Genomic DNA, 41,649 nt, shown 5'->3' with positions numbered 1-41,649 from the left:
ATCGCTCTCGGCTTCCACTGGGTTCGGCGGGAGGGGAGCCGGAGCGTAGGGGATGCCCGCCCGCCATCCGGTCAGCGGCGGGCGGTCGGCGTCCCAGTGGAAGCCGAGAGCGATCGCGTGGGCATTGGCCTGTTGCCAGCTCGCGCCGGGGTTGTCGGCCAGGAAACGTGCCTCGGCGAGCATGTCGGCGAGCAGTACGAAGTCCTGCGGCAGTGGAGCACCGTCGATCAGGCGGTTCCACGCCTCGGCGACGTCGGCGAGGCGATCCATTCGTGTGTGCACGTACCGGCCGTGCGGGTCGGCGTGGTCGCGCACCCGATGCGCATCGACCATCAAGTGGTTCTTGATCTGCGCCAGTTCCTCGCGCGTGAACGTCGGCGCGTCGACGCGCATGTGCTCGGCGAGCACGGCCGTGATCCGCTCGGGATCGCTTCCGCCCGCGAGCAGTTCGCGAACGTCCTCGACCGTGTCGCGGATCGCGGCGGGATCGTCGGCAGCGAAGCGGTCGGCGAGTTCATCCGCGACACGGTCGATTTCGTCGTGGATGCGCCGCAACTGGGCGTCGACGTCGCCGAGCGGGTCGATGCCAGGCTGCCGCTGGACCAGCTGCCGCGCGACGATGTCCACCACCGCGCGCGCACGGGTCGCCTGCTCGGCGCGCCGATGACGGTCGATGCCCTCGGCTATTGTGTCCAAGTCGGTGTCGTCGGCGAGGAAGCGCTCGTATTCCGCGTTCGCCCAGTCCTGGACCCGCTGCCAGGCCGCGATGTCGCGGTCCCATTCGCTTCGCAGGCCCTCCGGGATGTCGACCCGGTCACCCGGCGGCACATGGTCGGCCGCGTTCCACGGCCGGTGCATCGGCTGGATGTTGCGCTGCGGCGGGGCGAACCATTCGTAATTGCGGAACACCGTGCCGAACGGCGGCAGGTGCTGCAACCACGGCCGCGCCAGCACCCACTCGCCGATCTCCGGATGACGCTGGATCCACGCCCGCACCGCGGGGTGCTTGGGCACCAGCGCCGCCATCAACAGCAGACGCACCACGTTGTACGAATCCGCGCCCCAGTGCTGCCCGAACAGATCTTTGGGGTCGACGCCCGAGGTGTCGTACTGCGAAGGCGCCTGCGGCATGTGCACCGGGAGCGTGCTCTCCGGGATCTTCCCCGGCGGAACGTCGTCGGTCGGCAGCGTGATGTCGTTGACCACGTCTTCCATCGCCCACCCGCTGACGCCGTCCGGCGGGTCCTTCGGCGTGAACTTCTTGGGCAGCTCGCTGCGGTCGCGCCCGAACTCCCAGTCCGGACGGGTCGGATCGACGTGGTGCCAGACGCCCTCGGCATCGCGCCAGGAAGTCATGTCCAGGCGGCGGCCGCCGATCCATCCGGTGCTCAACCGTTCGATCTCGGGCGGGTCGATATCCTCCACCCGCACGTTGTCCTCACGGTCGGCGAGCACGCGCCGGTATTCGACGGTGGTTTCCGGCCGCACGATCGCCTGTGCCGCATCGGAACTGCGACGCAAGGCGTCGGCCAGTGCGGCGTCGTGATCGGCGCGCGGCGCGGCCGGGTCGGGACGGGGACCGAACACGATGACACGCGGGCGCTCACCGTCGACGATGCCGACTCGGTCGGTCACCATCCGGCCGCCGTCGCGCTCGATGAGGTCGCGGTACGCGCCCGCCACCCTGGCCATGTCGTCCTGGATGCGGCCGATGACGTTGTGCGCGTCGTTCACCTGGCGTGCGACGGCGTCGAACGCGTCGATGTCGCCGCGCCGGGCGGCGGCCTGCTCGGCGGAGAGCGTTCCGTCGGCGAGCCCGTCGCGAACCGCCGCGCGCAACTCGGCCACGGTCCGGTCCAGCCGGTCCGGCTCACCGGCCGCCTGATCGACCCGTCCCGCCGGATCCAGCAGGCCCAGCCGGGTGGCGAGGTCGTCGCGCTCGTGCCGCAGGGGCTTGACCTCGCGCAGCGCGTCGGCTCGCTGCTGGGCCAGCTCTTCCAGCGCGTCGATCACGTCCTGCGGCCGGGATCGTTCCACGCCGACGCCCGCCCTGCGCAACTCGTCGATCCGCCGGTCCACCTGCTCGATCTGCTCGTCGAGCCGGTTGACCTGCTCGGCGGCCGCCGCGAGCTTTTCGATCACCCGCCTGCGATGCGCCAGTTCCAGCGGCTCGGGGGCTACCCGGTCGGTGTGCGGTGCGTCGTCGAGGCCGCCGATGTCATCGATCGTCCGGACGTTCGCGGCCTCGTACAGCCGCAGGACGGTGATCTCCAACTGATCCCCGCGCAGCGCCGACTCGTCCAGAGTGACGTTGTCACCCCAGAAGTCGCACCGCGCGATCCGGTCGTCGCGCTTGGCCCGCCAGAACTCGCGTTCGCGGGTCAGCTTCTGACGCTGCTGGACGAGCCGGTCGTATTCGCCCAGCGGGGTGGTGGACAACTCCAGGTTCGTCAGTTCCGTCTCGAGCCGGGCGGCTTCGGCGTCGGCGGCGGCGAAGTCGCGCGCGGCCTGTTCCAGCGCGTCGATCCGGGCGAGCCGTTGCGGCATCTCAGTGACCGGCACGGTCCGGCCGCGCAGGTCTTCCAGCGTGCGATCCAGGCCGTCCGGGCCGGGGCGCAGGGCCGCCCAATCCTCGGCGTCGTCGATCGGGAGCCGTCGCGCAAGGTCGTCGCGCTGCCGGCGCAGCTCGTCCCGCCGGGCTCGCGCCTGCTCGAGTTCGTCGGCGAGCCGGTCGTATTCGGCACGGGTCTCGGGCGACATCCGGTCGCGCGGGTCCTGGGACGCAGCGCCGTCGTCTGTCGAGTCATCCGCACCACGCGGCGGCGTGCCCGGTTCCGAGGTTGCGGCCGACGACGCGAAGTCGGACCCATCTGCCTCACCGGTCCGCGATTCGTCCGCACCGCGCGGCGGTCTGCCGGGCTCCGAAGTGGCAGCGACCGACGGCGTGCGGTCGGAGCCATTGTCGTCACCGACCCGCGACTCGTCCGTGCCACGCGACGGTGTATCCGGCTCCGGGGTGGCAGCGGGCGAATCGACCGATGTCGCGGGGTGCGACCGCGCCGGGGACGCCGAGTCCGATGTGCCCTGGCCCGAATCCGCGCGGGGCGCAGTTCCGATCGGCGAGTACAGCCTGCGCAACCACTGCGCGCGGTCCTGCGCCATCCTGGCGTTCCATTCCGCCTGTTGCGCACGCAGTTCGGCCCATGGATCGTCCGGATCGGCGGTGGCGGCGAGCCGCGAACGATCCGCCTCCATGGCCGCCGACCACGCCTCGTTCTCCGCCTGCTCCAGGCGCAGCCATGCCGCGCGGTCGGCGGCCATGCGGGCGTTCCATTCCGCCTGTTCGGCGCGCAGCCGTGCCCACCGGTCGTCCGGGCGCGCGTCGGCCAGCTCGCGCAACCAGGCGGCGTGGTCGGCGGCCATGTCCGCTTCCCAGTCGGCCTGTTCGATCCGCATCCGGAAGTACCAGTCCGATGGCGTGCCGGGCTCGTCGCCGGGTTCGTCCGCCGAAGGTGGTGTGGTGGGCGGCTGTTCGGCGCCACCGTCGCCGGAGGCCGGCTGCGCGGTGTCGGCCGCGTGCTCGGTCCCGCGCGGACCGCGCGCGGTGGGGTCCGCCGCGCTCCCGGAGTCGGTGGAGGCGCGCGGGGCGATCGGCACGACCCTGATGGTGCCGTCCTCGTCGACGCGCAACTCGCGCGGTCGCGCCCCTCGGGCCAGCGCCTGCGCCACCTCCGGATATCGCGCGGCGACATCGGCCAGCGCGCGAGCGGAATCCGTGCCGCCGAGATTCACCACCAGCACCATCGGGGGCTCGCCCGCGAGTATGCCGACACGATCGGTGATCGGCCGGGCATCAGCGCGCAACAACGCGTCGCGTTCGAGGGCAGTCGCCATCGCACGGTCCAAGCGCTCGACTCGCTCCTCGGCGCTCGCGAGCCGCTCCGGATCGCCCGCCATCCGGGCGGCGTCGCGTTCGCGCACGGCGTCCCGGTTCTCCGCGGCCAGCCGGTCCAGCACCGCTCGGCGCCGGACGGCCTCGGCGCGGCGGTCTTCGTCGGGGTCGGGGGGACGCGGCGGACCGAATTGCGGTGCGTTGTGCTCTGTCTCGCCCGCATCGATCGCGCGCGCGGCGTCCTGGCCATCGCGCGACCCGAAGGACAGCCGGTCGGCCATCCGCCGCAGCCGTCCCCGTGGTTCGCGCCGGATCAGATCGGCCCCGCCGTCATCGAGCAGCTGGGCGATCCGCTTCATCAGCTTCTTCTCGCTCGCGTCGGACATGCCTTGGAACAGCCTGGCCAAAGCGTCATCGAGGCCGCCGTCGCCGGTCGGAGCGGGCACGCGCCACCCGCCGTTGCCATCGGCCTCCAGCACGATGCCGAACGAGTAATCGGCGATCTCGATCCTGCCCAGCGTGGTCTGCGGCCAGGACACGCCCCGTCCGCCGCGCGGATCGGGCAGGGGCACCTGCCGGGTGGCCAGCCGGTGGGCGACCACCGCCGGATGGGGTTCACCGACCTCCGGCTCCGTGCGGAAATGCGACAGCGCGTCGTACCGGAGCGTGCCCTTGTTCCGGCGGCCCTCGTATGCCTCGTGCGCGTCCGCTTCGCGCTGGTCCTTCTTGGTGTGGAACATCTCGGGACCGAGCTGGCGCAGCCACGCCTCGAAGCCGAGCTGGGTCGAGCCGGCCAGCCGATAGCGCAGATAGTGCGCCAGGAACTGTTTCATCGTTTCGTAGCGGTCCGGCGCGCGATACGGCCCCTCCGCTACCTCGCGATGCATCCAGCGCGTGCTGCCGTCTGTGTTGCCCGGCTCGATGGCCAGGTACTCGAGTTCGTGCGTTCCGCTCCACAGCACGTCGGCGTATGCCGAATCCCGGACGGCCAGTTCGCGCAGCGCGTCGACGTGCCCGCCACGCTGCGCCACGATGACGAGCCGATGTCCACCCCGCTCGCCGGGGAACAGCGCGATGCGTTCGGTCAGGCGGACACCCGCGGGATCCCGGTCGAGCAGGGCGTTGACCGCCCGCCGCGCGGCCGCCAGGTCGTCGAACTCGGCGGGCTCGGTGCGGGTGGACGCCACCGGATCGTCGGCCATCGGCCACGGTTGGTACCGGCCGAGGTTGTCCGCGCCGGAGCGAGCGACTTCCATCGCGATCTCGGCCTCGGGCAGGCCCACCTTGTCCACGTATTTGCGCAGCGCCGCCAGCCCGGCGTCCATCGCGCGACGCTCGGGCGGCACACCGTCGCCGGCCCGCGACGCCTTACGGTATGCCCGGTCGTATGCCTGGGTGTAGGCGGCCTCGGCAGGGCCAACGGGGACGAAACGCCCCGATTCCCGCAGCACGCGGAGGGTTTCGATCTCGACCGCGAAGTCGCTGGTGCGCATCCGCCGCAGTTCGGGCGAGTCCGCCTTGTGCGGGTTGGGGGCGTGGTCCAACTCCGCGGCGGTGAATCCGTTGGCTCGGTCCCATACCGCGGCGTAGTGGGTGGCGTAATCGACGCCGTCGATCAGCGGCCCCTGCTCGACCAGCGCGGCGCGCACCGCACGCACCGCGGCCCGGAACGCCGCGGCGTCGAACATCGACCGCCGGATCGAGGAATTGCCGCGATACGCGCGCGCGGCGATCTTGCGCGCCTGCTCGCGCGCCTCGTGGAAGACCTGACGCAGCCGATCGTCGTGCTCGACGCCGCGCGGCTCGTCGGCGGTGCGTTCCTGCTCGCTCTGATATTTCGCGCGCTCCTCGCGCAGACGGGTGAACTCGAACGCCCTGGCGTGCGCCTCGGCCTGGCGATCGAGCATCGCGCTGACGTACTCGTCACGCGAGAGCGTGAGCCGTTCCAGCGGGCCGTCACCCGCCCGCGTCGACTCGGCCATGGCCGCCGCGTGGACCATCGCTTCCGCGAAGTCGAGCGTCGACGAGTCGAGATGCAGCACGATGCTGTCGGCGGAGGGCACGTATCCGGTGTCCGACCGCAGCATTTGCCTGCCGTCGCGGGCGGACGGCAGGTCGTCGAACGTGAACCGGACCGCGACGCCGAGCCGGTCGATCGTGCTCATCGCCCACCGGCCCACGGGATTGCCGTCGCCGCGCACCCGCTCGCCGCGCATGTTCATGTACACGCGCAGGTTGTCGCCGTCCAGCTCGCGCATGACCCGGTCCAACCGGTCGACCGCCTGGTCGGCCGGTATCGGCTCGTCGCCGACGGAACGGTCCGGCGCACGCTCGGCGTCGAGCTGCCCCGGACTCCGCTCGCGCATCCAGCCGCCGTCTTCCTCGGACCAGACGTCGGACGGATCGGTCTGTTCGTGCCGCAGCCGCACCGCGCCGGAGTCCTCGACATCCACCCAGACCCGGTCGGCGACGACGTCCTCGACCGCCAGGGTGTGCCGCAGTGAGGTTTCGGGCGCTTCGTCGCCGGTCACCCGCGTGAACCGGTCACCGGTCTCGGCGACGAACACCTTCGGCGGCGATCCGGGCAGCCACGCCACCCGGTCGGTGAGCCAGCTGCCGCCGGCCTCGCGGACCTGCCGGTCCATCAGGTCGTGCCCGACGCGCGCGGCCAGCTCGAGGGCGACCCGGTCGCGCGCCGCGACCGCGCGACCGCGATCCGCGGCGAGTTCGCGCAGCACCCGAACCTGCGTGTCGAACAAGGACCGCCGCTGCTCGCCGAGCTCACTACGCACGCGGGCGAGGTCGCGCAGGTGCGCGAGCACTCCTGGACGATCCCGCCCGAGCGCCCGGCGGTCGAAGACGTTGTGCTCGGGATCGAATCCGTCGAGACCGCGGATCATTCGGTCCCACGCCGCGTCGATGCGGCCGATCTCCCTGGTGTGGGCCGCGTGCCTGCGCACGAGTTCCTGCGTGTCCCGCGCGGCCTCCGCGGTCGCGGGCCGGTACTTCTCGGCCGCGCGGTCGTGCTGCTGGGCGGCGTCCCAGTCGCGCCCGTGCCTGCTGCGCGCGCTGGTGCTCTCCTCGGCCGACCACGGCGCGTCGAACAGGTCGCCGTCGAGCAGCGCGTCGACACCCGCCGCCCGGCCCAGCTCGCGCGACCGCTCGGCGTCCAGCGCCGGATCGGAAGCTACCGCCCTGGCCACCGCCGCGTCGTAGGCATCGAGGTACTGCTCGCGCACCGCACGCTGGTAGTTCACTTCGACCGGTGCCAGCGCGGTCGGCCGTCCGGGGTACCCGGCGTCCTCCAGCTGACGGAGGAATTCCGCCTGCCTGCCGGTCGCCACGGCATCGGCCCGCAACTGGGCCGCGACGTAGTCCTCGCGGGTTGTTCCGCGGATGCGGGAGGGCGTGACCTCCACCTCTCCGGCGCGGATCGCCTCGGTCAGCGCGGCCAAGCGCACGAGTTCGCTCGCCAGCTCCACCTGCCCGCGGTCATGGGTGTCGACCAGGATGTCCATGGTGCGGCGGTCGAAGGAGTCGGCCGCGCCGATCTCGTCGCCGAGGTCGGCGAAGCGCACGCGAGCGCCCTGCTCGCGCAGCACCTGGGCCGCCTCCCGGCCGACGGCGGAGTGTTCGAGCAGCTGCCACACCTCCGTCGCGGCGGTGTCGATCGGCGCCAGCTGCCACAAGTCTTCGGTACGGACGTCGGTATCCGCGCGCTCCGGCCGACCGGCCGCGCGGTCCTGGTCGGCCGCGTCGTCCGCCGGTTCCGCCCCGTGCTCGTCGGTGCGTGGGGATTCCGGATCGTCCGGCGTCGAGCGAGTGTCCGCACCGGAGAACTCGGGCTCGGTGAAACGCACTGTGGGCGCGGTGTTCTCGCCGGGTTCGCCCGCCTCCACGCGGACCTCGGTGAAGCCGTGCTCGGCGGCCAGCTCGCCGAGGAAGGTATCGAGCACCGCTTCCTCGGGGGTGCGGTAGAGGTCCGATCCTTCGGCGGCGACATCGCCGTCGCGGTGCCACTCGCCCCGGATCTCGGTCACCAAGTGCCCGAGTTCGTCCATCGCGTCGCGGAACATGGTGGCGCGGTCGGCCGGCTCGGTCTTCGGGTGCATGCGCAAGCGCAGCACGCCCTCGCTGTCGACGGTGGCGTAGATGCCGTACTCGTCGGAACCGCGCCAGAAGTACACCTTGGTGAACTCGCGGACCACCGTGTGGCCGTCGCCGCCAGGGGGCCTGGTGAAGTCGGGCGGCTCGGACGGCGGCGGTACGGGAGCGAGGTCGCGCGCGTGCTCGCGCACCTGCGCCAGCCGTTCCATGACCAGGTCGTGCCATCCGGCGCGGCCGTAGCGCTCGAACTCCGGCCGCAGCGCGGCGACCCGTTCGACGAGGACGTCGACAGCCTCGCGGGTCAGCGCGTGGTCTCGGTAACGGACGTTTCCGTGGTCGTCGCGGCCGAGGAATCCCTCGGCGAACGGGCTCACTGCATCGCGCGCCTCGGCGCTGTTCTCGAAGGAACGGCTGTGGTCGATACCGGCGAGCTGACGGTCCGGCCCGGCGAGCCAGCCGAGACGATCCCGATCCGGGAGGCGCACGAGCGTGTCCAGCAGCCCGAGAGCGCGGCCGGGAAGCGAATCGGCGTAACCGAGTTCGTGCGGGTCGGCGAAGTCGCGATGCCGGTCTCCGGCCGGTTCGCCCGCCATCACCTGCTGGTAGACGACGGTCGGCTCGTGCAGCACGGACTCGGGCACCGGAGCGTCGACGGCGCGGCCGAGTACGCCGGTCAGCACCTCGGCCACGGCGTGCCGTGGATTGACCACGATCTTGCGGATCAGTTCGGTGCCGTTGCCGAACCGGACCAGCTCGACGCGCCGGGCGCTGTGCGCCGAATCGCCCTCGCGCAGCACGGTCACTGCGACCTCGCCGGAGGCCAGCGCCTCCGCGACGACTTGGTCGAGCGAGCGCGCACCGTGCGCGGCATCCCAGGCGTCGCCGTAGAAATCGGCGTAGGTCTGCTCCGGGCCGACGAGCTGGGCGTCCATCAGCGGGCGCAGCGCCTCGAACGCGGCCTCGCGCGCGCGATCCTGGAGATCCTCCGGCCAGGCGTTCGGCGCGGCGGCTTCGGCGGCCGCGTGCGCGGCGTCGTACGCCTCGGTGTACACCCGCTCGAGCTCGGTTTCCGGAATGTCGTGCCGCGCCCGCAATTCCCCGATCACGGCGAATTCCATGAGACGCGCCACGGTCTCCAGGTCGAGCATCGCGCCGATGTACTCGCGGCGCGAAGCCTGCGTCCGAACTCGGGCGGCGTCGGGCATGTCCGGCGCGTGGGCCAGGTCGGCCAGTGTGCCACCGCGCACCAGCGCGAGCAGCTGCTCGGCGTCGGTCAGTCCGGGATCGAGGACCAGTCGCCGTTGCGCCGGATAGTAGCGATCCGGGGCTCCGGACCGGTATTCGATGCGCACCTTGTACTCGGTCAGCGCCTGATCGATCTGTCTGCCGATCTCGGTCCTGGCCAACTCGGCGCGCAGTCGTGCGGTCCGCTCGGCGGCCGCGGTCCCGGCCAGGTCGCGTGGCGTGACGTCGCCGACCAGGTCGCGCGGCGCGACCTCGCCGTTCGGATCGTTCGGCGCGATCCGCCCTGGATCTTCGGCCGATCGGACCAGCACGCGGCCGTAGTCGTCGATCTCCACCGCGAGGAACCGGCGGTCGACGCCGTCGCGGCCGAGCAGCGCGGCGGCGAACGGGTCGCGTCCGGCCTCCCGGACGACGCGCTGATGGTCACCGGCTTCCGCCGCGATGACCAGCCGGTCCGGTTCGCCCGGCACGTAGGCGACATGGTCGGTGAGCACCCGAGCGCCCGGCTCGCCGCGGACCGCAGCACCGAGCACGCCACGCGCGGCCAGCGCGGCCAGACTGTGCTGCTGCGCTTCGAGCCGGGTCCGGGTCTGATCCCGCAGATCCGCCAGGTCGGCGAGGACGCGCAGGTCGTGTTGCCTGCGCCGCAGGTCCGCGCTGTGGTCGGCCCGGGCCTGGTCGAGCGCGCCCTCGGCTTCCCGTAGTGCCCGCTCGATCTCCGAGCGGGAGACGTCGCCGTCGCCGAAGACCGCCTCGACCTGGCGGGCGAACTCCGCGGCAGCCTCCCCCGCCCGCAGCCGGGCGTCCTGCCGGTGCAGCGCGCCCTGCCACAGTTCGTCCGCGGTGACCGGTGAGAACGAATGGTGCCTACCCGCGTTCGCCGCACCGTCGCGGCCGATATTCGCCTCGTCCCAGATGGTTCCGTAGTAGTCGGCGTAGGTCTGCCCGTTGTTCCATTCGGTACGGCCGAGCGGCTCGCGCAGCGCCGCGACGCCGAGGTCATGGGCCTCGGCGCGGGTCCCCGCATTGTCCCAGCGCCGGTCGCTCATCTCCCGGTCGAACGCCTCCCGGTAGTGCTGCTCGAGCGGATGCTGCGCGATCTCGTAGCCGAGCGCCCGCAGTTCGGCCGCGAGCCGGAAATGCCGTCCGCTGGCGGCGGCTTCCTCGTCCACCATCGCGTCGATGAACTCCGCGCGCGTCATCGCGCGGATGCGCTCGGGCGTATTCGCCGTCGTGCGCTGCAGATGACGTTGCGCGTGCAGCGATTCGTGCGCCAGGGTCAGCGCCTGCCGCAGGTGGGAGTTGCCCGAGGTGAAGGCCAGCGCCGCCAGCTCGCGACGGCGGAACTCGCCGGTCCGGCCGTCCAGCGCGGTGTCCTCGAAGCGGGTGCGGATCGGGCCGTTGTCCAGGCTCGCCAAGATCTGTGCGCCGAAGTCCGTCTGCCGCAGCAGGTCACGGACCTGATCCTCGGGGGTGTCCAGCACCAGCCGGTCGTTGACAGGCGCGTCGGCGTCTCCGCTCGCCTCCGCCGGATTCCGCGCGTGGTGCAGCAGCAGGTCGTGCAGCACGCGCACCGGTTTGCCTGCCGGACCCTCGCCCAGCTGATCGCGCATCACGACCTCGGCGAACGCTTCGGCCACTGCCTCGTGATCGTTGAGCAGGCCCTCGTCGTCCAGACTGTATCCGCTGAGCTCCCGCAGCCATCGGCCGAAATCGGCGTCGGGGTCCTCGGCTGCCCGCTCGAGCAGCAGACCCTCCGCCCGCATCCGGGCGGCCAGACCGCCCGCGTGATCGAGCGCGTGACCGTATTCGTGTACCGCCACCGCATAGGCCGGCCGCCGCAGCATCATCGGCTTGATCTGGTCGTTGCGCACGGCGTTGTGCACCGCGGCGCGGAAGCTCCGCGCGCTCGTCGCATGCTCGTAGCTGAAGACGATCGCTCTGGTGTACACCGCCTTCGTGACGTCATCGATCTGCCCGTCGGCCCAGCCGAGTTCGCCCTTCTTCAGCGGGCCGATGCCGACACCGCGCAGGTCGACGTGCGGGAACCGCTGGTACATGTCGACCACGGCCCTGGCGTATTCCCGCACCACCTCGGGGTCGAGACCGGGCAGGTCGAAGCCGAACACCTCGAATTCGGGCCGGTTCATGGCTTCGCGCAGCAGGTCTTGCAGGCGCTCGCCGACCTCCCCCGGATTCAGCCGCGACCACTCGTCCGCGGCCGGAGCGCCGAGCACCTCGGCGTCGGTGAGGTCCGCGGCGATGTCCTCGGGCGGATGAGCAGCGCGCGAGGACTCGTCGGCCATCCGGTCCCGGTCGACCCTCGGGTGGTCGCCGTCGGCCGACCGGTCGTCGCCGGGGAGCCGATCGCCTGCCGCAGGCCCCGGTCTGCCCGGTGTGAGCCGATCGATGAACCGGCCGAACCTGCTGCGCGGTCGACCCCGATCCGACAGGTCCGCCGAGCCGTCGTTGAGCAGCTCGACGATCCTGGCAACCAGCTTCTTCCGATCCGGCGCCGCCAACCCCTGCAAATGCGTGGCCAGGACGTCGGAGTTCGATCCGGTCGACACCGGTGCGGGCACCCGCCAGCCGCCGTTGCCGTCGGGTTCCAGGTGGATGCTCAGATGCGTCGACCCGACCTGGAGGATCTCCAGCTGATGGTGCGCCGGGCGCCGGATGCCCGGGTCGCTGGGCAGCGGGATCCGGCGGGTGTACAGCCGGTGGGCGACCTCGGCCGGATGCGGTGGCGCCGGCGGCGGGTCGGCGGCGGCCGCCGTGCGGAAGCCCGCCTCGTGGAAGCCCTCGATCAGCCTGCCCGGCACATGCCACCCCTGGCGACGGGTGCCGCGGGCCTTCGCGGCGTCATCGGAGGTGTAGAACGCCTCCGGGCCGAGTTGTTTCAGCCACTCGTCGAAGCCGAGGCGGGTCCGGCCCTCCGCCCGGTAGCGCAGATAGTGCGCCAGCATCTGCGTGCGCGCCTCGTCGGTGCTCGGGTGGCGATACTGCCCCTCCGCCGCCGTAACGGTGATGTGGTGCATGGTCGGCATGCCACCGGCCCCGCGCACGGCGTTCCGGTAGTCAAGGTAGTGCGACCGGTCCCACAGCACGTCGGCGAGTTCCGGATGACTCGCCGCCAATTCGCGCAGGGCGTCCAGATGTCGACCGGGCTCGGCGACCACCACCAGGCGCGGTCGCCGCCCTGGCTCCGAGTCGGCCGGATACCGCGCGACGCGGTCGGTGAGCCGTTCCGGCCGCGGCTCGCTGTCGAATTCCCGGTCGAGGACGCGGCGCGCGAGATCGGCGTCCTCGGGGCGGCCGATCTCGCGGTCCGGCGTGCCGAAATCGTCGGCGTCGCGCGCGATCCCGTCCTCGGGCACCTTGGGATGGCCCCATCGGGACTCCCCGTGGTTGCCCGCGGCACGGACGACGTCGAGCGCTATCTCGGCCTTGTCGAGTCCGACCCGGTCGAGATAGCGGCGTATCGCCTCGCGGCCCGCCCGGTAGGCGACCTCCTCCGGCGGCGGCGTCGCCGGATTGCGCCGGTGCGCCTTGTCGGCCTTGGGGTAGGCCTTGTCGTACGCCTCGGTGTACGCGCGTTCGGCCGGGCTCACCGGCACGTACTCGCCCAGATCCCGCAGCTCACGGAGCACTTCGAGCTCCAGCGCGATGTCCTCGGCGCGGGCGCGGGTGTCCTGGCGTTGCGCCGGGGTGCCGGTATCGGCGGCACGATCGGTCGGCACGATGCCACGCGCGCGGTCCCACGCTGCGCCGAAGTGGTCGCCGTAGCTGCGCCAGTCGACCATCGGGCCGAGGTTGTTCAGCTGCTCGCGCACGGCGCGCACACCGGCGCGGAAAGCGGCCCGGTGGTAGAGCGGGTAGGACCGGACGACGCCGGACTTCCAGTACGTCTTCTCCGCGTACTTCAGCGCGTCGTCGTATGCCTTGGCGTAGGCGCGTTCCAGGTCGTCTACGCCGATCCGGTTCAGATCGATCTTGCCGGTGAAGTCCGCGTTGCCCGCGTACATCAGGGCGTACGCCTCGGCCATCCGATCCAGCATCAGATCGACGTACTCGTCGCGGGACATGGTCAGCCGGGCGAGCGGTTCGCCCTCGGCCGCGCTCACCTGCTCGGCCAGTCGCGCCGCGCGGATCAGTTCCGCGGCGTGCCGGTCGGCTCCGCCGTCGGATTCCAGCACGACGGTGTTGGTGACCGGGTCGTAGCCCGCGGCTGGGCGCAGGCCGTATCGACCGCTGTCCAGCCGCACGATGCTCGCGTCGGGCTCGGTGGTGAACCGGATGTCCACGCCGAGCCGCCCGAGCGTGTCCGCCGCCCATTTGCCCTGATCGCTGCCGTGCAGTGCGCGCAATGCCCGGTCCAGCAGCGTGCCCGCGTGCTCGGTGATGGTCGGCGGGTGTGTCTGCTCGGTGCGGCGTCGAGGCGGATCGGCCGGCGCGTCCGGCGCGGGCGCTTCGGCGGAATCCCGCAGTACGACGCCGGAGGCGTCGAGCTGTACCCGGATTCCGGTGGGCGGCCGGTCACCGGCGCGGGCGGCACGATCCGACAGGTCCCGAACGACGACGTCCGTGATCTCGCCGAGCAGCCGCGTCCGGTCCGCGGTAGCCCGCGCGTGCTGCGCGGTCAGCTCCGCGAGCAGCAGCACGTAGCTGGTGCCGTTCCAGATGTCGATGCGCTCGGACCGTTCCCGGAACAGGTCGAGAATTTCCTGCCGGGTGGACGGGATCTCGTCGTCGGGCAGGTTGTAGGCGTTCTTCAGCCGCCGGAACGCGCGATCCCAGTCCGCCTCGACGCGCGTCACCTCGCGGCTGGCGGCCGACACCGCCCGCTGTAGTCGGGCCACTTCGCGGGCCGTGGCCAGATCGGACGGAATGTATTCCAGCGTGCCCTCGGGTGTGCGCGCGCGCTGCGCCGCGTCCCACTCCTCGCCCGCTTCGCGCCGACCGCTCAACCCGTCGCGTGGGTCCTCCCGCGCATCGAACCGCGGATCGGCCAGCAGCTCGTCCACGCCCGCCGCGCGCCGTTGGGCCACATCCGGTCGACGTGCCACCGACCCCGCGTCGAGCACGTGACGCAGTTGCGCGTCCGCCCCGGCCAGCACCTCCTCGAGGTCGATGACCCGCAGCGCCGCGCGCTCCAGCTCCGAGAGCCGGGTTTGCCACGCGCCCAACTGGTCGACCCGCGTGGTCCGGCCGTGCAGGCGCTCCAGCGTGTCGGCCAGCGCGGCACGGTCGCGCACTTCCGCTTCGGCGGCCAGGCCGCGCGCTGCCTCCGCGCGTAGGGCACGCGCCGCATCGACCTCCGCGGCCACCGTGTCTCGCCGAGCGGTCAACCGGGCCGCCTCCGCGTCCCGGATCGCCTGGCGCGACAGCTCGTCCGCCGGCGGGCCATCCGGCCGGTCGACGCCCCCGCCCGCGTCGAAAGCATTCAGGTAGGCCGATTCCAGCGCGCTGCGCTGCGCGGCATCGACCAGATCGCGCACCGGTCCGCCGTGCGGGTCGTAACCGGCTTCGCGCATCTCGCGGTGGAATTCGGCTTGGCGGCCGAGCGCCTCGGCCTCCACCCGCACGCGCGCGGCGATGTGATCGGCCCGGTCCAGCGCGCGGATGCGGGCCGGGGTCACCTCCAGCCTGCCTTCGACGACCGCGCGGGCCAGCTCCGCGGCCCGGACGACCGCCGCCGCCTGCGCCAGCTGGTCGCGCCCACGGGTGCCGATGAACACTTCCATCGTCCGCCCGTCGAACCCGTCCGGCTGCCCCGGGCCGTCGCCCGGTTCCTCGAAGCGGATCGCGGCGCCCAGATCGCGCAGCAGGGTGAGCGCCTGCCTGCCGATCTCGCTGCGCGCCAGCACTTCTCGCACTTCCGCCGCAGCGACGTCGATCGGCCGATGCTGCCAACCGGCCGGTTGGCCCTCGTCGGGGCGAACGAGATCATGCGGGCCGGGCTCGGGGGCCGCGGGCTCGAGACCTGTATCGCGTTGCGGTTCGTCCGCACTCTGCGGCTGCTCGGGCTCGGGTATCGCGTCCTCGGCGAGGAACCGGGTCGCCCGCGCGTCGGGCAGTGTCCCCTGGATGAGCACTTGGGCAAACTGATCCGGCAGGTCGAGAATAGGCTTGAACTTCCACGACGCGCCCTCCGGCGGCAGCCCTGTGCGCCATTCCAGAATCACGCCGTCGCCATTGGCGAAAGCCTCCGCCGCGGCGCGGGTGCGCGACCACGACGTGGTGTCGCTCTCGGCGGCGCGACGCTGACCGATGTGCTCCTCGGCGGACAGGTCCGTCGTTCCCCGCGGCACCGCTCGACCCGAGACCGCCTCGGTGTAGGCCGGATTGACCGATCCGTCGGACAGCAGGCGGGGAATGCCGCGATACAGCGGTGTCCCGCCCTCCGGCAGATTGCCCTCGAACAGGACATCGCCGTGGCGCCCCAGCGAGTCGTCGGGGTCGCCGAGGAAGCCGGGCCGATCCGCGACCGGCCCGCTCGGCCGCACCCCTTCGGCTTCGGGGCCGTCCTTCCCGGGCTCGTCCCGCATCGCCTGCGCCTCGGTGGCCTCCAGTTCCGCGTCTGTCCGGCGCATCCGCTCCACGGTCGCCTCGCGATTTCCGGGCACCGCCTCCGACCGCGTATCGCGCGCTACCGGCTCCGCATCCGAATCCCGCTGCGTGCCGGACTCATCCGGTGACTCCGGCGTAGGATCGGCCGCTTCGTCACGACCCAATGGCGCGACTTCCCGGTCGCCCGGTTCCGGACCACCGTCCGGCTCGGGAGTGGCCCGCGGCGGACCCTCACCCGGCAGGTCGACGTGGTCGGGCTCGAGCGACAGCGGCGCGTCACCGCGGTCCGGCGGTTCGGCGGCCAGCTGGGTCAGCAGATCGTGCAGCGCACGGGCGGGAGCGCTCGCGGGGGCGTCGTCGTCGCCACGGAGCACGTGCTCGGCGAACGCCTCGGGAAGCGCCTCCTCCGGCCGCAGGTCGCCATCCCGGTCGAAGCTGTGGCCGCTGAGCTGGTGCAGCCAATCCTCGAATCCAAGTTCGGGCGGGCGGGTTTCGTCGTTCCGGTAGCGCTCGTACAGGTGTTCCTCGGCCTGATGGCGCGCGCTCTGCTGACTCGCGTAGTCGAGCGCGTGCCCGTACTCGTGCGCGATGACGGCCCGCACCGGACGGCGCAGCACCTCCTCGGAGAAGCGACCGTTGTCGACACCGAGCCGCATCCGGTCGCGGAAGGTCTGCGCGCCGGTCGCATGGTCGTAGCTGAGGACGATCGATTCGGTGAACATGCGGCCGGACGCGTCCAGCCGCGGCTGAGCCATGCCGATCACCTTGGGCGGCAATCCGCCTATCCCGACGCTGCGCAGGTCGACGGTGGGAAACTGGTCGACCAGATCGACCATCGCCCTGGCGTATTCCCGCACCACCTCGGGGTTGAGGCCGGGCAGGTCGAAACCGAAGACCTCGAAGTCGGGAGCGCGCAGCTCCGCGCGCAGGTGCTCTTGCAGCCGCGCGCCGACCTCTTCCGGGCTCAAACGCGACCACTCGTCCTGTCCCGGCACGCCGAGCAGCTCGGCGTCGCGAGCCGCCGCCGCGTCGCTGTCGCCGTCCTGCGGAGGGAGGGCCGATTCGTTTGCCTCGCGTGCCGATTCGTCAGCGTCGAGCACCGATTCGGGGACGTCGAGTGTCAATCGATCCGCGTCGAGCGCCGATTCATCGGCGTTGCGCGCCGGGGCGGCAGCGTCGCGCGGTGAAGCGGCAGCCTCGCCGCCAAGGGCGTCGGCCTCCCGTCCCGGCGCAGCCTCACGTCCCGGCGCAGCCTCATCACCCGGAGCAGCCTCACGTCCCGGTGCAACCTCACCACCCGGAGCGGCGGGGGGCGCCTGATTCGGCGTTCGCACCAGCGCGGGCGATTCGATGCCGCCGATGACATCGATTCGCACGAGCACACCATCGCGTTCGAGGTTGAACTCGCTCGCGGTGACATCCCCGTCCTTGGATACGTGCACCAGGTGGTATTCGACCTCCAGCGTGCCGTCCCGATGCGCCGCGAGCAGTTGTTCACGCGCCCGCTGTAGCGCCCGTCCCGCGGCGCTGTCCGGGTCGACGCCGCGCGTTGCCATCTGCTCCGGCGTCTCGGTCAGAATCCGCCGCAGATTCTTATCGATCGCGGCCGTGCGGCGTAGATACTCCGGCGAACCCTGCTGTGCCTCGGCTACTTTGGAGCCACCGAGCTGCGAACCGACACCCTTGGCCTCGATCACCACCAGCTTCGGCGGCCCACCGTCCGCACCGGGGACGAGCACCGCGATGTCGACGGTGTCGGCGCCGTCGATCGCGCCCTCGAACGGCGCCAGCAGCACCGCGCCCGGCCGCTGGTCGGCGTCGAGCCCGAACGCCCTTCCGCCGAGTTCGCCGAGCGTCTTGGAGGCGTTCACCAGCAACGGACCCAGCCGGTTGAACTCCTTCGCGTTGTTGCGCATCTCGGCGAGTCGTTCCAGTTTGGCCAACTTCTCCGCATCGCTCAGCGACGACTCCAGGATCGCGGTCTCCAGCTTCTGCACCCGCGGCTTGAGCTTCTCCTCGGCCAGATCGCTGATCTTGTCGATCCCGAATTCCGCCATATGCCGTTTGACGGCGGCATTGGCCTTGTCGCGCTGGGCCTGCAACGTCGCTCGCTCGGCGACCGTCTTGGTGATCCGGTCGGCGATCACTCGATCGACCACCGTGTACGGCTGCTCCGGTCCGGGATCGGCCAAGAATCGGTAGGGCCGCTTCGTCAGATGATCCTGGAGGAATTCGTTGTTCAGCTCGTCGCGCAACCGGAAGGTGTCGTCTCGGTAGGTGCCCGGGTCGTCGTCCCGGTGATGCCACGTGCCGTCCGGATCACGGTAGGAGTCAGGGCGATCACCCAGCCGGTGCAGCACGCCGTCGGGATCGCGGTACATGCCGGCCGGAACGTCGTCCCCTGCTCCGCCCTCCAACCGGTCCTCGACCTCGTCGGATTCACCGAGGAAGTCCGGTGTCTCGTCGAGAGTCCGGTCACGCCTGGTCTGCCCCGTGTCCAGGCCCTCCCGACCGTCGCGGTCCAGCGGCGCCACCCTCCGATCGCCCAGGTCCGGCACGTCGTCGGCGTCGCGCGGCCGGGTCGCCGGATCGGACGGCCGCCGCGTCTCGTCCTGAACGCCCGGGTCGCGGTCGCCGGGCAGACTCCGCGCCGGGTCCGGCACGTCGTCGGCGTCGCGCGGCCGGGTCGCCGGATCGGACGGCCGCCGCGTCTCGTCCTGAACGCCCGGATCGGGGTCGCCCGGCGGAATCCGCGCCGGGTCCTGCGGGTGGGAGCCGTCGCGCGTCCGCGCCGGATCCGGCGCCGGGTCGGACGGCGAACGCGGCGGTATCGGAGCATCGTCCGCGGGCCGCCCACCCGCGACCCGCCACCAGGTGTCGGCATTCTTGCGGTGCTCGCGGGCATGCCATTCCGCCTGCGACGCCCGCAGCCGCAGCGACCGTTTGGTCACTCCTTCCGGCAGGTCCGCGTCATCGATGCGGTCCGCCAGGTCGCGCAGGCGACGCGCCTGCTCGGCTTCCCTCCGGGAGTGCAGGTCGGCCATCTCGGCCCGCATCCGCGCCCGGAACTGCTTCGGTGTCTCGTCACCGCGCCGACCGGCGATCTCGCCGTCACGGGTGTAGATCGGGCGGTCGTCGGTCGGTCGCACGCGCGGGTCGGATCCGCTGGGCGGCACCACCTTGCCCTGACCGTCGAACAGCATCGCCGACACCGCACGCAGGTCCGCGGGCACGTCCGGCGGGAATCCTCTGCGGATCTCCGCACCCGGATCGGACACCTCGATCCGGAATTCGCCGGTGTCCGGGTTCATCCGCACAGTCAGCGTGTAGGCGTGGGCGCCGACGCCGTGCTCGTCCACCGGGGCCGCGTACTCGTCCACCACGAGAGCGCGCGGTCCACGGCCTTCGGCGACATCGCGCGGATCCATCCCCGCCGCCATCCGCAGCAATTCGTCGGCGACGCCCTGATGACGGGACGCGTCCGGTCCACCGTCCGGGTAGTCCCACAGGCGGCCACCCGCGGCCTGCTGGATGTCACGCAGCGACATGCCGCGCGCGCCGACCGGTTCGTCCGGCGGCCGGATGGTGTCGCTCCCGGTGGCCTGCCGAATCTCCTCGAGCGAGAGCCGGGCGCATTCCCCGCGGTTTACCGGATCCTGTTGTGGTTCATCAGGTTCCGCGTCGTTGCGGGAGGTCTCGTCGGTATCCCTGCGATTCTGGGCAGCGGAGTCGGGACCTGGTCGGCGCGCTGTCCTCGGCTCGCCGGAGTCCCCGGCGAGCGGCAACAGAACCGGTTCCGATGTGTCGCGTCGGCCGTCGTCGGATTCCGGCGTGTCGCGCGAGCGCGATGTCTCACCCTCGGAACGATCCGCACCAGCCGGGCGTGCCTCACCAGTTGGCGGGGCGTCACCCGTCAGCCGGCTATCGCCAACCTGCCGCGTCTCGCCCGTCGGCCGGGTCTCACCGGTCGGCCGGGTCTCGCCCGTCGGGCGGGTCTCACCGGTCGGGCGGGTCTCGCCCGTCGGGCGGGTCTCACCGGTCGGCCGCGTCTCGCCCGTCGGCCGGGTCTCGCCCGTCGGCCGCGTCTCACCGGTCGGCCGCGTCTCACCGGTCGGCCGCGTCTCGCCCGTCGGCCGGGTCTCACCCGTCGGCCGGGTCTCACCCGTCGGCCGCGTCTCACCCGTCGGCCGCGTCTCACCCGTCGGCCGCGTCTCACCCGTCGGCCGCGTCTCACCCGTCGGCCGCGTCTCACCCGCCGGCCGACTATCAACCTGCCGAATCTCACCGGTTTCGCGCCTGGACTGGGCACGCGGTGCTTCGGAGTCGGCCTTGCCCGCCTGCACCGCGGGCTTGTCGCCGGTTGCGGCGGCGCGATCCGCGACCCCGGCCCGCGCCCTGTCGACGGGCGTCTTGCGAGCCGCATCACCGTCCGGCGTGGCAGTTTGGGGGCGCGCATCCGCGGACGACGCGGGCCGCGCATCGCTCGATGCGGGCGTCGCGGCCGACGTGGATGTCGCACCCGGCGTCACACCGGTGGACGCCGGCGCACTCGTGGTGGTCGGCCCGGCAGGTGGTGTCGCCGCCGAGCCGGTCAGCGGGGCGCCCGCCACCGGCGTCGCTCCTGACGGCGGCGCGTCCGACACCGACCGGGTCTCCGGGTTCTGCACGCCGTCGACGGTGCCGCGCTGCGTGCCTGCCGGATCACCCGCCACAGCGCTGTCCTGCTGTCCCGCGGCGATATTCGGTTCCTCGGCGCGGGTCTGCTGGTCGTTCCTACCTTCGTCGGCGAGTCCAGCGCCGGTGTCGGACGCGGAGCGCTCACCGGAGGAGGGCTGCTCCCCGGACGACGCGCGCTCCGCCGACGACTGCTCACCCGACGTGGAACGTTCCCCCGACGCAGACTGCTCACCCGACGACGCACGCTCACCGGACGCTTGCGCCGAATCGGACTCGCCGTTCTGCGCGGCCTGATTCCCGTCCGACCGCGCCCCGTCATTCGAAACCTGGTTTCCATCAACGGAAGTGGTCTCATCAGCAACGCCGGAACGCGACGTGTCCGAACTCGCCGCACTGGTCGACGTATTCGTGCCGTTCCCGGCCGAGGCGGGCATTCCGGCACGGGGAGCGCCCGCACCGTTCGATGCCCCGGAACCGTTCGACGTCCCCGTGTTCTGCGCCCCGGCACCGGGAGCCAGCCCGCTGCCGTCACCCACACCGGGCGTGCCCGCCCCGTCGGGCCGGAAACCCACTCGCGGCCCGCCCACGTCGGCGAAGAGACTATCCAGGCGAGTGCCCAGATCGGGACGGCTCATCGTGGTCGGCATGATCTTGTTCCACATTTGCGCGGAACCGACCTTGGCGACGCTGGTCATCGCGCCGTTGGAGGCGCCTGCGGTGAACATCCGCCAGTCGACCGGCGTGTTCCCCAGGTTCTGCAGCGCCTTGTCCAACCCGTCGGTTGCCACGTCGAAGCCGAACTGCGTCGCGGTCGCGGCGACGAAGCCCGCGCCCGCCCCGGCCAGTCCCGCTGTCGTGCCGGTGATCGCGCCGCGCAGGAACGGATTGAAATCAGGGCCGAACCTCCGGGTCAGCGCATCGCCGACCCGCTCGCCGAGCGGCCCGGCCGCGGCGCCGCCCGCCGCGGAGCTGACGGCGGTCACGATGACCTGTTCGACGTTGATGTTCTGGCGGTGCCCCTGATCCACCTGGTAGGCCTGCACGCCCAGTTCCTGCATGGTGCCGAGGATCGTGTCGATCGCCATATGCCGGAGCACGAAGTTCACGAACCGGTTCGCGACGATCCGCCCGACCCGCTGGATCACCGCCTGCACCAACCGCTGACCGATGAGGCGGACCGCGATCCGGGTGAGCGCGATCGCCGCCGCGTCCACCGCGGGCTTGAACGGACCGGAGAAGAACGACGCCGCCAGCTCGGCCGCCAGCAACGCCAGCGAAGACCAGTACATCAGCTTGCCGTACTCGATCTCGGTGCCGACGTCGTAGGCGCCGTCGCCGACCTCTTTGAAATAGTCGGCCAGCTTCGCCAGCGTCTGGTCCTCTTGCGGGTTGCCGCCGCTGAAGGACAGGAAGCTGTCGAAGGCCTTGACCATCTCCTCGTAGCCGTCGCCCGAGGGATAGGCGGTCATCGACGCGCTCTTGGCCGCCTCGATATCGGGGATGACCGAACGCAACTCGGCAGCGGCGGTGCGCCAGTCCCCGCCCAGACCCCACATCTGGTCCTCGTTGCCCTCGGGCCACTCCATGCCGACGATCGGCTCGAGGTACTTCAGTGCGGCGGGCAGCTCGATGGCCATGGGCAGCTACCCCGATCGCCCGGTCCGGCTACCGAGTTCACCAGCTGGAGTCGGTGACCGATCCACCACGATCGCGTTCTACGGTCTCGGTATCGGTGAAGCGCATGCCGCTGCCGTCGGAGAACTCCCTGCGCTCCCGCGCGTTCGGCGGCGCGGTGGGGGCGGGCACCGGTTCCGGTGCACGCAGGTCGGGCATACCCTCGACCAGGTCCGACAGCTTCGGCATCCGCGCCCGATGAGTATCCAACGGCGCCATCAGATCCCGTGTCTTACGCGCCACATCCGCGCTGGCCTGCTGCGCGGCCTCGGTGATGGCCTTGGCGATCTCGGCATAGCTCAGGTCCTCGATGTTCGCCCCGAACTGGGTATCGATGACCGTGTTGTCGGCGTTCACGACCACTGTGACCCGCTTACCGCGCACCGTCGCGCGGCCGGTGAGCTCGGCGCGCTCCTGCTGCAACCGGGCGATGATCCGCATCTGTTCCTGGACGCCGTCGAGGATGTCGGCCAAGTCCGCCTTGGCTTGCTCGTTCGTCATGGTCGGTGACCCCGGCCTCAGCGGATGCCGTCGCGGTTGCCGTGCTCCATGTCGTGCAGCAGGTCGGCGGTCTCGGTCTGTCCTTCGCTGAAGTTCCCGAAGGTGCCCGCGACGTTGCGCCCGCCCTGGATCAGGTTGTCCCGCGTGGTGGTGTAACCGCCCTGCCCGTCGGGGCCGTTGGCGAAATTGCGACCGATGGTGTCGTCGCCCCAGCAGTTTCCGCGCGCGGCGATCGACGTGCTCAATCTGTCGATGATGCCGTTGACCCGGTCCTGGACATGCCCCGTCTTCCGGGCCGCCTTGCGGAACAGATGCTCATCGAATTCGACATTGTCCGCCATCGCGTCCGCTCCTCCACCCTCGAGTCCTTCCCAGCCACGGTAACACCGGATGACTAATCACCAGTGACACCAACGTGAACGGGAACTTCCTCGGCGCTTGCGGGCAGACGCCACCCCAGGTGGGGCCGGGTCGCAATCACCGGATCGCGCCGATGCCCCGAGTTTTCGGGGCAAGACAGCGGTTCACAATTCCAGCATGAGGGTGACCGGGCCGTCGTTCACCGAGTCGATTCGCATGTGCGCGCCGAACCGGCCGGTGGCGACGGTTGCGCCGAGTTCGCGCAATGCCTCCGCGAAGACCTCGACAAGGGGTTCGGCTATCGCGCCGGGCGCGGCCGCGGACCAGGACGGGCGCCTGCCCTTCCGGGTGTCGGCGTAGAGGGTGAACTGACTGATCACCAGGATCGGGGCGCCCAAATCCGCTGCCGAGCGCTCGCCGTCCAATATGCGTAGCCGCCATACCTTGTCGGCCAGCGCCTTCGCGATCGCCTCGGTGTCGGAGTGGGTCACGCCGACCAGCGCGAGCAGGCCGTGCGGGACCCCGCGGGCCGCCGGATCGATCCGGCCGACGACCTGGCCTTCGACGGTGACCTGCGCCGAACTCACGCGTTGCAAGAGGGCTCGCACAACCCCTGATCATGCCTTCCGGTCGAGCACGGGCGGCCGGTCGGGTGGCCACCCGCCGCACAGCCCGGTCAGCCTGGCCGGATACAGGTGCGCGCGGACGGCAACCATGACAAACTCGGTGCGCAGAAGGTTGTGTTGCGCGGTTGCCGCGCGGTGGCGGAGGATCATGCTGGAAACGAGGAGCGCGATGGATCTGGACGCGATGGAGCGTCAGATCGCGGCGGATCGGTATGCGGCGCTCGACCGTACGGTCGAATCCGAACTGCGCTTGGCCACCTCGCTCGGTGAACTCGCCAAGGGGCTGATCGCCACCAAGACCAACAGCGCGACGCGCGACCGCACCAGGGAGGCACTGGCGCCCGCCGAGGAGGCGGTGGCGATCCGCTTGCGCTTGCTGTCCAGGGGCCAGGTGCTGACCGCCCGCTTGGCGGGCGAGTTGAACGACGCGCTGCGCTCGTTCGAGCAGGCCGCGCGGCACAGCGGCCGCCGGGAACTGGCCACCACCACGATCCGCCGCGCCTGCGACGTCTACCGTCAGGTCGCGCGGGACCATCCCGAGGTAGCGGGGCCGTGCGCCGACGGTCTGTCCAAGTGCGGCGTATGGCTGGGCAGGCTGGATCAGGACGCCGCAGTCGCAGCGACCGAGTCGGCCGCCCGCATCCGCGCGGGACTGGCGGCGGCCAATCCGGAACTGTCCGGAAAATACTTGGCCAGCCTGAGCACGCTGCTGCGGACACTCATGGTCGGCCGTTCGCGCAAGCAGGCCATCGCCATGTACCGGGAGCGGTACGCCGCGTTCACCTCGACCAGCATGTCGATCCGCCTGCGCGCGTGCGGCATCCAGGACCTCGACCTCACCCCGAAGTCGCACCGGGCGTTGGTCGAACTGGGCTGTCGCACGCTGGAACAGGCGGGACGGCTCACCCAGCAGCAGGTGATGTTCAAATCCTCCGGCGACCTGTCGACCGTCGAGGAGATCAACTGGAAGCTGGCCCTCGTCGGCCTGCGACCGCTCGCGCCGGGCGCCGAGCAGGACCAGCCCGCGACGCCCGTGCAGATCGGCTCCACTTTCGGGGCGCTGAGCGTGTACTTGCCCGCGCGGGACGCCATCGCCCAGGTGCGCGCCGCGATCATCGCGGCCTATGCCGTCGACGACGCCTACCCCCTCGACCGCGAGAGCTACCTCGGCACCAACGAGTCGAAGTGGAAGATCCGCGAGCCCGAACTGAACACCTCCAGCACCCTCGGCGACGACATCGTGCTGATCGATCAGCCCTACGGCGGCTGGGTGACGGTCATGAGCCTGAACTGGGAACTCACGCCGGTGGCGAAAAACCCGCTGGCGCTGCGCCTGTCCCAGGACTGGCCGGTCGCGGCCATCACGGTGACCGAGAACGTGGCCTACGAGCTGTGCTGGTACGAGCACGGCGCGGCCACCCAGTACGCCGCGCTCGGCCGTCCGGCCGGGCAGGCTCCGCTGGACAAGCCCCTGGCGCCACTGGATTTCGAGACCCTGGCGCTGTACAACCCCGACCGGGCGACCGAGACCAAACTGCGCGCGGCCTTCGGCAACACGAAGGTGTTCGCCAACCTGACCTATCTGCCGGACTGCGGCCTGCGCCAGATCAGTGTCGACACGCCGTTGTCCGAGCACGGCGACCGCGTCCTGTTCTTCCGTACGACGCCCTGAGGCCCGGCCGGGACGTCCCTGCCGCAGCGGCGATTTGCGGCGAGGTAGCACACATCGCAGCAGCGACGGTGAACAAAATGCACCCTGCTCCCGCCTCCGCATTCCCATAGGTCATTTGACCAGGAAATACGTCTGCCGAAGTGAACGCGGAGCGGTCCGCCGACCCGCGCTGGTTACCGCACCCACCGGTAACCAGCAGGCAAACGAATTTCTCGAGAACTAATTGCACGGAATGTTTGATCTGTTCCATGGAGTGCTCTACTGAGACAACGCCCGCACCGTGTACTGGATCACAGCATTGATGCCGCAGCACCGGCCGGGCGGCTTGGAAAAAGTCGAACGAAGTTACCCGAGGGCCCCATGGACCAACTGGCGTTGGCGGACACTCCGACCGCCCGATGCGCCTACTATCGACACACTTGCGACCTGCCTGCCGGAGTTCATCCGGAACTCGGCCGAATAGTCGTCCGCGCCGGATTCGTCGGCGCGATCACGATGCCCGCCGCGTTGGGGCAGAAGGTTCGCGAAGATCTCACCGAGCGTCGAATAGCGCTGGGTCCGATAGTCTCTCACGTCAGATCCAAACGGTGGACCTTCCTGACCCGCCCCGATCTACCCGACGACGTCCGGCTGTTCGCCGAACTGTTCCGTCTGAACGTCTCGATCGTGCCCAGCGGCGGCGAGATCGCCCTGCCGTCCCCCGCCGACGCCGACGCGGGCTACCGGAACTGGATCGTGGCTCCCCAGAACGGCTTCCGGCCCTCCGGCTCGTCCATCGTCGAAACCGTCCGCTCCTGCACGAGAACGGGTAGGCGATGACCACCGGGGCCGCCCTGCCCGCGAAACATCAAGTACTGCAAGCCTGCCGAGGTGAACTGCAAGAAAGCAACCCGCTGCTGCGCGGTGCACACGAACTCACCACATTGCACGAACGCAGGCTCAGCGCCGGTCAGGATTCACTCGACGAGATCGATGCGTTGCGTGCGAGCCTGATTCGCGACATCGATCGCTGGATCACGGTGCAGCTGCCACCCGCGCACGGCGCGGCGCACATACACACCGAAACGGTAGGCGCGGTGATCGACCGTCTGGCCCAGTTCACCGCGAACGCCTACGCGGCGCTGGCCAGCGCTTCGGAATGGGATCTGTGGGACGCCTGGCAGCGCTTGGCCGAACTGGCCGTCGGCTACGACGACCTCGCCGCCGAAGTCTGCGCGGGCGTGCGGAGACTTCCCGGCGCATCGTAGGTTCCGTCGCGGCTCCCCATCCGTAGATTGGACGCATGGGGAGTCCGGCCGACCGAGACGACGCGAAGTTCGCCCTGCACGCCACAAGAGCGCGTTCGTTCGGCGCGCACGCCGCCGCGTACGCCGAACACCGCCCCGACTACCCGGTCGAGGCCCTCCGATGGGCGCTGGCCGCCGTCGCCGACCGGCGGCCGCTGACCGTTCTCGACCTGGGCGCAGGCACCGGCAAGCTGACCGAGGGGCTGCTCGAAGTCGGCGCGACGGTGATCGCCGTCGAACCGGACGAGCACATGCGCGCCGAACTGATCCGCCGGTTCCCGAGCGTCGCCGCGCATGGCGGTGCCGCAGAGGCCATTCCGCTCGCGGACGCTTCGGTGGACGCGATCGTCGCCGGGCAGGCGTTCCACTGGTTCGACCTGGACCGCGCCTATCCGGAGTTCCTCAGGGTGCTGCGGCCCGGCGGCGTTCTCGCCGCCCTGTGGAACACCGACGACACCTCGGTGGAATGGGTCGCCGGGTTGAAGCAGGTTGCCGGGTCCAGCGTGTCCACCGCTCCGCCACCGAGCGGACAGGTCCACCTTCCCGACCACCCGCTGTTCGGTGCGCACGAGTTCGAACGGTCGACTTTCCCGCACCGGCATCGACGCACCGCCGAGTCCCTGACGGCGACCATCGGCACGCAATCGCACACGCTGGTGATCCCGCCCGAGGAGCGGGCCGAGGTGCTCGGCCGGATCATGGACTATCTGCGCGGTAGGCCGGAGACATCCGAAGGCGAATTCGACCTGCCCATCCTGACTTCGGCACTGCGATCCACGCTGCGCGCCCCGGACTGAACGGCTACTTACGCAGACGAAACACCCAGGCCACGACGTTTCCCCCCACCCGGACCGAGGCGGCGGACCGGCCTGATCGCAGCGAACTGCGCCGCGGGCCAGCGCAATTCGAGTAGCAAGCTACTCACGTCCGCACCACCCGCCCGGCCATACGCTGACGGCATCGTTCAAAACAATGTCGAACCAAGGAGAAAGTAACCGTTCCGCCCCGCACGGGCACCGCCCCGGGCTCACCGCTTCGGCTGAACACGCAGGACGCGGGTGCAAGGAACGACGTCACCGATCCAGCGCGAGCTGGGTATCGCCCGGTGGTCGTGTCGGCGCATGGTGTCGACACGCGAACGCGCGGCGAGATCGACCAGGACTCCTGGCGTCGGTGCGGCTCGTTTCCTCGCCGCGCAGTGTTGCCGGATCGGACGGCTCGATGGCCGCGCCCGCCGTGCGCTACTCCGGACGCAGCGTCAGGATCCGCGGTCCGTCCTCGGTGACCGCGACGGTGTGCTCCCAATGTGCCGCGCGACTGCCGTCCACGGTGACCACGGTCCAGTCGTCGTCGAGCACCTTGGTCTGGGTGGTGCCGAGCGTGAGCATCGGCTCGATCGCGAGCACCGAGCCCACCACGAGTTTCGGCCCCTTGCCCGGTTCGCCCTCGTTGGCGAGGAACGGGTCGAGGTGCATCTCGCGGCCGATGCCGTGCCCACCGTAGCCGTCGACGATGCCGTAGGCGCGCCCGTGCTCCTTCTCGGCGGCCCGGGTGCCCAGCTCGATGGCATGCGAGACGTCGGTGAGCCGGTTGCCCGGCAACATCGCCGCGATACCCGCCTCCATCGACAGCTCGGTCGCCACGCTGAGCAGCCGGTCGGCCTCGATGATCGTGCCGACGCCGAAGGTCCACGCGGAATCACCGTGCCAGCCGTCGAGGATCGCCCCGCAGTCGATGGAGACCAGGTCGCCCTCGGCGAGGATCTCCTCGGCGGTCGGGATCCCGTGCACCACGCGATCGTTCACCGACGCGCAGATGGACGCGGGAAAGCCGTGGTAGCCCTTGAACGACGGCACCGCGCCCGCGTCCCGGATCACCTGCTCGGCGACCTCGTCCAGTTCCAGGGTGGACACCCCCGGTTTGGCGGCCGTGCGCACGGCCACCAAAGCGCGGCCGACGATCGCGCCGGCCGCCGCCATGGCATCCAGTTCGCCTGCCGTCCGGAACGGCACGACCTTCTTCTTGCGATTGAAGACCATCCGGCCTCAGCGCTCCATCGCGAACTTGCTCAGTGGCCCAGCGCGCGCAGTGCCCGCGCGTTGACGTCGTCGACCTCGCCGACACCGTCCACCGAGACGACCAGACCGTCGTAGTGGTCGAGCAGCGGCTCGGTCTCCTCGCGGTACACCCGCAGCCGGTTGCGGATCACGCCCTCGTTGTCGTCGGTGCGACCGCGGGCCAGCATCCGCTCCACCACGGTGTCCTCCGGCACGACGAAGCGCAGCACGGCATCGAGCTTGGCGTTCATGTCCTTGAGGATCTTCTCCAGCGCGTCGGCCTGGTCGACCGTGCGCGGGTATCCGTCGAGTACGAACCCGTTGGCGGCGTCGGGCTCGTTGACCCGCGCCTCCACCATCCGATTGGTCACGTCGCTGGGCACCAAGTCGCCCGCGTCCATGTACTTCTGCGCCTCGCGGCCCAGCGGGGTCTGCTGGCTGATATTCGCACGGAACAGGTCCCCGGTGGAGATGTGCGGAACGCCCAGCTTCTCCGACAGCAGGACAGCCTGGGTGCCTTTACCGGCGCCCGGCGGACCGAGCAGTACAACTCTCACTTGAGGAACCCTTCGTAATTTCGATTCATCAGCTGGCTCTCGATCTGCTTCACCGTGTCCAAACCGACGCTCACCATGATCAGCACCGCGGTACCGCCGAACGGGAGGTTCTGGACGCCACCGGAAGAACCGATATCGAGGAACACGTTCGGCAGTACGGCGACCAGACCGAGATAGATCGAGCCGGGGAGGGTGATACGGCTCAGGACGAAGTTGAGGTAGTCGGCGGTCGGCTTACCGGGCCGGTAGCCCGGGATGAAGCCGCCGAACTTCTTCATCTCGTCGGCGCGCTCCTCCGGGTTGAAGGTGATCGCGACGTAGAAGTAGGTGAAGAACACGATCAGACCGAAGTAGATCGCGATGTACACCGGGTTGCTGGGGTTCACCAGGTACTTCTGGATGATCTCCTGCCACCAGCTCGGGTCCGGGTTGTTCTGCGATCCCGTCAGCTGCGCCACCAGGTTCGGCAGGTACAGCAGCGACGAGGCGAAGATGACCGGGATGACGCCCGCCTGGTTCACCTTCAGCGGCAGGTAGGTCGAGGAGCCGCCGTACATCTTCCGGCCGACCACGCGCTTGGCGTACTGGACCGGGATCCGGCGCTGGCCCTGCTCGACGAAGATCACGGCCGTGACGATCGCCAGCGCGGCGACACAGACCAGGGCGAACACCAGACCGCCCCGGCTGTCCAGGATGGCCTTGCCCTCGGTCGGGATGCGGGCGGCGATGCCGGCGAAGATCAGCAGGGACATGCCGTTGCCGATGCCGCGCTCGGTGATCTGCTCGCCGAACCACATCACCAGCGCCGCGCCCGCGGTCATCACGAGCACGATGATGATCATGCCGAAGATGCTGGTGTCGGCCAGGATGTCCTCCTGGCAGCCCTGCAACAGCTGATCGCGGGCCGCCAGGGCGACCAGGCCGGTGGCCTGCAGGATCGCCAGGGCGATCGACAGGTATCTGGTGTACTGCGTCATCTTGGTCTGGCCGGATTGGCCTTCCTTGCGCAGTTCCTCGAACCGCGGGATGACGACCGTGAGCAGCTGGATGATGATGCTCGCGGTGATGTAGGGCATGATGCCGATCGCGAAGACCGACAGCTGCAGCAGCGCACCACCGGAGAACAGGTTGATCAGCTGGTAGATGCCGCCGGACTCACCGCCGGAAACCAGGTCGATACACTCCTGGACCGCCTTGTAGTCCACACCGGGGGACGGCAGCGAAGCACCCAGCCGGTACAACGCGATCAACCCCAGCGTGAAGAGAATCTTCCGCCGTAAGTCCGGAGTCCGGAAGGCCGATACGAAGGCGGAAAGCACTGATCCTCCTGGCGAACGACATGGTCATGACATGGATGTTCAGCGATGTCCCTGCTCGACACAGAAGGGACGCCGAAAACCACGACGAGGCTTGGCAGACAACTATTGAACTCTAACAGTGGCACCGGACGAGCCTTCACTCGTCCGGTGCCGCTGTTATGCAGAGTACCGTCAGCCCAGCTCGGTGACGGTGCCACCGGCGGCGGTGATCTTCTCCTTCGCCGCGCCGGTGACCTTGTCCACGGTCACCTGGACCGCGACGCCGATCTCCCCGTCGCCGAGGACCTTGACCAGCTGGTTCTTGCGAACCGCGCCGGCCGCCACGAGCTCGGCCTTGCCGACCTCGCCGCCCTCGGGGAACAGCTTCGCGATGGCGCCGACGTTCACGACCTGGTATTCCGTGCGGAACGGGTTCGTGAAGCCCTTGAGCTTGGGCAGCCGCATGTGCAGCGGCATCTGCCCGCCCTCGAAGGCGGCAGGCACGTTCTTGCGCGCCTTGGTGCCCTTGGTACCACGGCCCGCGGTCTTGCCCTTGGAGCCCTCACCGCGACCCACACGGGTCTTCTCGGTCTTGGCGCCGGGAGCCGGACGCAGGTGGTGCAACTTGATGGTCATGTCAGACCTCCTCAACGGTCACGAGGTGGCGCACGACGTTGATCAGCCCGCGGTTCTGGGGGTTGTCCTCGCGGACCACGGTCTTGCGGATACCGCGCAGACCCAGGGTCCGAAGGCTGTCCCGCTGATTCTTCTTGGCGCCGATCGAGCTCTTGATCTGGGTCACCTTGAGATCTGCCATTACTTGACACCTCCGGCAGCCTGAGCGCGCGCACGCAGCATGCCCGCAGGAGCGACGTCCTCGAGCGGCAGGCCACGACGGGCCGCGACCTCTTCCGGACGCTGCAGCAGCTTGAGGGCAGTGACAGTCGCATGCACGACGTTGATGGCGTTGTCGCTACCGAGCGACTTCGCCAGAATGTCGTGGATACCGGCGCATTCCAGCACGGCACGCGCCGCGCCACCGGCGATCACACCGGTACCGGGCGAGGCCGGACGCAGCATGACCACACCGGCGGCCGCCTCACCCTGAACGGGGTGGGTGATGGTGGAGCCGATCATCGGGACGCGGAAGAAGTTCTTGCGAGCCTCTTCGACACCCTTCTGGATGGCCGCGGGAACTTCCTTGGCCTTGCCGTAGCCGACGCCGACCAGACCGTTGCCGTCACCGACGATCACCAGGGCGGTGAAGCTGAAGCGCCGACCACCCTTCACGACCTTGGAGACGCGGTTGATCGCGACGACGCGCTCGAGTTGGTTCTTCTCGGCGGCGCTGTCGCGACGGTCGCCGCCGCCCCGACGGTCGCCACCACCGCGACGGTCGCCGCGGCCGCCCTCGGGGGCGCTGCCATTCTGTCCGGCGGGCCCGTTTCCGCCGTCACGCCTCTGACGTCCCGGCATCAGACGTTCCTTCCGTTCTTGTTGTCGATCATCAGAATTTCAACCCACCTTCGCGAGCGGCATCGGCCAGTGCGGCGATCCGGCCGTGGTAGTCGTGCCCACCACGGTCGAACACGACGGCCTCGACACCGGCGGCCTTGGCCCGCTCGGCGAGCAGAGCGCCGACCTTCTTGCTCTTGGCGGACTTGTCGCCGTCCAGCGCGCGGACGTCGGCCTCGATGGTCGAGGCGGCGGCGACGGTCTTGCCGACCGAGTCGTCCACCAGCTGCGCGTGCAGGTGCCGCGAGGAGCGGTTGACCACCAGACGCGGACGCTCGGTGGTGCCTTCCACCTTCTTGCGCAGGCGGAAGTGACGGCGCGTCTTCGACAGGCGACGCTGCGTCGACACGTCCTTGCCCAGGGGGATGCGCTTGGCCTTCTGGTTTTCGGTTTGCGCCATGATCACTTACCCGTCTTTCCGACCTTGCGGCGAACGACCTCGCCGGCGTAGCGGATGCCCTTGCCCTTGTACGGGTCGGGCTTGCGCAGGCCGTGGATGACCGCCGAAATCTGGCCGACCTTCTGCTTGTCGATTCCGGACACGGAGAACTTGGTGGGCGATTCCACCGCGAAGGTGATGCCCTCGGGCGCCTCGATCGGCACCGGGTGGCTGTAGCCGAGGGCGAACTCGAGGTTCTGGCCCTTGAGCGCGACGCGGTAACCGACGCCGAAGATTTCCATCTTCTTCTCGTAGCCCTGGGTCACACCGACGATCATGTTCGACACGAGGGTGCGGGTCAGGCCGTGCAGCGCGCGGCTGCGGCGCTCGTCGTCCGGACGGGCGACCTCGAGCTGGCCGTCCTCGCCCTTGACGACGGTGATCGGCTCGGCGACGGTGAGCGACAGGGTGCCCTTGGGCCCCTTCACCGAGATGTCCTGGCCGTCGATGGTCACATCCACACCGGCCGGAAGGGCGATGGGCTTCTTACCAATACGCGACATTGTCCTGCTCCCCTTACCAGACGTAAGCGAGGACTTCGCCGCCCACGCCCTGCTTGGCCGCCTGCTTGTCGGTCAACAGGCCGGAGGACGTGGAGATGATCGCCACGCCGAGGCCGCCGAGCACCTTGGGCAGGTTGGTGGATTTCGCGTACACGCGCAGACCGGGCTTGGAGACACGGCGCACGCCGGCGAGGCTGCGCTCACGGCTCGGGCCGTACTTGAGGTCGACGATGAGCGTCTTGCCCACCTGTGCGTCCTCGGTCCGGTAATCGGCGATGTAGCCCTCGCGCTTGAGGATCTCGGCGATGTTCGCCTTGAGCTTCGAGTGCGGAGCCTTCACCTGATCGTGGTACGCCGAGTTGGCGTTGCGCAGACGTGTCAGGAAGTCTGCGATCGGATCAGTCATGGTCATGGTTCGACCTAGACACCTTTCTCGCCGCGGTTCCCATACAGCGCCGCCGTGCACATCGGCACGCCCAGCGGTGGGCCTACGACAATTCGGATGGTCCGGCCGGCACTTGCCGACCGGAGGAGGTTCGATCGCCCGAGCGCACGCATGCGGACATGGAGGTGCCCAGGCAACCGCTCTAGTGTAGGCAAGGGGTTCACCAGGGCAAAATCGGGGTGTGTGAGCCCGTCGTCTTATCCAGTTTGTGACCAGCGGAAATGACCCGCCGCCGGTCTAACATGAGGCTATGTCGAGCTCAGGCGTCGAGCGACCCGACCTCCCGGAGTTCATGACCTGGGAGGAGTTCGAGCAGCTACCCGAGGAGATCGCCGGACAGATCGAGCTGCGGAACGGGCGCGTCGTCTGGCGACAGCGAGAACCTGCCGAACATCAAGCGCTCGCGTTCGCGCTGACCAGCGCACTCAAGCGCTGCGCACGTGATGGCATGGCCGAGCAGCCACAAAGCTGGTGGCGCGTCGACTTCGAAACCAACGTGTTCTTCGGCAAGACCGGCAAGTCCGACTTCGCCACCCCCGACGTCCTCGTCTATCGCCGCCTCGACGCCCCCTACCAGGACATTCGCGCCCAAGACGTGCTACTCGTGAGCCGAATTCATGCTCCGTGGAGCACCGCTACCGATCCTCACGACGAGCAGAGGCGCTACGCCGATGCAGGCGTTCCCTGGTATTGGGAAGTGACGCTCGCGCGTAAACAGAGCACCATCGCGATGGTTCGCGCATACGCCCTGGAAACCGCCCCCGGCAAGCTCCCACCCGGCGTACGCCCGCTGCATCCGACGAACTACCTCCTGATCGGCAAGTGGGCACCGAACGATTCCGACGCGATCACCATCGACTTCCCGTTCCCGATCCACATCCCGTGGTCGGAGTTGGAATTCTGATACAGACGACGCCGCCTCAGTTCCAGATCGCCCGCACTGGCATATATGCCACAATACTCATATGCCCCTCAAGCGCACCATGGTCTACGCCGACGCCGAAGACCTTGCCGTCATCAAAGAAGCGGCTGCACGGAGCGACGTCAGCGAGGCGGAGATCATCCGCAATGCGATCCATCTGGCCGCGATGCGGGTGCGCCGCCGCTCCGAACCCTTGCGGTTGAGGCGTTTCGCGAGCGGCGATCCCACTCTGGCCGAACGCGTCGACGACATCCTCGCCGACAACTTCGGCGACGACGCGGACCGCGAGTGACATCGGACTTCGAGCGCCCAGGAATTGTCATCGCCGACACTTCCGGCCTCATCGCCGCATTCGACACCTCGTCACCGGACAGCGACGGCGCCTTTCGGGTACTGGAACAGGCTGGGCTCGTGGTCCTGTCGCCCCTGGTTCTCGCCGAGGTCGACCACGTCGCGCGTCGGGAACTCGGCTCGCGCGTCTCCACGGAGATGATCGAAGACCTCACCGCTCAGGCGCGTACCAAGCACTTCGAAGTCGCTGTGGTAACTGCCGACGTTCTCGAGCAGGCCAACGCCGTCCGCAGGCTCTATCCCGATCTGCGCCTGAATCTCGCGGACGCCGTGACAGCCGCCCTGGCCGCCGACTACGAGACCAACGAAGTCCTCACACTCGACCGGAGGGACTTCCGCGCGGTGACCCCGCTCACCGAGCACAAATCCTTCCGAGTACTACCGGACGACCTATAGCTACACAGACCACGCCCCCCAAACTCACCCCCCGTGCCTTCGACGCCCACAGTTTTTGAATCGCAAGTGGCACACCACTGCGCCATCGGCCGAGTAAGCCTCTCGATGGTGTGCCACTCGCGGCCCCATTCGCACGGGTGTTCTGCCTGAGTCGAGGATTGGTTCGCAGCTTGTTGATGCGAGAGTCTTCACGGTTGTAAGTAGAGGCGCTCGCACGGCAAACGCGGCAGTCCGGCGGTTTCGCCGGGAACAACGATGAGGTCGGCAGCAGCGCGTACGGCGCACCACTCTCGAATGAATCGCACGGCTGCGGCGTGGCAAGCGGCGAAGTCCAGGCTCATGCCGTCTAGCAGGACGCGCAGGCGGACATCGGGCTCCTCCGGGCGCGGGGTGGTCACGTCGCCGGGTCGCACGGTTCAGCAGCCGATGCGGGCTGCGTGGTGCGCGGAATCCTAAATCGCACCTGCCCGGCGGCCACGGCGTCCACCATCGCGTTGAACCCATCCCAGTGCCGCACGTGGTGGAGCACTTGGTCCTCGGTGATTCCGCCGGGTTGCCGTTCCTCGCGACGGCAGCGCACGAAATCTGCGGTGAGCAGGCTGACCATCTCGCCGTAGGAGTAACGCATCTCCTCGACGTCCGCAGCAGGCTCGTAGCCCTCTCGGCTCGCCGATTCGAGCATGTCTTCCACATATCGGTCGATCGCCCAGATATGCAGGTCCATCAGGTAGGCGAGCCGCTGGCTCATCGGACGGCCAGGCTTGCGGGTCGCGTAGTGCCGGACCCACACGCCGAGCAGCCCCACAGCCGACACCATCAGCGCGTCCGCCGGCTCGATGCGGGCGTTGAAGATATCGAAGAAGGCACGTGTGCCCGGCAAGCGCAACGCACGAACGTGCTTTTTGCTCAGAGGAATTCCTGGATCGGTTGTCACCGAACTCCCCTGGCCCGCGTGGAAGATTCGGGAGAACCGAGAGCGGACAGGTTGATCGCTCGCGGCGGAAGGCATCGGCTCATCGCCGCGACCACCACCATCGCCGAGGGCCGGAAACCGTCGCGAGGCGGCTCGACCCAATGCCGTACCGCAGGAGGGCGATCGGACGGCGACGGCAACGCGATCGCCCGCCCGTGGCCGTAAACCGTGACACCAGCCCGATACAACTGGGCGAACACAGCGGCCGAGTCCGGGAGATCGGGACGCACGAGAAAGACCCAGCTGCGCGATCTCGGGTACGACACGATCGGCCCGGTAGCGCTGCCTCGCCGCCGGAGTTCTTCGCGGACCTCGTGGCCGAGATACGCCGCCATCCCCAAGCCCCATACGCTCCCAGCCGGGACCGTGATGCGTCCGGTGTGCGGGTCCACGCCAGCGGCGAGTCCGCCGATACGGCGGTAGAACGCGCACCTGGTGGTGGGAGTGTCACGAAAGGAGCTTTCCTGCATGGTGTTCCCCTGCCGTCGGATGAATCGGAAGTGCGCCCGATCGCGGATTTCTTGCCGCTTCGAACTGACAAAGCCCTGTTCAGCGGGCCGGCGCAGGCACAGCACACCAGCCGGACATCGCCCACTTCGACCTGATTCGCGTATTCCCGACAACTTCTCCGAAAGCCCTGGACAGCATTGAACTCTGGGGTATCAATGGATGCAGTTCAGACCGTGTGCTGGATTCATTCACCTGGGGGAAAGCCGATGACCGAAGTCGAGTCGCCGACGCTGCTGCGCCGCCAGCTCGGCAGATTTCTGCGCGAGGCGCGTGAAGGCTGCGGCCTGACGATCGCCGTCGCCGCGACTGAAGTTCAACTCAGCTTCAACGGGCTACAACGCCTGGAAACCGGACGGGCGGTGAAGCCGCGCCGCCAGGACGTGCGGGAGCTGTGCATGCTCTACGAGGTGAACGCCGAGCAGACCGAACAGGCGGTGGGGCTGGCGTCGCGTGCGGCTACGGCGCGAGACGAGGACGGCATCACTCCGCTCGGCGGATTGTTCTCGGATGCCTTCAACATGTACGTCGGGATGGAGCGGTCGGCTCAGCGGCTCACGTCATATGCGGTGCAGGTGCCTGGATTGCTGCAAACCGCCGACTATGCCCGCGCGCTGATCGGCGCTTTTCTACACGACGGTCCCAAGGAGGAGATCGAGCAACGAGTACGTCTTCGTCTCAACAGGCAGGTCGCCGTCACTCGCAAGACACGCCCGGTCGAACTTCACGTGCTTCTCGATGAATCAGCGCTCTACCGGGTCGTCGGCGGCCCGAAAGTGATGGCCGCGCAACACCGATACCTGGCCGATGTCGGCACACAGCCGAACGTCACTCTGCGCATCCACCCGTACTCAGCCGGATACACGCGCGGCATTTTGCACGGCTCGTTCGTGCTCCTGAACTTCGGTACCGACAGCAGGGGAAGGCCGATCGAACCGCCGGTCGTCTACCTCGACGGCGGGATGAGCAGTGATCTCTACTTGGAAAGGCCCGAATTGGTGCAGCGTTACACTGAAATGGCCGACGCCATCCGAGAGACGGCCCTGGATGAAAGAACCACGCGAGACCTGCTCCGCCGGGTAGCAAGGAGTTTTGACGGTGACCGCTGACCTATCCGGAGCAAGCTGGTTCAAGAGCAGCTTCAGCGAATCCAATGGCCAGTGCGTAGAGATCGCCCACCTGCACGACGGCACGGTCGGCATGCGCGACTCCAAGAACCCGACCGGCCCGGCCCTGACGTTCACCCCCACCGCCTGGGACACCTTCCTGTCCGCAACCAAAGACGGCGATTTCCACCACAGCTGAGAACCTATCGAGCCCGGCCGCACCCCGCTGCCGGGCTCAACACTTAACCGCCCCGCCGCCCACCCGGCCGATCCCCCACGAGTGGCACACGGCTGCGGCGAAACGCGAGTAGACCCCTCGCTGGTGTGCCACTCGCGGCGAATGAGGAGTGGCACAACCCACTTCTCACGCATGCAAGTAGGGATCGTCCGCCCAAGGATCACCATAGTTCTCGTACGGATCGCCCAGCTCCCGCAACCGCCGCCTGCCACTTTCGGTTATCTTCGCCCTGAAGATCTCGCTGGAGCCGATCTCGTCATCAGGAATTCTCAGGTATCCGGGCACCCCATCATATCCGTCCGAAATCTGCCTGATTGCTTCCTCGATACCAACATTCCAGGGTTCCCACCCCTTGCCACCCCCAGGAAAAGCCCCGAACTCGATGTGTCCTTCGTTCGCTAATTCTCGGATGACATCGAGGACGTAAGTGCGCGAGTATTCTTCCGCAGCAATTTTCTCGATCGTCCCGTCGAACTCGCCGATCGGAGCCCAGTCGTCCGAGACGTTGCATAAAAGGAAGTTCTCCAACTTCTCGATCACGGCAGATGAACCATCACTGACCCGCCTGTGACCCGCAGATCCCATAGCAACCAACGCAGATGCAGTACTGCTCCTCACCTTCGGGGGCGTGATACATCGAATGCTCCGGCGTCAGCACCGCTTCGAGGGAAAACCCGACTTCGGACAATCTGGACTGATCGATAGCCAGAGCATTGCGAAGGACCGGAAACTCCCCGAAGTTTTCGAGCTCGCTCAGCATATAAGCGATGTAGTCGATGTCAGGATCGTTTCGTCGCCGACCCAGTTCGGCAAAACCGCCAGCAAGCCGTCTTCCCCTCCGGTGCGGACGAGTTGCTCAGCCGCGTCGACTCGGATGGTCACGATCTCGTCATCGAGCATCGCCTCTTGCAGCCGTTGTCGCGCACTGCTGAAGCGAATGTTTCGCCCGAGGTCAGGTATCGCTTCGATCCTCATAGCATTATCACTACTCCGGGAGCGCGCCAATACCGACGACAGATCAGTATCGGATTCACCGGTGTCCACTATGGAATCCCCTCGAGTAGCGCACCTCGGGCGGCCCCACATCCTCTCATCTCCCCATGACATCATGCAGATCTTTCAGACCGCGTCGCGCATCGGGCGATATGTCCGATTCAGCAATGGAGGCTGCGTTCTGCAAAACCGGAAACTCACCCAAGTTGTCCAGGTCGCTCAGTCGGTATGCGATGTAATCGACATCACCGTCGTCTCGCCGACCAAGTTCTTCCAGAACCGACAGCAGGCCCTCCTGCCCGCCATACCGCACCAGAGCCTCGGCGGCTTCGATCTGCATCGTGACCACGTCATCGTCCAGCATCTCCACAAGACGCTTGCGCGCCTGAGCATCGAAGATCAGGGCACTCAACTCGGAGATGGCGCGAAGCCTCACCAGTCCCTCATCGCTGCGGGAATGCTCCAGAGCTGCCCGCAGACCGACTTGCCCATCCGCCGTGTTCACTATGGGATCTCCTCAGGTAAGGCGGGTCTGACACTGTCATTGATGGTACGCGCGAAAATCCGACCTGTAGCGGGGTCGATATTTTTCTGAATTTCCACAACGTGCGGTGTCGGAATATATTGCCCCGTCGCCTTGTCCATGTGCGGCTTTCCGACAACGTCTACTCGGCTGGTCGCCACCCCGTCAGCATCGAAATGCGAGTAATGTGTGATGTTTCCCTGAGCATCCCGTTTGACAAGGTATCCGTTCGGGGGACCGCCCTGAGTTGGCAAGTTCCGCCCGGTCCATACCTGGGCGTTGTCCAACTCTTCCTTGAGAGACTTTTTCGGTGGCTTAGGGGCGTCGTCCGCCTTCTTACGCAGCCGATCACGCAGGTCGGTGACCACCTTTCTGGCCTTGACCGCGGCATCCTTCGCTTCCTGTTTGACGCCCGCGATCTGCAGCGCCTTGCGGGCTCGCCAGGCGATGATGCCATCCTTGATCTTTCCGGCCCATTTCTGCACCGTGATCAACGCCTTGCCTGCGGTGACCGCGCCTGCGCCGAAGCTGATCAGCGCGAGGCCCACGGTGATCGCGGCGTCGATCGCGAGATCGGCGGCGAGAGACTTCAAGAAGCCCTCGATCTCGCCACGGAGTTCGGTCAACGCGTCCTTGTAGGCCAGGCACGACTGGCTGATCTGGATGCAGGCGGTCAGCAGTTGGTCGATGGCGTTGGCGAGGGATTTGAGGTCGTCTCGGATGTAGCCCGCGTCGTCGGCGGTGATGTTGTCGAACAGTCCCGCCGCGATCGTGATCTTGTCGCGGGCGTTCGTGTTCTGGTAGATCGTGCCGAGTCGGTCCCAGGCGTCGGCTGCCTTGGCGAGTTTGCCGGTGTCCCCGTCGGGGACCGGTATGCCGATATGACTGGCGATATTGATGCCCTTGTCGACGATGCCCTGCCCGGGACCGCCCGCCGAGGCCGGGACCGAGAACGGTCCGAACACGGGCATGTCCGGATTCGTCGGCCGCTCCGGCTGCGGCGCGCCCTTCATGGTGGCATTGGCTTGGGCATGCAAGAAGCCGATGTCGTTGAGCGCGCAGCCATATGCGTACAACGTGGAGTGGACGTCCTGGAAAAAGCCCACCGCCTCGTACGCGGCCGCGTTGTAGGAGCGTGCCCACTCCTGGCCGTTCTCGTCCACACCGGCCATAGATCCGCATCCGGACAGTTCCGCGAAGATGTACAGAAAGCTGTCACGCAGCGCGGATGCGGCGTCGAAACAGTTGGTGGCCGCTTGGTAGTAAGCCCTCGGCTCGACAGCCAGGGCCGTCATATACCCAGAATCCGCAGGCCCTCGGCGACAGCGCCGGTGTAACCCGCGTGGGCCAGCCGCACCGCCTCTTCCAAAGCCGTGAGTCCTTCCCGGACGTCTGTGACGCCGGACATCCACTCGTCGTGCGCTTCGCGGTAGGCCACCATCACCGCCCCCGCCGACGCCGCATCGACTTCTTTCGCTTTCTGATCGATGGCAGCCAACTGATCGGAGAGCAATCCAGCGAATCCCCGGATCCGGGCAGCCAGATTATCGAGTTTGTCGAGATCGACCGAGAAGGCTTCGGCGTCTGCTGACATGATGCGGCCATCCTTTCTCAGGGCAGATCGAGCGAGCTGACCTCGGCGGCGAAATTTTGATCGGTGCCACGAACGGTGTCGGCAGTGATCCCCAGCTTCTCCGCCAACTCGAACAGGGCGTCCCACACCTGCACTGCCCCCTGGTGGAACTCCTCCCAGCCGACCGAGAATGCGCCGGAGTTGCTGCCGGTCCAGCTCTCCAGCATGTCTCGCACATCGGTTTCCAGCGCCGAGTACCGTTCCCGGCACTGAGTGGCGACATCGAACGCCAAGCGACCCAACGCTTCGACTTCGTCGGTATCAACCGACAGTGATGGCCCTTCCCCCGCCAAGCCTCTGCCCCCCTACCAGCGAACGTCCAAGCGCCAAGGCACCTCAGGCGCGGTGACAGCGGAAGTCACAGCCGCACACACCACCCGCTTCCAGATCGACGGTAGTGAAATGGCGGCTCATGCGTTCGGGGCAACCACCATTCGACTACCGACAATCGAAAAGCACTGCTGCTAAATCGGTTCCACGTTGTGGACAAATGTCACAGAGTTTGCCTTGACGGGCGCGCAGTCGCTACCAATAGTGCGTTCAATACACACGATGCGACGTTCGATTCGTCCACGTCGGGGGG

General features: G+C 68.6%; 30 protein-coding genes. 9 read left to right on the top strand and 21 right to left on the bottom strand.

Translation table 11 applies throughout. The features are described from left to right. The 4 genes from HOV91_RS26040 to dtd all read right to left on the bottom strand — a co-directional run. Window positions 1-22,128: WXG100-like domain-containing protein (locus HOV91_RS26040; protein WP_174188029.1), on the bottom strand; the 22,128-nt coding region annotated here is incomplete at its 3' end. 37 nt (window positions 22,129-22,165) lie between these two features. Continuing rightward, entirely contained in the window at window positions 22,166-22,666 is a 501-nt protein-coding gene (locus tag HOV91_RS26035; protein WP_174188028.1) for a YbaB/EbfC family nucleoid-associated protein, read from the bottom strand. A 17-nt stretch (window positions 22,667-22,683) separates the two neighbouring features. Next, a complete protein-coding gene (locus tag HOV91_RS26030; protein WP_174188027.1) occupies window positions 22,684-23,007 on the bottom strand; it encodes a hypothetical protein in 324 nt (107 codons plus the stop codon). Window positions 23,008-23,190: 183 nt separating this feature from the next. Then, window positions 23,191-23,634 carry a D-aminoacyl-tRNA deacylase gene (gene dtd, locus HOV91_RS26025; RefSeq protein ID WP_174188026.1) on the bottom strand — a complete coding sequence of 148 codons (444 nt, stop codon included), beginning with the start codon at window positions 23,632-23,634 and terminating at the stop codon, window positions 23,191-23,193. 166 nt (window positions 23,635-23,800) lie between these two features. Here dtd and HOV91_RS26020 point away from each other — a divergent pair, with 166 nt between their 5' ends. From HOV91_RS26020 to HOV91_RS26005, 4 genes are all read left to right on the top strand, one after another. Next, the gene (locus HOV91_RS26020) at window positions 23,801-25,324 is read left to right on the top strand and encodes a hypothetical protein (protein WP_246350843.1); all 1,524 of its coding nucleotides are present in this window, start codon (window positions 23,801-23,803) and stop codon (window positions 25,322-25,324) included. A gap of 360 nt (window positions 25,325-25,684) precedes the next feature. After that, entirely contained in the window at window positions 25,685-26,143 is a 459-nt protein-coding gene (locus HOV91_RS26015) for a DNA-directed RNA polymerase subunit beta (protein WP_174188025.1), read from the top strand. Next, window positions 26,140-26,571, top strand: a complete 432-nt coding sequence (locus tag HOV91_RS26010) for a DUF4254 domain-containing protein (RefSeq protein WP_174188024.1) — start codon at window positions 26,140-26,142, stop codon at window positions 26,569-26,571. Before HOV91_RS26015 ends, HOV91_RS26010 begins: the two co-directional genes overlap by 4 nt. Before the next feature lie 35 nt (window positions 26,572-26,606). Then, window positions 26,607-27,407, top strand: a complete 801-nt coding sequence (locus HOV91_RS26005; RefSeq protein ID WP_174188023.1) for a class I SAM-dependent methyltransferase — start codon at window positions 26,607-26,609, stop codon at window positions 27,405-27,407. A gap of 444 nt (window positions 27,408-27,851) precedes the next feature. On the opposite strand, the gene map is transcribed toward HOV91_RS26005, so the two are convergent. From map to rpsH, 9 genes are all read right to left on the bottom strand, one after another. Beyond that, window positions 27,852-28,649: a type I methionyl aminopeptidase gene (map, locus tag HOV91_RS26000; protein ID WP_174188022.1), complete on the bottom strand. Its 798-nt coding sequence runs from the start codon at window positions 28,647-28,649 to the stop codon at window positions 27,852-27,854. Between the two features lie 29 nt (window positions 28,650-28,678). After that, window positions 28,679-29,224 carry an adenylate kinase gene (locus HOV91_RS25995; protein ID WP_043719891.1) on the bottom strand — a complete coding sequence of 182 codons (546 nt, stop codon included), beginning with the start codon at window positions 29,222-29,224 and terminating at the stop codon, window positions 28,679-28,681. Continuing rightward, window positions 29,221-30,543: a preprotein translocase subunit SecY gene (gene secY / locus HOV91_RS25990; RefSeq protein ID WP_174188021.1), complete on the bottom strand. Its 1,323-nt coding sequence runs from the start codon at window positions 30,541-30,543 to the stop codon at window positions 29,221-29,223. The genes HOV91_RS25995 and secY overlap by 4 nt, the downstream gene beginning before the upstream one ends. A 171-nt stretch (window positions 30,544-30,714) precedes the next feature. Continuing rightward, on the bottom strand, window positions 30,715-31,158 hold the full coding sequence (gene rplO / locus HOV91_RS25985) for a 50S ribosomal protein L15 (protein ID WP_174188020.1): 444 nt from the start codon (window positions 31,156-31,158) through the stop codon (window positions 30,715-30,717). 1 nt (window position 31,159) lies between these two features. Continuing rightward, window positions 31,160-31,339: a 50S ribosomal protein L30 gene (gene rpmD, locus HOV91_RS25980; RefSeq protein WP_043687386.1), complete on the bottom strand. Its 180-nt coding sequence runs from the start codon at window positions 31,337-31,339 to the stop codon at window positions 31,160-31,162. Continuing rightward, window positions 31,339-31,998, bottom strand: coding sequence for a 30S ribosomal protein S5 (gene rpsE / locus HOV91_RS25975; RefSeq protein WP_174188019.1), 660 nt, complete (start codon window positions 31,996-31,998; stop codon window positions 31,339-31,341). The genes rpmD and rpsE overlap by 1 nt, the downstream gene beginning before the upstream one ends. 31 nt (window positions 31,999-32,029) lie before the next feature. Beyond that, window positions 32,030-32,437 (bottom strand): 50S ribosomal protein L18, encoded by a 408-nt coding sequence (gene rplR / locus HOV91_RS25970; RefSeq protein WP_246350840.1) that lies wholly within the window; start codon window positions 32,435-32,437, stop codon window positions 32,030-32,032. 2 nt (window positions 32,438-32,439) lie between these two features. Beyond that, window positions 32,440-32,979 (bottom strand): 50S ribosomal protein L6, encoded by a 540-nt coding sequence (rplF, locus tag HOV91_RS25965; RefSeq protein WP_174188018.1) that lies wholly within the window; start codon window positions 32,977-32,979, stop codon window positions 32,440-32,442. A gap of 13 nt (window positions 32,980-32,992) precedes the next feature. Continuing rightward, entirely contained in the window at window positions 32,993-33,391 is a 399-nt protein-coding gene (gene rpsH, locus HOV91_RS25960; RefSeq protein WP_039795549.1) for a 30S ribosomal protein S8, read from the bottom strand. 325 nt (window positions 33,392-33,716) lie between these two features. Here rpsH and HOV91_RS25955 point away from each other — a divergent pair, with 325 nt between their 5' ends. From HOV91_RS25955 to HOV91_RS25945, 3 genes are all read left to right on the top strand, one after another. Beyond that, the gene (locus HOV91_RS25955; protein WP_174188017.1) at window positions 33,717-34,328 is read left to right on the top strand and encodes a Uma2 family endonuclease; all 612 of its coding nucleotides are present in this window, start codon (window positions 33,717-33,719) and stop codon (window positions 34,326-34,328) included. A gap of 61 nt (window positions 34,329-34,389) precedes the next feature. Then, entirely contained in the window at window positions 34,390-34,638 is a 249-nt protein-coding gene (locus HOV91_RS25950) for a ribbon-helix-helix domain-containing protein (protein ID WP_174188016.1), read from the top strand. Further along, the gene (locus HOV91_RS25945) at window positions 34,635-35,093 is read left to right on the top strand and encodes a PIN domain-containing protein (protein ID WP_217441159.1); all 459 of its coding nucleotides are present in this window, start codon (window positions 34,635-34,637) and stop codon (window positions 35,091-35,093) included. Before HOV91_RS25950 ends, HOV91_RS25945 begins: the two co-directional genes overlap by 4 nt. A 394-nt stretch (window positions 35,094-35,487) precedes the next feature. Here HOV91_RS25945 and HOV91_RS25940 read toward each other — a convergent pair whose 3' ends face one another. Next, window positions 35,488-36,102: a hypothetical protein gene (locus HOV91_RS25940; protein WP_174188015.1), complete on the bottom strand. Its 615-nt coding sequence runs from the start codon at window positions 36,100-36,102 to the stop codon at window positions 35,488-35,490. 680 nt (window positions 36,103-36,782) lie between these two features. Between HOV91_RS25940 and HOV91_RS25935 the strand changes: the two genes are divergently transcribed. Together HOV91_RS25935 and HOV91_RS25930 are read left to right on the top strand one after the other, a co-directional pair. Further along, window positions 36,783-37,682 carry a helix-turn-helix domain-containing protein gene (locus HOV91_RS25935; protein ID WP_174188014.1) on the top strand — a complete coding sequence of 300 codons (900 nt, stop codon included), beginning with the start codon at window positions 36,783-36,785 and terminating at the stop codon, window positions 37,680-37,682. Next, window positions 37,672-37,878 carry a DUF397 domain-containing protein gene (locus tag HOV91_RS25930; protein WP_174188013.1) on the top strand — a complete coding sequence of 69 codons (207 nt, stop codon included), beginning with the start codon at window positions 37,672-37,674 and terminating at the stop codon, window positions 37,876-37,878. The genes HOV91_RS25935 and HOV91_RS25930 overlap by 11 nt, the downstream gene beginning before the upstream one ends. A gap of 165 nt (window positions 37,879-38,043) precedes the next feature. Here HOV91_RS25930 and HOV91_RS25925 read toward each other — a convergent pair whose 3' ends face one another. The 7 genes from HOV91_RS25925 to HOV91_RS25895 all read right to left on the bottom strand — a co-directional run bounded on the left by HOV91_RS25925 (window position 38,044) and on the right by HOV91_RS25895 (window position 41,359). Next, window positions 38,044-38,457 carry a hypothetical protein gene (locus HOV91_RS25925; protein WP_174188012.1) on the bottom strand — a complete coding sequence of 138 codons (414 nt, stop codon included), beginning with the start codon at window positions 38,455-38,457 and terminating at the stop codon, window positions 38,044-38,046. Window positions 38,458-38,470: 13 nt separating this feature from the next. Next, window positions 38,471-38,677 (bottom strand): hypothetical protein, encoded by a 207-nt coding sequence (locus HOV91_RS25920; protein WP_174188011.1) that lies wholly within the window; start codon window positions 38,675-38,677, stop codon window positions 38,471-38,473. Continuing rightward, window positions 38,671-38,892: a hypothetical protein gene (locus HOV91_RS25915; protein WP_174188010.1), complete on the bottom strand. Its 222-nt coding sequence runs from the start codon at window positions 38,890-38,892 to the stop codon at window positions 38,671-38,673. Before HOV91_RS25915 ends, HOV91_RS25920 begins: the two co-directional genes overlap by 7 nt. A gap of 115 nt (window positions 38,893-39,007) precedes the next feature. Then, window positions 39,008-39,415 carry a HEAT repeat domain-containing protein gene (locus HOV91_RS25910; RefSeq protein WP_174188009.1) on the bottom strand — a complete coding sequence of 136 codons (408 nt, stop codon included), beginning with the start codon at window positions 39,413-39,415 and terminating at the stop codon, window positions 39,008-39,010. Next, the gene (locus HOV91_RS25905) at window positions 39,415-40,728 is read right to left on the bottom strand and encodes a polymorphic toxin type 24 domain-containing protein (RefSeq protein WP_174188008.1); all 1,314 of its coding nucleotides are present in this window, start codon (window positions 40,726-40,728) and stop codon (window positions 39,415-39,417) included. Before HOV91_RS25905 ends, HOV91_RS25910 begins: the two co-directional genes overlap by 1 nt. Next, on the bottom strand, window positions 40,725-41,027 hold the full coding sequence (locus HOV91_RS25900; RefSeq protein WP_174188007.1) for a WXG100 family type VII secretion target: 303 nt from the start codon (window positions 41,025-41,027) through the stop codon (window positions 40,725-40,727). The genes HOV91_RS25905 and HOV91_RS25900 overlap by 4 nt, the downstream gene beginning before the upstream one ends. A 17-nt stretch (window positions 41,028-41,044) precedes the next feature. Continuing rightward, window positions 41,045-41,359, bottom strand: a complete 315-nt coding sequence (locus HOV91_RS25895; protein WP_281370951.1) for a WXG100 family type VII secretion target — start codon at window positions 41,357-41,359, stop codon at window positions 41,045-41,047. Between the last annotated feature and the right edge of the window lie 290 nt (window positions 41,360-41,649).

Source organism: Nocardia barduliensis, from assembly GCF_013315795.1.
Classification (GTDB): Bacteria; Actinomycetota; Actinomycetes; order Mycobacteriales; family Mycobacteriaceae; genus Nocardia; species Nocardia barduliensis.
Note: the sequence above shows the minus strand (reverse complement) of the source record. Positions and strands in the feature narration are given on the sequence as shown.

Excerpts from the sequence above, each read along its gene's own strand:
- HOV91_RS26035 (WP_174188028.1), bottom strand. The coding sequence starts at position 22,666 with ATGACGAACGAGCAAGCCAAGGCGGACTTGGCCGACATCCTCGACGGC.
- HOV91_RS26030 (WP_174188027.1), bottom strand. The coding sequence starts at position 23,007 with ATGGCGGACAATGTCGAATTCGATGAGCATCTGTTCCGCAAGGCGGCC.
- HOV91_RS26020 (WP_246350843.1), top strand. The coding sequence starts at position 23,801 with ATGCTGGAAACGAGGAGCGCGATGGATCTGGACGCGATGGAGCGTCAG.
- HOV91_RS26015 (WP_174188025.1), top strand. The coding sequence starts at position 25,685 with ATGGACCAACTGGCGTTGGCGGACACTCCGACCGCCCGATGCGCCTAC.
- HOV91_RS26010 (WP_174188024.1), top strand. The coding sequence starts at position 26,140 with ATGACCACCGGGGCCGCCCTGCCCGCGAAACATCAAGTACTGCAAGCC.
- HOV91_RS26005 (WP_174188023.1), top strand. The coding sequence starts at position 26,607 with ATGGGGAGTCCGGCCGACCGAGACGACGCGAAGTTCGCCCTGCACGCC.
- map (WP_174188022.1), bottom strand. The coding sequence starts at position 28,649 with ATGGTCTTCAATCGCAAGAAGAAGGTCGTGCCGTTCCGGACGGCAGGC.
- rplO (WP_174188020.1), bottom strand. The coding sequence starts at position 31,158 with ATGACCATCAAGTTGCACCACCTGCGTCCGGCTCCCGGCGCCAAGACC.
- rpmD (WP_043687386.1), bottom strand. The coding sequence starts at position 31,339 with ATGGCAGATCTCAAGGTGACCCAGATCAAGAGCTCGATCGGCGCCAAG.
- rpsE (WP_174188019.1), bottom strand. The coding sequence starts at position 31,998 with ATGCCGGGACGTCAGAGGCGTGACGGCGGAAACGGGCCCGCCGGACAG.
- rplR (WP_246350840.1), bottom strand. The coding sequence starts at position 32,437 with ATGGCGCAAACCGAAAACCAGAAGGCCAAGCGCATCCCCCTGGGCAAG.
- rplF (WP_174188018.1), bottom strand. The coding sequence starts at position 32,979 with ATGTCGCGTATTGGTAAGAAGCCCATCGCCCTTCCGGCCGGTGTGGAT.
- rpsH (WP_039795549.1), bottom strand. The coding sequence starts at position 33,391 with ATGACCATGACTGATCCGATCGCAGACTTCCTGACACGTCTGCGCAAC.
- HOV91_RS25955 (WP_174188017.1), top strand. The coding sequence starts at position 33,717 with ATGACCTGGGAGGAGTTCGAGCAGCTACCCGAGGAGATCGCCGGACAG.
- HOV91_RS25950 (WP_174188016.1), top strand. The coding sequence starts at position 34,390 with ATGCCCCTCAAGCGCACCATGGTCTACGCCGACGCCGAAGACCTTGCC.
- HOV91_RS25940 (WP_174188015.1), bottom strand. The coding sequence starts at position 36,102 with ATGCCTTCCGCCGCGAGCGATCAACCTGTCCGCTCTCGGTTCTCCCGA.
- HOV91_RS25935 (WP_174188014.1), top strand. The coding sequence starts at position 36,783 with ATGACCGAAGTCGAGTCGCCGACGCTGCTGCGCCGCCAGCTCGGCAGA.
- HOV91_RS25920 (WP_174188011.1), bottom strand. The coding sequence starts at position 38,677 with ATGCTGAGCGAGCTCGAAAACTTCGGGGAGTTTCCGGTCCTTCGCAAT.
- HOV91_RS25915 (WP_174188010.1), bottom strand. The coding sequence starts at position 38,892 with ATGAGGATCGAAGCGATACCTGACCTCGGGCGAAACATTCGCTTCAGC.
- HOV91_RS25905 (WP_174188008.1), bottom strand. The coding sequence starts at position 40,728 with ATGACGGCCCTGGCTGTCGAGCCGAGGGCTTACTACCAAGCGGCCACC.
- HOV91_RS25900 (WP_174188007.1), bottom strand. The coding sequence starts at position 41,027 with ATGTCAGCAGACGCCGAAGCCTTCTCGGTCGATCTCGACAAACTCGAT.